Genomic DNA, 57,671 nt, shown 5'->3' with positions numbered 1-57,671 from the left:
CCCGATGGCCGGATGTATGCAGAAGAGCGGCTGCCGTCCGCCGTCCGGATGCAGCGGCAGCAGCACACCCAGCGCGGCGGCGGTGTCGGAGGCCGCGGCGAAACTCGACGAGATTCTCGCGGCGATGCTCTCCGCGGTCGCGTCGGCGAAGAACCATTCGAGCCGGACGTCGACCCGAGTCGTGGCGTGCAGTCGTGACGCCGCCCTGGTCGCGGACAGGGAGTTGCCGCCCAATTCGAAGAAGTTGTCGTCCAGCCCCACCAGGCCTGTGCCGAGGACGTCCGCGAACACCGCGGTGACCAGTTTCTCGGTGCGGGTCGTCGGGGGACGGAACCGCTGCGCCCGTGGCACGCCCGGATCGGGAAGCGCTCGTCGATCCAGCTTGCCGTGGGGTGTCGACGGTAGCGCCCCCAGCACGACGATCTGGTTGGGCACCATGTACCGGGGCAGTCGTAGCGCCAGTTCCGCCGACACGGCACGGGTGTCCACCGCCATGCCCGGACGCGGCACGACGTAGCCGACCAGCCGGACGCCGGTGCCGGGCGATTCGTACACGGCCGCCGCGGAGTGCGCGACGGCGGCATGGCGTCGCAGCGCCGTCTCGATCTCCTCGAGTTCGACGCGCTGGCCGCGGATCTTCACCTGGAGATCGCGCCGGCCGAGGTAGTCGATCGTGCCGTCCCTCCGACGACTCACCACGTCGCCGGTCCGGTACATCCGCTGACCGGGCGATCCCCACGGATTCGCCGGGAATCGGGAGGCCGTCACCCCCGGCCGCCCGAGATAGCCGCGCGCCAACTGGGCGCCAGCGAGGTAGAGCTCACCCGGAACGCCGACGGGCACCGGATGCAGCCGCGAATCCAGCACGAGCACGCCGACGCCGTTCTGCGGCACGCCGATCGGGACGGTCGCGTCCACGGTGCCGACGACCGTACGGGTCACGGCGACCGCCGTCTCGGTCGGACCGTATTCGTTGTACAGCACGGCACCCGGGCACCGCGCGTGGAAACTGTGTGCCGTACCGGGCGGCAGGACCTCCCCGCCGCAGGACACCTGTCGCAGTGACGTCAGGTCCGCGTCGGGGATCGCCAGGATCTCGGCCAGCATCAGGGGAAGGAAGTATCCTGCGGTCACCCGGTGCCGTCCGATCAGCTCGGCGAGATGTCGCGGGTCGCGGTGGCCGTCCGGTCGAGAGATCACCAGCCGCGCACCGGCGATCAGCGGCCACCAGAACTCGCGGACCGACGCGTCGAACGTGTACTGCAACTTGAGCATCACCGTGTCGTCCGCGCCGAGCGGGTCGGTGTCCTGGCGCCAGCGCAGGAAGCTGACGACGGCCGCATGGGTCACGACGACACCTTTGGGGGTGCCCGTCGATCCCGACGTGTGGATCACGTACGCGGGGTGCTGCGCCCGCAGGGGAGCGTGACGGTCGAGGTCGGAGATCGGCGACGGATCGACACCGGAGAGGTCCACACGGTCGACGACGAAGAGCTGTGTCTCCGCGGGCAGGACGTCGGAGAGGTCGAACCGATCGCGCTCGGTGGTGAGGACCACACATGCGTCCGAGGACCGGATGACCTGGGCATTGCGCTGCGCGGGCTGATCGGGGTCGATCGGCACGTACGCTGCTCCCGCCTTCGCGACGGCATACATTCCGACGAGGAGGTCGACGGAGCGGCGAATCGCCAATCCCACCATGGACTCCGGGCCGACGCCGGCGCCGATCAGGTGCCGCGCCAGTCGATTGACCTGCTCGTCGAGTTCACGGTAGGTGAGTGCCCGGTCGCCGGAGACGACGGCGGTCGCATCGGGCGACGTGGCGACCTGCCGCTCGAACAGATCGACGAGGGTCGCACCGGAGGACGGCGCCGCGGTGGGGACGTCCGGGTCCGGATCGAGGAGGGCGAGGTCGCCGACGGCCGTATCCGGTTGTGTGACCGCCTCGTTCAACGTCCGGACGAAACGTTCGCCGATGTCCGCGACCGTGTGGTGGTCGAACAGATCGGTGGCGTACGTGAACACCGCCGCACGCCGGGTGTGTTCCGTCGTCGGGTCCGGATCGGCGGTCACGGTGAGTTGCAGGTCGAATCGGGCCGACCGGGTAGGGGGAGTCATCGCCGACACCCGCAGTCCGGGCAGGGTGAGCGGGGTGTGGTCGAGGTTCTGAAACGCCAGGGCCACCTGGAACAGCGGATTGCGTGCGCGTGACCGGGCGGGATCGAGCACCTCGACCACGGTCTCGAACGGAACGGTGGAGTGCGCGAACGCGTCCAGGTCGTCCTCCCGCACGCGGCCGAGCAGTTCCGCGAAGCTTTCCGCGGGAATCACCTCGGTGCGCAGGACCAGGTTGTTGACGAACATGCCTACCAGTTCGTCGAGGGCCTGATCCCCGCGTCCCGCGACGGGAGTGCCGATCACGATGTCGGTGGACCCGCTGAGCCTCGCGAGCAGCACCGCGAACACCGCGTGCACGACCATGAACGGGGTGACGGCCCGGGCCGTCGCGGTGTGCTCGACCGCACGGTAGAGCTCGTCGTCGAGCGCGAATTCGACTGTGCCGCCGCGGTGCGACGCGATGGCGGGATGTGGCCGGTCTGCGGGAAGGGACAGCTGTTCCGGCGCACCCGTCAACGTGTCTTTCCAATAAGACAGTTGCTGCGCGGCAACGGACTGTGGGTCGTCGCGGTCGCCCAGCAGCTCGTGCTGCCACAGGGTGTAGTCCGTGTACTGGACGGGAAGATCGGCCCACCGCGGCGCCTCGCCCGAGACCCGCGCCACGTAGGCGGTCATCAGATCGCGGACGAGCAGCGGCACCGAGAATCCGTCCGTGCTGATGTGATGGACCATGACCGCGAGCACCCACTCGTCGGGGGCCGGGGCGAACAGCCTGGCACGTATCGGCGGTTCAGCGCCCAGGGCGAAACCCTTCGACGCGAACGTCGCAACCCGCGCGGCAACGTCACCGTGGGACACGGGTATCGGCCGGAGAGTGGGAGCGGCCCGCGACACCGGGACCAACTGCTGGTACGCGACGCCGTCAGTGTCGGGATACAGGGTGCGCAGCGGTTCGTGACGGCCGACCACGTCCGCGACGGCCGCGGTGAGAGCGGCGACATCGAGTGTCCCGCTCAGCCGCAACGCCATCGGGATGTTGTATTCGGGGGAGCCGGGGGCGAGGCGGGCGAGGAACCACAGTCGTTGCTGCGCCGGCGACAGCGGCACGCGGGCCGGGCGTGGACGCACGGTCAGGGCGACGTGCGTCGCGCCGTCGGTCCGCTCGGTGACGAACGCCGCGAGCGCCGAGACCGTCGGCGTGTCGAACAGTGCGCGCACCGGCACCGTCGTCTCCAGTGCGGCACCGATTCGGGACGCGGCACGGGTGGCGGACAGGGAACTACCGCCCAGGGCGAAGAAGTTCTCGTCCCGCCCCACGAGGTCGATTCCGAGCACCTCGGCGAACACTGTGGCCACCACCCGTTCGGCGGGCGTGTGCGGGGCCTCGAACTCGGTCGCCGCGGGAACAGGGTCGGGCAGCGCCGAGCGGTCCAGTTTCCCATTGACGGTGAGCGGTACGGCGTCCAGAACGAGCACGATCGCGGGCACCAGCGGCGTCGGCAGGCGCGTCGCCGCATAGCGGATCAGTTGATCCGGATCGATCGTCTCGCTGCGTGCCGGGAGGACGTACGACACGAGTGCGTCGACGCCGTCCCGCAGTTCACGCACATCCGTCGCCGCGAATCTCACGGCCGGATGGGTGAGGAGGGTCGCGTCGATCTCGCCGAGTTCGATTCGGACGCCGCGCAGTTCGATCTGCGAGTCGTTGCGGTACAGGTACTCGATCGACCCGTCTCGGCGCCAGCGGCCGACGTCGCCCGTCCGGTACATCAGCTCTCCGGAGGTGCCGAACGGGGAGGCGACGAAGCGTGCGACGGTCAGCGCGGGCCTGCGATGGTAGCCGCGGGCTACACCCGGCCCGCAGATGTAGAGTTCGCCGGCGACTCCAGTCGGAACCGGGTGCAGACGTGAATCCAGCAGGAGTACGGCGGCACCGCGGACAGGACGGCCGATGGTGACCGGCCCGCCGGCCGCCAAGGGATCACTGATACTCGTCATGACCGTCGTCTCGGTCGGTCCATATCCGTTGTAGACAGCGATCTGCTGCTGCGCCCACACCGCCATGAGTTGCGATGGGCAGGGTTCGCCGCCCAGCACGGCGACCCTCAGGTCGTGCAGGCCGCGCGGGTCGACCGTCGCCAGAACCGTCGGCGTACTGAACACGTGGCTGACCCGCTCGCGGGCCAGCAGGTCCGTGAGTTGATCGTCGCCCTGGACCGTCGGTGGTGCGAGCACCATGCAGGCGCCCGCACCGAGCGCGAGCAGGATCTCCAGCACCGCGCCGTCGAAGCTGGGAGACGAAGCGTGCAGCGTGCGCGACGACGCCGTCACCGAATACCGTTCCCGCTGTTCCGCCGTGAAGTCGGCGAGACCGGTGTGGGTCACCACCACTCCCTTGGGGTTTCCCGTCGAGCCGGACGTATAGACCACGTACGCGGGGTGGCGCGCATCCAGCGGCCGCGCACGGTCGGCATCGGTGACCGGGGCCGAAGAGTAACCGCGACATTCGGTTCGGAAGTCCGGGTCGTCGAGCAACAGCCAGTCCGTACCGTCCGGCAGGGCCTCGCGATCCGCAACGGTGGTCAGTCCGAAGGCGGCGCCGGAGTCGTCCATCAGATACTGGACCCGCGCGGTGGGGTAGTGCGGGTCGACGGGCACGAAGGCGGCACCCGTCTTCGCGACGGCCCACACGGAGACGACGGACAGGACGGAGCGCGGTACGCCGAGGGCCACGAGTGACTCGGGTCCCACCCCGCGCCGCATCAGGGCGCGGGCGAGCCGATTCGACTCGGCGTCGAGTTCGCGATACGTCATCGACCGGCCGTCCGACGTCAGCGCAGGCCCGTCCGGATTCGATGCGACTGCCGCGGAGAGCAGGTCGGGAAGTGTCCGTTGCGGCAACGACGGCGGGCCGTCGTGCCGTGCCTGTTTCTCCTCGCGGTCGAGGAGGTCGATGTCGCCGATCACGACGGTCGGGTGTGCGAGCGCGGCCCGCAGAATACGCTGGAACCGGTCTGCGAATCCCGAGACCGTGGCGTCGTCGAACAGATCGGTGGCGTACGTGAAGACGCACGACAGTGGTCCCGGGCCGCTTGCGTCGTCGACGGATTCGGTGACCGTGAGCTGGAGGTCGAATTTCGCGGTGTGCGTCTCGATCTCGACGATTTCGGCGGAGACCTCCGGCAGGTCGATCACGACCGGCACCGTGTTGTGATAGGCGAGCGCCAGCTGGAACAGCGGATTGCGACTGCGGGACCGGGCGGGTGCGACCGCCTCCACGACTTCCTCGAACGAGACGTCCGCGTGGGAGTACGCGGCGAGATCGACGTCCCGCACGCGGGTGAGTGTGTCGGCGAACGTGGCGTGCAGCGGGACGTCTGTCCGAAGCACCAGTGTGTTGACGAACATCCCGACGAGGTCGTCGACTGCGCGGGGCCCGCGTCCCGCGATCGGCGTGCCGACGACGATGTCCGACATGTCGCCGAGTCTGGCCGCGAGGACGGCCAGCGCCGCGTGCACCACCATGAACGGAGTGGCGTCGTGAGTGCGCGCGAGAGCACGGATCCGCCGGTGAATCTCGGTGTCGAGACTGAACTCGACGTTCGCGCCGCGGTGTGTCGCGACGGGCGGGCGCGCGCGGTCGAACGGTAGGGGGAGCAGCTCGGGCAACCCGGACAGGGTCTGCGTCCAATACGCCAGTCCCCGCTGCCCGTCCTGCAGGTCACGCTGCCAGAGGGCGTAGTCCGCGTACCGGACGGGGAGGGGCGTCCAGACCGGAGAGTCACCGTGCGCCCGAGCGCGATACGCCGCCATCACATCCCGGGCGAGCGGTCCCAGCGAGAACCCGTCGGCACTGATGTGATGGACGACGAGGGCCAGCACCCACTCGTCGGCGCTGACCGCGAGAAGTTCGAAGCGAACCGGGGGTTCGGCGGTGAGGTCGAATCCCTCCGACAGCAGGTCGCGTACCCGGCCGAGCGGGTCCGTCGTTCTCCGCACCGTGCACGGCGGCACGGCGGAGGCGGAGAGAACGTGTTGGCAGGGGACCCCGTCGTGCTCGGGATAGACGGTCCGCAGGGGTTCGTGCCGTTCGATCACGTCACCCACCGCCGCACACAGTGCCGATTCGTCGAGCGTGCCGGTGAGGCGGAGCGCGACGGGAATGCTGTCGGTGGCCGAGCGTCCGTCGAGAAGGTTCAGGAACCACACACGCTGCTGGGCGAGGGACAGCGGCACGTGGGCGGCCGGGGCGTGGCGGACCAGGGGCGCCTGCTCGGTCTCGTGCGTTCGTTTCGCGAGATACTCCGACAGTTCCGCGACGGTCGGGTGGTCGAACAGTTCGCGGATGCCGACGGAGGTTCCCAGCGCCGCTCCGACGCGGGCGACGGCCTGCGCCGCGGTCAGCGAGTTTCCGCCCGCCGCAAAGAACTTGTCGGTCCTGCCCACCCGACCGGTGCCGGTCACCTCCGCGAACACGAACGCGACCACGTCCTCGGTGGGGGTGGCGGGCGGATCGGATGCGGACCTCGCGGAGGCCGGTACCGGTAGGGCGGCGCGATCCAGCTTTCCACTGGCCGTGAGTGGCAGTGCCGGGAGCGGAACGACGGCGGAGGGAATCATGTAGGCCGGGAGCAGACCGGCGAGGCGGTCGACGATCCGGCTCTCGTCCGGCGGCACACCGTCCGCAGTCACGACATAGGCGATCAGCCGATCTCCCGCCGTCGGGTCACGGTGCACCGTGACTGCTGCGTGTGTCACCGCCGGGTCGGACGTGAGTGCGGACTCGATCTCGCCGGGTTCGATGCGTTGGCCGCGGAGCTTGATCTGGAAGTCGGTGCGCCCGAGATACTCGAGCCTGCCCGCCTCGTTCCACCGCACCCCGTCGCCGGTGCGGTACATCCGCCCGCCCGGTCCGCCGAAGGGATCGGCGACGAAGCGTCCGGCGGTCAGGTCGGGACGTCCGGCATACCCGCGCGCCAAGTACGCACCGGCAAGGTACAACTCGCCCTTCGTCCCGACCGGCACCGGTCGGAGTCGGCTATCGAGTACATACGTACGTATGTTGTAAATGGGACGGCCAATGGCGACCGAACTGCCGAACTCGTTGCCGTCCACCGGCTGCGAGGTCGCCGCGGCCGCCTCACAGGGGCCGTACCAGTTGAACAGCGCGGCGGGGCAGCGTTCCTCGAATCGCGATGCCGTCGCCACGGACAGCGGTTCACCCGCCGAGTACACGCGGCGCAGGGTCGAGAGTGCCCGCGACCCGCACTGGTCCAGGAAGGCGTCGAGCATCGACGGTACGACGTGAAGAGTTGTGATCGACTCCTGTGCGACGATCCGCGCAAGGTAGCGGGGGTCGCGGTGGCCGCTGGGTTCGGTGATCACCACCCGTGCGCCGGTGTGCAAGGGCCACAGCAGTTCCCACGCGGAAATGTCGAACGTGAGAGGCGTCTTGTGCAGTACCGAATCGGAACCGTCGAGCGGCGTCAGCGTCTGCGCCCAGCGGAACTGGTTCACCATCATCTCGTGGGTCACCGTCACGCCCTTGGGTCGGCCGGTCGAACCGGACGTGTAGATGACATACGCGGCGTTCGCCGGATGTAGCGGTGCGCGTCTCTCGGAATCCGTGATCTGTCGCGGGTCGTACCCGGTGACGTCCAGCAGGTCGAGATCCACGACGGCGACTCCGTCCGGGACCGCGCGATTCCGGGAACCGGACATGAGGACCAGCGCGGGTGCGGCCGAGTCGATGACGAGTGCGGTGCGCCCGAGCGGGTGCTCGGGGTCCACGGGCAAGTACGCACCGCCGGCCTTCAGTACCGCGTGCAGTGCGACGAGAAGCTCGATCGAGCGGGGAACCGCGACACCGACGACGGTTTCCGGTCCGACGCCCTTCGCCACGAGATACCGGGCGAGCCGATTCACCCGTGCGTCGAACTCCGCGTACGTCAGTCGATCCGGGCCGAAGACCACCGCCACGGCCCGGGGGGAGCGCTCGACCTGCGCGTCGAGCAGGTCCACCAGGGTCTGCGAGGGCACCGGTGCGTCCGTCGCGTTCCAGGTGTGCAGAACTTTTTCCTTTTCCACCTCGCCGAGAAGGTCGTACTTGCCGATTTCCAGGTAGGGATCCCTGCCGATCCAGTCCAGGACGCGGCCGGCCCGCGCGAGCAGTGCTTTTCCGTCGTAGCGAAATGACCTGCACTTCGCGGTCAGCCGCAAGGTCCGGGACACCGTCACCGCGAGCGTCACGGCGTAGTGCGACGCATCGTGTGCGCGGACCCCGTCCAGTGTGAGTCCGTCGACAGGTTCCGGCAGCGCGGTGCGGTCCACGGGGTACGACTCGAACGCGACCAGTGTGTCGAACAGCGGCGCCACGCCGACGGCCCGCTGGATGTCCGCGAGGCCCAGATGGTGATGGTCGAGGAGGTGCACGTGGTCGGCCTGCAGGCGGGTGAGCAGTGTGGCAGCGTCGATATCGGGGTCCAGCGGGATCCGCACGGGCACGGTGTTGACGAACAATCCCACCGCACTCTCCACTCCTGCGAGGTCCGCGGGCCTGCCGGACACGGTTGCGCCGATCACGACGTCGTCCCGGGCGGTCGCCTGCCCGAGGACAATTCCCCAGGCTGCCTGCACGATCGTGCTCAGCGTGACGCCGAGTTCGGTCGCGCGGGCCGTCAGCGACCGGGTGTCCTCCTCGCTCAGCTCCAGCACCGCCTCGGACGTGCCGGGGGTGGGCTCGGCCGGGGCAGCGGCCTCGGTGATGCCCTCGAGAGCCGCGGCCCACGCCCGCACCGAGGCCTCGGTGTCCCTCGCTGCCAGCCGTTCCAGGAAGTTGCGGTACGGGCTCGAATCCGGCGACTCGGTGCGGACGTCGACGCGTTGGTAGGCGGTGAAGAGTTCGCGGACCAGCAACGGCATGGACCAGCCGTCCAGCACGATGTGGTGGGCGGTGATCGCCAGTTCGGTGCGGTTCGGGCCTCGCGTCAGCAGGGTGAACCGAATCAGCGGTGGGGCAGACATCTCGAAGCGGGTGGTGCGGTCGTCGAGCAGGATCTCCTCGGCAACATCGGCCGTGTCGTCGGCGATAAGGTCGACGTGCCGCCACCGCAGCGGCACGTCGTCGAGCACGAGTTGCACCGGGACGCCGCGACCGTCGCGCACGAATGCGGTACGCAGGTTCGCATGCCCCGCGAGGACTGCGATGCACGCGCGCCGGAGTCGATCCTGATCGAGGTGTCCGGACAGGGCCAGGATCACCTGCATCGCATACGGATCGGCACCCGTGCCGGCGAGCGCCGCGTGAAACAGCAGGCCCGACTGCAACGGCGACAGCGGCCACACGTCGAGCAGACCCGGATGGTCCCGCTCCCACTCGTCGATGTCGTTACGATCCACCGCGACGAGCGGCAGATCGGACGGGGTGAGCCCACCGGCGTGCGGAGAACGCGCCACCGCGGCGAGGGCTGTCAGCGCCTGCTCCCACAGATCGGCCAGCGCCTTCACGTCCTCGGACGCAATCGCACCAGTCGGGTATGCGAAGGTGGCGTCGAGGACGCCGTGGGTGGCGAAGGCGGTGATGTCGATCAGCGCGGTGGCCGGCATCGACGGTTCGGCCGACGAAAACATGGCCGTGCCGTCCCGCGCCGGGCGCCAATCGCGTTCGGTATCCGCGGTATCGAGCCGACCGAGATAGTTGAAGGCGATCTGGCCGATGCCGTCCTCCGGATACTGCAACAGCCCGTAACCGATGCCCTTGTCGGGCACCGCACGCAACTGTTCTTTGACCAATTTGATTGCGGCGCTCGCGGAGCGGCCGCCCGCGAACGCCTCGTCCAGATCGACGTCCCCGAGGTCGAGGCGGATCGGGAAAATGCTGGTGAACCACCCGACTGTGCGGGAGAGGTCGGCGCCGGCGAGCACCGCTTCCTCGCGGCCGTGCCCCTCGAGCCGGATCACCGGCGCGGTGGCCGGTCGTCCACGGCGGCGTTGCCACTGCGCGAGAGCGAGGGTGAGCGCGGTGAGCAGTGCGTCGTTGACCTCGCACCGGAAGGCGGCCGTGAGGTCGGTGAGCATCGAGTGCGTGACGGCCGCAGACGCTTCCGTGTGGATCCGCTCCACGGTGGAATTCACGTCACGCCGCGCGTCGAGTGGTCGGGTGCCGAGTGGCGAATCCTCGCCTGCGGTCATCGCACGCCAGAACGACAGCTCGGACCTGCGGCCGGGCCGCTGTGCCTCCTCGATCAGGCCGTGCGACCACCGGCGCAGGGAGGTGCCGATCGGTGCCAGAGTGGGCGGTACCCCCGCCTCCACGTGCACCCACGCTGCGGCGAGATCGCCGATCAGGATTCGCCATGACACCCCGTCGATCACCAGGTGATGGGCGACGATGAGGAGCCGCCCGCGGCGGGTGGTGTCGTCCGGCCCGGGATCGAGCCAGACGCACTGCATCATCACGCCCGCAGCAGGATTCAACCGTCGGGTCGCGGCCTCATGCTCGTCCCGCGTACGCTGCGCCGGGTCGGCGTGGGCGGGTAGCGGAACCCGCACGATCGTGCCCGCCGGCAACGGTGCGCCTGCCGGACTCACGGAGAGAAATGCCGTCCCGTCCGAGCCGCGGACGAGGCGCGCCCGCAGTGCGTCGTGCCGATCGACGACGGCGCCGATCACCCTGTCCAGCTTGTCGGGATCCATAGCGCGTGGCAGTTCGAGGACCACGGCCTGTGCGTACCGATCGATGACGCGGGCCCTGTCGAGGAGGAATTGGGCGGCCGGGGTGAGCGGCATGTCGCCGATCCCGCCGCCGGGAAGTTCCGCGAGGGCTGGTCTGTCGCCGTCGTTTCCTGCGACTTGGCCGAGTCGGGAGATCGTTCGCTGCTCGAATACATCGCGCGGAGTGAACGGGATTCCCGCAATCCTTGCCCGCGAGGCCAATTGGATCGCCATGATGCTGTCGCCGCCGAGCGCGAAGAACGAGTCGTCCACACCGAAATCGGACGTCCCGAGGATGTCGGCGTAGAGGGCATGGAGTGTCTGTTCGCGCTCACTGTGGGGGGCGGACTTGGAACGTGACCGGAGGCCGTGCTCGGGGAGAGCAGTGCGGTCCAGCTTGCCGGACGGGGTCAACGGAATGTGGGGGAGCACCACGACGGCTGCCGGCACGAGATGCGGGGGCAGTTCGGCGGTGAGGAACGACAGCAACTCCGCCTCGGTCACGGTGTCGGCGCCCACCACATACGACACGAGCTGATCGCCGGCCGCCTGCGATCGAATCACGGTGACGGCGAATCGAACCGCCGGATGACGGCGGAGTGTCGCGTCGATCTCGCCGGGTTCGACGCGCAGACCCCGCAGGTTCACCTGTTCGTCGCTGCGCCCGAGGTACTCGAGGTCGTGGTCGCGGGTCCAGCGGACCGTGTCGCCGGTGCGGTACATGCGGGTGCCCGGTGGTCCGAACGGATCGGCGACGAACCGTTCCGACGTCTGCCGGGCGTTGCGGTGGTACCCGCGGGCAAGGGCGGTCCCCGCGACGTACAACTCGCCGACCACTCCGACCGGGACCGGGCGGAGCCGGTGATCGAGGACCACGGCCCTCGTTCCGTCGATCGGCCGGCCGATGGTGACCGGTCCGGGCTCGACGAGGGGCTCGCTGGCGGTCGCCATGACGGTGGTCTCCGCCGGACCGTACGCGTCGATCATTCGGCATCGGGAGGCCCACCGAGACAACAGCTCCGGTGGACACTTCTCACCGGCGACGACGAGGGTGCGCAGACCTCCGACCTCGCCGGGTTCCATCGACACCAGGACCGACGGGGTGATCACCGCGTGGGTGACGCGTTCGGTGGTCATCAGCTGCGCCAGAGGGGGTCCACTGAATGTAGAGGGTGGGGCGAGGACGAGCGCAGCACCGGAGCCGAAGGCCATCAGCATCTCGAAGAGGGAGGCGTCGAAGCTCGGCGATGCGACATGCAGAACCCTCGCCGCGCTGTCGAGGCCGAGTCGGGTGCGCTGCGCGGAGACCAGATTGGCGATTCCGCGGTGGGTGACCACGACTCCCTTGGGAACTCCGGTCGATCCGGACGTGTAGATGAGGTAGGCAGCGTCGTCGAGTCGGATTGTCGGCGTGGGGAAATCGTGGACTCCCGAGCTTCCTGCCTCGTCGAGAAGTAGCCACTCGGTGCTGCCCGGCAATGTGTTCGCGTACTCCGCGCAGGTCAACCCGACTGCCGCGCGGGAGTCGTCGAGCATGTGCTGAACGCGGGCGACCGGATAATGCGGGTCCACCGGCAGAAATGCGGCCCCCGCCTTCGCGACGGCCCAGACCGCGCAGACGTAGTCGGGGGACCGAGGCAGAGCCACCGCGACGATGTCGCCGGACCCGACGCCGGACCGTGCCAGCAATGCAGCGACCCGATCCGATCGCCCGTCGAGTTCGCGGTAGGTGATCTCGCGGCCGGCGCTGACGACGGCGGGCGCGTCCGGATGCTGTGCGGCGGAAGCGCGGAACACGTCGGCGAGCGTGACGGGCACGCTGTCGGGAGGTCCGTGGAAGGGGACCAGCGCCACGGTTTCGTTCTCCGTGAGGACCGGGAGTTCACCGATCGGGTGGGCGGCACCGGCGTCGAGGAACTGCCGGAAGTACCGCAGGAATCTCGTGTGATGCCCCTCCAGCTCGCCCTGCGAATACAGTCGCGGGTTCGCCTTGAAATCGAGGTGCACGCGTCCGCGGGGACCGTACCGGTACAGGTTCACCAGGAGGTCTTCGATCGGACCCGAAGACAGCACATGCAATTGGCTCCGCAGCGAACCGAGTTCGAACTCCTCGGGGAACAGCATGATGTTGACGGCGGGGCCGAACAGTCGCGGCCCGGACAGCGCGCGTCCCAGGTCTGCGCGGATGTCCTCGTGCCGGTACCGCTGATGTCGTAGGGCGCCCGACATCACGAGGCGCGTGCGGGACACCAGATCGCCGATCATTCCCGTCTCCGCGGACGTGATGCGCAGCGGCACCACATTGGACAGCATCCCGCCGGACCGACGCAACGCCGCCGTCGTGCGCGCCGACACCGGGAGGCTGAGCGTGACGTCGTCCTCGCCGGTCATTCGCGCCAGATAGCCGGCGACCGCGCAGACGGTGAGCGTCGCAGGATTGACGCCGTGCGCTGCCGCGCATTTCTCGAGTTGATCGACGGTGTCGGTGGTCAACGTTCCGGTGACGTCCCGGGAACCCGCGGTCGCCGGCGCGGACCCACGCGCGAGGGTGCTTGCGTGGGTGACACCACGCATCGTCTCGGTCCAGTAGTCCCGGTCGGACTCCCGGCGGGCGGAGTTGCGGTAGTCGGTCTCGAGTTCGTGGAGGCGCCGAAGACCGACGGGCCTGCTCGCGGGTGGCGGCAGTCCGTGCACCGCGGCGGTGTAGAGCGCGGCGATCCGGTAGAGCATCGTGACGGACCCGAAACCGTCCATCGCGATGTGGTGGGCGCGCGAATACCAGAAGTAGCGGTCGTGTCCGACGTGGAGAAGGAACGAGACGGTGAGGCGGTCACGCTGGATGTCGATCGGAGCGGCGGTCTCGGTGCGCATCCATGCGTGCGCCGACACCTCGGGGTCCGGCGTGTCCCGGAAGTCGAGGTAGCCGACGGGAGCGTCCAGGCTCGGTTCCACCCATTGCAGCGGCTGTTCGTCGACCTCGGAGATCTGCAGGAAGAACGACTCGAACTCGGCCGCCGCTCGGACACACGCCGACGTCAGGACGTTCCGGTCGAGGTCGCCGCGGATGTCGACGTACTGGGCGACCGACACCGGAACCGTGGGGTCGACGTGCTGCGCGAGCCACATCCCCGTTTGCGCGGGTGACAGTGGGAACGCGCGCGCCGACGAGTCTCCGGGACCAACCGAGGTCGGTGAACTCATCGCTGACTTCTCTCACGCATACGTCCCCGCACGACGCTGCTTGCTGGAGTGCCTCCACTCAGGAGTCTGCCCCAGTTTTCTAGGAGATTGCTTAGAAACGTCTAGATAGTGCTACTGCCGGTTGCAGTTGTGCGGTCACGCCACCTCGTGCTCTCCGCCGGCAGCGACTTTCCGCAGGCCACGATAGGCGCCTTCCGGCGTCTGCCGCCCCGCGACCACAGCCTCGACCTCGGCGGCGATGGGCATGTCCACGTTGTAGTCGCGGGCCAGCTCCATCACGGTGGGGGCGGTCTTCACGCCCTCGGCCACCTGCCCCAGCTTGGCGACCGCCTCGTCGACCGTCATGCCGCGGGCGATGTACTCGCCCACGCGCCGGTTGCGCGAACTCGGGCTCATACAGGTGGCGATCAGGTCTCCGACCCCGGTGAGTCCCGCGAACGTCCGCGGGTTCGCACCCATCGCCTCACCCAGCCGGGTCATCTCGGCCAACCCTCGTGCCAGGACCATTGCGCGCGTGTTGTCGCCGACGTCCAGTCCGTCGGCCATGCCCGACGCGATAGCCACAATGTTCTTCAGCACGCCGCCGAGTTCGCAGCCCAGCACATCGGTGTTCCGATACACCCGGAACACGGCGGACGCGAACAACGGCTGCAACGCGGTGGCCACCCGGACGTCCTGGGTGGCGACGACTGATGCCGCGGCAAGTCCGTCGACGATCTCCCGCGCAATGTTCGGGCCCGCGAGAAGCCCCACCGGATGCCCGGGCAGGCACTCGGCGATCACCTCGGTGGGACGCAGCCGCGTTCCCGGCTCCAGCCCCTTCGCCAGCGACAGCACCGGCACCCACGCCCGCACCTCGTTGGCGATCTGAGCGAGAGTGCTGCGGACCGCGTGCGACGGCACCCCGACCACGAGAACGTCGGCTTCCCGGGCCGCTTCGACCACGTCGGCTGTGGAGCGCATGGAGTCGGGGAGCGGGCGGTCGCCGAGGTAGCGAGAGTTGCGGTGCTCGTTGTTGATCTCGTCGGCCGTATCCGAGTTCCGCGCCCACAGCAGGGTCGGTGTGTTGTGGGCGGCGAGACCTGCCACCGTCGTTCCCCACGAGCCGGCGCCGAGCACGACGACGCGTACCGGGCGGGCCATTACCGATCACCCATCGAGTTGATGCTGTCCATAGCATCAAGCCTGGCACTTGCCGGGCGTTCACGAAGCTGATTCGGCAAGTCCCTGTGGCCGCTGGTCTCGGCCGCGGTTGCCGATTGCATCGTCGTAGTCATGACGCTCGCGAGTGCGCGATCAGCACCGCCTCGACTTCCGACTGTCGCGCGGGGGCCGGCAACGGTGGTGCCGCCGATCGGTAGTGGTGTCCGGTCGGGGTGCCGAGGTCGATGAGGTGGGTGCGGCCGGGTCTGTGCACTGGGCGGGCCGCCCAGCCGTCGCCTTCTTTCGCGTAGTTGCACGCCTCGCAGAGCCCGGACCCGTTGTCCGCGCTGGTGGCACCAGACTTGCCGTGTGAGCGGATGTGGTCGTGGTGCCGGATCGGGGCGTCACACCACGGGGTGCGGCACGTGCGATCCCTGAGGTCGATCAGCTTTCGCAGGCTTTTCGGGAACGTCCGAGATTGGGATTCCATCGCGGTCAACGCCCCTGACTGCGGGCAGGCATCCACCCGCTGCAACGACGTCTCCGCATCCGCTTTCAGAGAGTCGGCTACCAGCTGCCGCGCAATCCCCGCCGGCACCGGCCCGAAACCCTGCAGCTGCGCTGCCTCGTGCCCGCCGGTCAGCAACGTTTCGTCGGAGAGCACGAGGTTCACCGTCACCGGAATACCCGACGCCACTTCGGCTCCGGTGCCGCGTGCGAACAACAAGTCCACCATCAGCTGATTGCGGGTGCGGCCACCGCCGTTCCCGGTGGCGATGAGACTGTCCGCATCCCGGCCCAGGGTCGCCTGCAGGCACACCGCCTGTTCCACCGGCATCAGCACGCTCAGATAGGCCATCGAATCCGGCGCGGGGCGTGTCGTGACCCGTCGTTCGGACGCGGCCTTGCGGTGCCGGGCCACGACCGCTGCGGCGTCGAGTTCCACCGCCAACGCTTTCGCTCGTGCGATCAGACCGCGGTCGCCGACCCCGTCGAGTGTGCCTGGGTCCGAACACAACCGGCGATCCACGATGCCCCGATCGGCCGCCGACAGGCACGCTGTCTCCCGCACCAACAGAGTGGCTCGCCATTCATTCAGCCGACCGGTCTGCAGCATGGCCAGGGTGTGGGGCATCTCGTGCACCAGAGCCTGCGCGAAACCCAGATGCCGCCCACCCCGATTCGGAGACTCCCTGCGCGCCAACGCAATCTGCGAGGCGATGCCCCGACCCCACTCGGATCGCGGAAGCTTCCGAACCTTGCGGTCCTCTCGGATACTCGTCGCGACATCGTCGGTGATCACCGCCTGTACCGCACACCCGACCGACTTCAACGTCTCGATCGCATCGAGCAGATCGATGCCCAGTCCCGGATCTCCACTTGCCGCATCGGCGCATTGCAGTCGCGCCGTGAATGTTCGCAATTCCTCGAGAAGCATTGCCCCCACAACCAACCTCCCCCAAGGTCGTTCGAATATACGTTCGACTCTAGCAAAACGAAGTCCCGACCCGGCAATACCCGAATCGCAGGCTGCGTAACGTGGGCACGATCGGGGCGGAGGGTCAAGCGCTGACCGCTCATCTGCGGGCCAGGGACACAGGTGGCGCAGGGCGTGAGATGACTGTCAGCCCACGCGGATGCCCTGGGCGGCGAGGAACTCGCGGGCTCGACCCAGTTGGCGGTCGGTGGAGAAGGCGTTCCACTGTTCGGCGAGGCTCTCCTGGTGGACGAGGTCGCGGAACCGGCCGAACGCGCCCTTGCCCTCGATCGCCCGCTCCAGTCGCTCCCTCAGCGCCGAATCATTCTGCCGCTCAGCGAAGGCCGCCATGTCCCGCCAGCCGTCCCGCGAGCCGGTGAAGTCGAACCGGAGCCAACGGTCGGGCTCCTCCTCCACGTCGACGGCGGCGTCCTGCCCGACCATCATCGGGTCAGTGCTGCTGTCGTCGTACACGTCCCCGGTGTGCAGGTCGACGTAGCCACCGGCCGACATGCTTGGATCGCCCTCCAGTTCGCTACCGAGCATCGCGAGGTCGACCGGCGCCACCCGCCCTGCGAGCGGCTCGCGGCGCAGAGACGCGAGCAGGTCCTCGGCCAGCACCTCGTCACCCGTGCCGGCGCGCCACGTCAGCCGGTTGACGACCGACAGTGTCACCGGCTCGGCCTGATCCCGTCGCTGTTCCAGTGCCATCGGTAGACCGGCCCCCACCTGTTGCAGCGCGTCGTCGACGTCACGGCCGCGCACCGCGGCGAGGAAGCGGTCCGCATCTCCTGCCACGATGGCTGCGCGCAGATCGGACAGGTCGAGCGGGGGCACCTGCTCGCGTCCGGGCCACGCGTGCAGCAGCATCGGATGCGGCTGGGGTGGTCTGCGCGGAGCCCGACTGTCCCCGTCGTCGTCGGCCCACCGGCGCCCGTACTGGTCCGGAATGCTGCCCCATCCCCAGTACGGCAGGGGACTCGGTGGAGTGATGCCCAGCACTTGTACGGGGTCGACCTTGTCGGCGCCCACCACACAGCGGTGGATCCAGTCATCACCCAGGTCGAAAGTGAACTGGAACTCCGCTCCGGGCGCCAGCAGCCGAGCGACCTTGGCCGACTCGATGTCCACCGGCTCCGCAATGGGCCCACCGATCGACCCCGCCATCTCGGCCCCCGTCTCCATGTCGGTGACTACTCGTTCATCGGCAAGGGTGAACATCGACAGGTGAGACCTGTCCCACCGGGCGAAGGCGTCGTTGACCGCATTCGCGAGGTCCATGAAGGTGTGCGACGGCCCGACCGCGAACACGCGGCCGGGCCACGGCCACAGTTCCTCGCCGCGCCCGCCGAGCAACTCCACCGTCACCGACAACCACGTTCGTGCCATCCCCAGAAGATGGCATGCGGGCCGCTGCGCCGTCAGGTTACAGCCGCAGAGTACCGGCCAACGGAATACGATTTTCAACGTTCCGCGATGAGTCCGGCCGTCTCTTCCGGTCTGTCTATGTGTATCCCGTTCATCCGATCATTGGAGGAATCGCCCATGCCCCGCACCCGGATCCACAATATGAATATCTCCCTCGACGGCTATGCCGCCGGCGAGCACGTGACGTTCGACGCCCCGATCGGCGGTGCCGAACGGCTATTCGATTGGTTCGACGGACGCGTCATTCACGGGGTCGACCGGGTAGACGCCCCAGTCACCCTGGACCGCGCCGTGACGAGCCTGTGGAGCCAGGGCATCGGCGCGGAGATCATGGGCCGTCGCAAGTTCGGCCCCCAAACCGGCGATTGGCCCGACGACGGGTGGCGGGGCTGGTGGGGCGACGAACCACCGTTTCACACACCGGTGTTCGTCATGAGCCACTATCCACACCCCAGCATCGACTTTCCCAACGGAACCAGCTTCCACTTCGTGGACGCGCCACCCCATGAGGTGCTGCGCATGGCCCAGGAAGCTGCCAGCGGTCGGGACATCCGTATAGGCGGAGGACCCTCGACCGTGCGGCAGTTTCTGCAAGCCGACTTGATCGACTTCATGCACCTGGTGATCGTGCCCATCACCCTCGGGCGCGGCGTATCCCTCTGGGAGGGCTTGAACGGCATCGAAGACCGCTTCACAGTCGAGACCGTCACCTCCCCGAGCGGGCTTACCCACCAGTTCTGGAACAAGCACGGCCACGACTGAACCCGGTGGCTGTTGCAGTCGAACCCGTTACCACTTCCGGGCGGTGAGCAGGAGGTACTCCCAGTTCATCACGGTGCCGCCGGTGCCGTAGTCGAAACGGCGTGCGAGATCGGCGAGTTCGTGATCCAGCGCGGCGACCCGGGCGGGGTCGTCGGCGATGTTCCGGTACACCGCGATGGTAGGACCGTAGCGGGTCTTGAAGTAGTCGCGGAAGTCCTCCGGCGACCGGAACTGGTCGATGCGCACGGTGTGCCGGGTGGCCACGATGTCGGTGACCCGGTGGCCGAACAACGCCCGGACGTGTTCCTCGCGACCCCACAGCGGCGGGGGCTGCGCGCCCGGAGGGGGCGGGGGTGCGTACGGTTTCATCGTTGCGAACATCTGGCCGATGAAGCCCTCGGGGGTCCAGCTGAGCAGGCCGATCGTCCCTCCCGGCCGGCAGACGCGGACGAGTTCGTCGGCGCTCGCCTGATGGTGCGGGGCGAACATGACGCCGACGCACGACATGACGGTGTCGAATTCGTTGTCGGCGAACGGCATTGCCTCGGCGTCGGCCTCGCGCCACTCCACCTCGACTCCGAGTTCGGCCGCCCGGCGGCGTCCGGCGTCGAACAGTTCGGGGGTGAGGTCACCGGCGACGACGCTCGCGCCGGACAGCGCCGCGGGAATGGCGGCGTTGCCGGAGCCTGCCGCGACGTCGAGAACACGGTCACCGGGCCTGACCCGGCTCGCCCGGACCAGGGCGGGGCCGAGGCCGGCGATGATGTCGGTGGCCAGGGCGGGGTAGTCGCCGAGGGCCCACATGGCGCGGTGTTTGTTCTTCAGGTCGCGGTCGGCTTGCACTGCGTCGATCGTGTCATCCATCTCGGTACTCCGGTGGCTCGGCTGCATCGGTCGAGATCCAGCCTGGCCGGACTGTGGTGCCCCGAACAGGCACCCTCGGGGTAGGTTCCCGTCACCTCGGATGTCAGTCCTGGTCGCGGAACTGCGCCGCGAGTTCGCTGCGCGAGCGGATACCGAGTTTCGCGTAGACCCGGGTCAGGTGGTACTGGACGGTCTTGACGGACAGGAACAGCTCGCCCGCCGCCTCCTTGTTGCTGGCTCCACCCGCGACGAGTTCGGTCACGGCCCGTTCCTGCGGAGTCAGTTCCTCGAGCGTGAACCGGCTGCGTTTGAGGTTGAGGCCGCCGGCCTTGAGTTCACGGTCGCACCGCTGCACGTAGGAGGTGGCTCCGAGCGCGAAATACCCCTCCCGGGCCGCCTGCATGACGGCGTCCGCTTCGCGCCGCTTGCCTGCCCGGCGCAGGGTCTGGCCGTACGCGAAGTTCACGCGGGCACGATCGTAGGGGAGGGGCAGGGTGTCGAGGTGCGTCAAAGCCGTCTCGAACACGTCCCGGGCGGCATCGATGTCGCCACGCGCGCCGGCGACGCGACCGCGGGCGTATCCGAGACGTGCCATCGCCGACCGGTGCCCGCGCTCCGCGGCGCGTTCCTCGTGCGGGGTGAGGAAGGCGTCCGCGTCGTCGACGCGTCCGGCCATCACGAGAGCGTTCGCGTAGACGTCGGGCCACTGCCAGAAGCCGGGCTCGTCGATGCCCTCGCGGGGCTCGAGACGGGTGAGAGGCTCGAGTGCCCTGATCACGGCGGCGTAGTCGGCCTGCACTTCGGCACATTGGGCGCGTGCCAGGGCGGACGGAATGAACATCATCGGGTAGTCGTGCGAACTCGCTGCCGCGAGGCGGAGGTGCTCCTGCGCGGCGGGCCAGTTTCCGCGAAGCGCGTGTGTCTGCGCGCCGGTCCAGTGTACGAGGGGCCGGACGAGGTCGAGCGCGGCGTCCTCGAGTTGGTGTCCGGCACGGTCGACCGTGGCGATGGCGCCGCTCCAGTCGCCGAGGGCGAATTGCGTTCGCGCCAGCCAGGCCTGCGCCCACAGCGAGATGCGGGTCGAGCCCATCCGGAACGCGGTGGGGACGGCGCTCTCGAGTTCCTGGCGCGCCGATTCGGGATCGTCCAGCGCCAGGTCGAGCCAACCCCTGGCCATGTCGAAGCGCTGGGACTGGGCACCGAGGGCGATCTTCGCGGACAGCGTGTCGTAGGCGGCCCGTGCCTCCACGATCTGACCCGTGGCAGCGAGTCCGAGTCCCATGATCGCCGCGGATTCGACGGCCGACGGATCGCCCGGATCGACGAGAGCCACGGCCCGGCTGGCCCATTCGACGAGGTCCGGTCCGTGCCAGCGGACGAGTGAGTCCAGGACGCGGCGCTGGCAGATCAGCGCGGCGGTGGCCGGATCGGTATCCGGGTCGCATGCGGTCCACGACTGGGTGAGCAGCAGATCGGCCTCCGCGGGTCGTCCCCGGAGGATTGCGAGGTAGCCGAGTACGGCGTCGCGTAACGGACTTTCGGGGAAGCTCTCGATCTCCGGCGCGAAAGCCAGTGCCTGGGGAAGGTTGCTGGCACCGACGAGAGCGTCGACGGCCCGGATGAGGCGTTGTTCGCGTTCGCCGCGGTCCGCGGTGAGGCGGCTCGACTTGATCAATGCGTCCGCGACGGCCGACCACGCCCCGACGGTCGCTCTCTGCGCAGAGTACGTGTCCAGTTCGTCCGCGAGCGCGGGGTCTGCGAACGGCGCCGCAGCGGCGCGATGGTCCAGTCGCCTGCCCTCGTCGTCGACGATCCGTGCGGCATGATCGTGCAGGTCACGCAGTCGGATGGGCCCGAGGCCGCGGTAGACGGCGGCCCGGGTCAGCGGCGACGGGAAGGTCAGCACGGTCACGCCGCGATGCTCGCCGACGGTGAGGAGGCCGGCCCGATGGATTTCGTCGAGCGCCTCCACCGGGTTCTCGATGGCGGCGAGCGCGGCGGCGTCGGCGAATCGGGGATCCCCGGCGAGTACCGCCGCCGATTCGACGAGCGCCCGGGCAGGCGCTGAGCACGCGAACAGTTGTGACTGCACTTTCGCCGCGCACGTGCGGGGCACCGGGAGGACCGGCTGCCACTGGCCCCACGCGCTCGGATCGACCTCCTGCAGAAGTTGCGTGAGGTGCCGCGGATTCCCCGCAGTGTGCTGAACGAGCTGGTGCGCCACCGGGGCCGGAAGATCGACATGCGCAAGGGTATTCGCAAGTTCGCGGGTATCGGATGCATCGAGCGGGCGGACGTGGATCCGATGCCGGCGATGTCGGTCGAGGAGATCGAGCACGTCCGCGGGAACACCGTCGGGAGGTTCCGAGTTCGTGACGAGGACGATCATTGCCGGTCGGTCGAGCAGATGCACGGCGGAGCTCAGCGCCTGCAGTGAGGGAAGGTCTGCCCAGTGCGCATCGTCGAGCACGACGACGAACGGCGCGTCACCGGCAGGCGGATCCACCGCCGCGACGAGTTCGCGAGCGACGTCCAGGGGGTCCTCCGACGTCACCGCCGCACCCAGGAGCTGTTCGGCGACCCCGAAGGGATGGCCCGAAGCCCACGGGTCGCAGACCGCGGAGAACGCGGGCAGGTCGGGATGCGCCGCGAGGAAGTTTTCCACCACAGTCGTCTTGCCGATGCCCGGCACGCCTTCGACGACCACGACGACGGGCGCGTTCTCGGCCGCCTCACACAGGATCGACTCTAGTTCGGCGAGTTCGCGGGAACGCCCGACGAGCTCGATGTTCCCTGGGTCACTCACACCACTCACCGTATCGCGACGCCTGATTTCGGCGTGTTCCTGGCGAAAACTGGGAACGCTTGTACCGTGAGGTTAGAAGCTGCTGGTCAGAACGACTACGAGTCGAAGGATTCGGTGCATTCATGACGACGGAGGTTAACTCCACGAAGCTGGAGCGGGTGGCGATCCGCTTTGCCGGAGACTCCGGCGACGGCATGCAGTTGACCGGCGACCGGTTCACGTCGGAGGCGGCGGCGTTCGGCAACGACCTCGCCACCCAGCCCAACTTCCCCGCCGAGATCCGGGCGCCTCAGGGCACGCTCCCCGGTGTGTCGTCGTTCCAGATCCAGATCGCGGACTACGACATTCTCACGGCCGGCGACCGCCCGGACGTCCTGGTCGCCATGAACCCGGCGGCGCTGAAGGCGAACCTGGCCGATCTGCCGCGCGGCGGCATGATCATCGTGAACACGGACGAGTTCACCAAGCGGAATCTCGCGAAGGTCGGATACGCCACCAGCCCCCTCGACGACGACTCACTCGAGGACTACGTGGTGCACCCGGTGGCGATGTCGACGTTGACGGTCGGCGCGGTCGAACCCGCCGGACTGAGCCGGAAGGACGGCGAGCGGGCGAAGAACATGTTCGCGCTCGGGCTGCTGTCGTGGATGTACAACCGCCCGACCCACAGCATCGAGCGGTTCCTGCAGACCAAGTTCGCAGCGAAGCCGCAGATCGCGGAGGGCAATCTGCTCGCGTTCAGGGCCGGGTGGAATTACGGGGAAACGACGGAGAGTTTCGCGACCACCTACGAGGTGTCCGCGGCGACGCTTCCACCCGCCACGTACCGCCAGGTCACCGGGAACACGGCCCTGGCCTACGGGGTGGTGACCGCGGGACGGTTGGCGGCGCGGGACGTCTTCCTCGGCACCTATCCGATCACGCCGGCGTCGGACATCCTGCACGAGCTGAGCAAGCACCGGAATCTCGGCGTCACCACGTTCCAGGCCGAGGACGAGATCGCCGGAATCGGCGCGGCGCTGGGCGCGTCGATCGGGGGTGCGCTCGGTGTGACGAGCACATCCGGACCCGGACTGGCGCTGAAGAGCGAGGCCATCGGGCTGGCGGTGATGACGGAGGTCCCGCTGCTCGTCATCGACGTCCAGCGCGGTGGCCCCTCCACCGGGCTGCCGACGAAGACCGAGCAGTCGGACCTGTTGCAGGCGATGTACGGGCGCAACGGCGAGTCGCCGGTCGCCGTGATCGCGCCGCGCTCACCCGCGGACTGTTTCGATGCCGCGGTCGAGGCCGCCCGGATCGCGTTCACGTACCGCACACCGGTGCTGTTGCTGTCGGACGGCGCCATCGCGAACGGCAGCGAACCGTGGGCCATCCCGGACGTGTCCGAACTCGACCGGATCGACCCCGGCTGCGACACGGCACCCCCGGTGGACGGCGAATTCGCACCGTACGCCCGCGACCGGGAGACGCTCGCCCGTGCCATGGCGATACCGGGCACTCCCGGCCTCGAACACCGCATCGGCGGTCTCGAGAAGGCCGACGGCAGCGGCGACATCTCCTACGATCCCGCCAACCACGACCTCATGGTGCGCCTGCGCCAGGCCAAGATCGACGGAATCGCCGTTCCCGACGTGGTCGTCGACGATCCCTCGGGTGAGGCCGACCTGCTGCTCGTCGGGTGGGGCAGCTCTTACGGGCCCATCGGTGAGGCCTGCCGACGTGCCCGCCGTGAGGGCAAGAAGGTGGCCCACGTGCACGTGCGCAACCTCAACCCGCTGCCCGCCAATCTCGGTGCTGTGCTGCGCAGCTACGGGACCGTCGTCGCACCGGAGATGAATCTGGGCCAGCTCGCGATGATCCTCCGTTCGAGGTTTCTCGTCGACGTGCAATCGGTGACCAAGGTGCAGGGGCTCGCCTTCCTCGGCGACGAACTGCACGAGGTGATCGACTCCGCGCTGGCCGGAACGTTGCGTGAGCACGAGCTTGCGAAGACCTCCGACGCGCTTGCGTCGGCGACCTACCGATCGAACGGACCCCGGCAGGAGGAATCGGCGTGACACGGATGATCAGTCGTGTCGGTGCGGATCTGGGCCTGAGCGCCACCGCGCACGTGCCCAGGACCGACGAACCGCAGAAGGCCAAGGACTTCACGTCGGACCAGGAGGTCCGTTGGTGTCCGGGCTGCGGAGACTACGTCATTCTCGCCACGATCCGAAGTTTCCTGCCGGAGTTGGGACTCCGACGCGAGAACCTGATGTTCGTCTCCGGCATCGGATGCTCGAGCCGGTTCCCGTACTACCTCGACACGTACGGCCTGCACACGATCCACGGTCGCGCGCCCGCCATCGCGACGGGTCTCGCGGTGACGCGCCCCGACCTGTCGGTGTGGGTGGTGACCGGCGACGGCGATGCGCTGTCGATCGGGGGCAACCATCTCATCCACGCTCTGCGGAGGAACGTCAACATGACGATCCTGCTGTTCAACAACAGGATCTACGGGCTGACCAAGGGGCAGTACTCGCCGACCTCGGAGGTCGGCAAGGTCACCAAGTCGACGCCGCTGGGGTCGGTGGACCACCCGTTCAACACGCTGTCCCTCGCGCTGGGAGCCGAGGCCACGTTCGCGGCCCGCGCCATGGACTCGGACCGCAAGGGGTTGACGGAAGTGCTGCGGCAGGCGGCGGCGCACCGCGGCACGTCGTTCGTGGAGATCTACCAGGACTGCCCGATCTTCAACGACGGCTCGTTCGACGTCCTACGCAAGGACGGTTCCGAGCAGCGCCTCATCCCGCTGACCCACGGGGAGCCGATCGTCTTCGGGTCTGCCGGCGAATACTCCGTCGTCCGAGCCGGTTTCGGTCTGAAGGTGGTCGCGACTGCCGATGTCGACCGGTACGAGATCGTCGTGCACGACGCCCACACCGACGACCCCGACTACGCGTACGCGCTGTCGCGGCTCTCCGACCAGGACCTCACCCACACCGTGACCGGCGTGTTCCGCAGCGTCACGCGGGACACGTACGACGACATGGTGCGCCTGCAGAACGAGATCTCTCGGGAGAAGGACCCCGTCGACGACGGCTCGCTGCAGCGCCTGCTGACCGGTCACGACACCTGGACGGTGGAGTAGGCGGCCGCCGCCTCGCCGCGGGTGACCCGTACACGCGGAACGAAGAAGGTGACGAATGCGCCGAGAACCGCGATGCCCGCGAAGACGTAGAACGCCACCTGGCTGCTGATGCCGGCGCTGATCAGTGCTCCGCCGATCAGGGGGCCGAAGATGCCGCCCAGCCGGCCGAATCCGGCGCACCAGGCCACTCCGGCGCCGCGCGCGGACGTCGAGTAGTAGTTGGAGACGAAGCCGTAGATCAGGACCTGGGTGCCGATGGTGCCGACTCCGGCGACGGCGACGGACGCGAGGAGCACCGGCAGCGGGAAACCGAGCGTCAGGAGAATCAGGGCCAGCGCGGCGAGCCCGAATGTCGTGGCGACGACGCGTTGCGGTCCGATGCCGTCGGCGACCTTGGAGGCGATCAGACCGCCGAGGATCGCGCCGCCGTTGAGGACGAGCAGGAACGACAGCGAACCCTTCGCGTTGAAACCGGCGTCTTCCATGATCTTCGGAAGCCACGTGTTGAGTCCGTAGGTGAGCAGCAGGCCGGAGAAGCTCATCATTCCGAGAAGAGCAGTGCCCCAGGCGTAACGGCGCGTCGCGAGTGCGGCGAAGCCGACCTTCTCGACCGATGCCCGTTCCGCGGCGATCTCGTCGGCGCCGGGCATCGGGATACCGGTGCGTTCGGAGATGCGGCGGGCCTTGTCCTCGTTCCCGCGGGCGACGAGCCACTTCGGCGACTCGGGCAGTTTCACGAGCGCCAGCGGTAGCAGGATCACGATGGGCAGTGCGCCGATCCAGAAGAGGCCACGCCAGCCGATCGTGTCGCGCAGGACAATCGCGAGGAGGGACGCGAGCACCCCGCCGGCGGGGACGCCGCTGTAGACGATGGCGTTGTACAGGTTCCGCTTTCCGGGAGGTGCGAACTCCGCCACCATCGCACCGGCGGTGGCGACGAGGCCGCCGACCCCGATGCCGGTGAAGAATCGCAGCAGGCCGAACATGGTGACGTTGGTGGCCAACGCGGCGAGTCCCATCCCGATGGAGAACCAGGCGATGTTGACGAGCATCATCCGCCGCCGGCCGAGGTAGTCGCCCACTGCGCCCGCGGTGAGTGCGCCCACCATGACACCGATCAGCGCGTACGAGCCCAGTGCACCGGCCTGCTGCGCGGAGATCTCGCCGAGTTGGCCGGGATCGTTCATCAACGTCGGGAGGATGGTGCCGTACACGACCAGGTCGTAGCCGTCGAAGATGATCGCGATCGTGGCGATCGCGACGACCCAGGTGACGGCACTGCGGTGTTTCGGGCTTGCCCAAGTGTCGGGGGTGGTGGAGGGGTTCATGGTGATCTCCGCTCGGTGGGTGTGACGGGAAACCGGGCCGTACTCGTATGTGCGCTGTATCACAATCGAATTCGAGTAAAGAAATGCCCCATCGGCGAGACGATGCAATGCGCCCCGCCGATGAGGCGGTCGAGATCTGTCGGCTGCTAGCCGAGGTCGCCGCCGGCGACGGGTAGGACCGTCCCGGTGATGTAGGTGGCCTCGTCGGAGGCCAGGAAGACGATGGCCGCGGCCTGCTCGTCCAGCGTTCCGTACCGCTTCATCAGGGACGAGTCGACGGTCTGGTCGACGATCTGCTGGTACCAGACCTTTTCCTGATCGGTTTCCGCGCCGGGGCCGCGGGGAACACGGCGAGCGGGTGCCTCGGTGCCGCCGGGAGCGGTGGCCACCACGCGGATTCCGTACTGCGCGGCTTCGAGAGCGAGTGAAGCGGTCAGGGCGTTGACCCCGCCCTTCGACGCCGCGTAGGGCACGCGGTTGACACCCCGCGTGGCCACCGAGGACACGTTGACGATGGTGCCCGACTGCTGCGCGATCAGGTGGGGGAGGACGGCGCGGCACGTCCACAGGGTCGGGAACAGTGAGCGCTGCACCTCCGCCTGGATCTGCTCGGCGGTGTAGTGCTCGTACGGCTTGGCCCAGATGGTGCCGCCGACGTTGTTGATCAGCACGTCGAGCCGGCCGTGCTGCTGCCGTGCCTCGTCGATCGCGGCCTCGGCGTCCGCGAACTGTTCCAGATCGGCGGTGATGCTGTGCGCGTCGGTTCCGTTTTCGCGCAATCCCTTCGCGACCTCGTGGACGAGTTCGGCGCGGTCGATCAGAATCAGCGACGCACCCTCTGCCGCGAGTCGGGTCGCGACCGTCAGGCCGATGCCCTGCGCTGCGCCGGTGACTGCGACGACCTTGCCGTCGAAGCGGTGCGGAGTGACGAGTCCACTCATGCGACGGCACTCCTCTCGATGGCGCGGCACATGGTGGCCTTCGCGTGCGCGCTGTGGCTGATGATCAGGTCGTGGGCGGCGGCCCGGTCACCCTTCTCGAAGGCGGCGACGATGTCGAGGTGGTCGTGCTGGATGTGCTCGTCCACCCAGTCCGCGGTGCGAAGCACCTTGGTCATGAGTTGCGTGACCTCCAGGCGGTTGTACGCCTCGAGGAGCACGTCGTTGGCGGTGCACCGGAACAGGAATTCGTGGAAGGCGGCGTTGGTGTCGGTGAAGGCGCCGGCGTCCGTGAAGTGGTCGTTCTCGATCGATTCGCACGAGGTCTCGGCGAGGATCCGGTACTCGGACAGCTGTTCCTTCGTCATCCGGCCGATGGTCAGTTCCATCGCACCGAGTTCGAGCGCCATGCGGGCGTCGAACTGTGCGTCCGATTCGGACAGCGGTTGGTGTTCCTCGCCGATCTCGTACTCGGGGGCCGCCTCGACCGCGTCCGCCGCCGCCGGTGCGGACGCCTCGGACCCACTCGGCGTCGCCGCGTTGTTGAACTTCTCGAAGTAGAAGTTCGCCGGCGTGACGCCCTCCGACTTCAGATGGTCGCGCACCGCCTCGACCATGGGCGGCGGACCGCACAGGTACACGTCCACATCGCCGTCGTTCAGGTGTGCGGGCTCGAACAGGCCGGTCACGTACCCCTTGTTCGTCGCACTGCTCGCCGGGTCCGACACGCAGTAGTCGAACGTGAACTGGGGCAGGGACTTCGTGTATTCCTCGAGCTTGTCCAGCTCTACCAGGTCCGCGTCGGACGAGACTCCGTAGACCAGGTGCACGGGGTGGTCGGCGGCGTCGGTGCGCATCTTGTCGAGGATCGAAAGCAGTGGGGCCAGTCCGGTGCCGCCTGCCAGCAGCAGGGCGCGACGCTTCTGCTCGCGGAGGAAGAAGCTTCCCATCGGGCCGGTGAGCTCGAGCGTGTCGCCGACCTGTGCGCGGCTACGCAGGTACTCCGACATCAGGCCGCCGTCGGTGATCTTGACCAGGAACGACAGTTCCTTCGACGTGGGTCCGGTGCTGAACGAGTACGAGCGTGTCGCCTCGGTCCCGGGAACGGTGATGTTCACGTACTGGCCGGGGAGGAAGACGAGGTCGTCCCGGTTCGCGATCTCGATCGTGAACCCGATGGTGGTGTCGGAGAACTTGCGGATCTCCGTGACCGTCGAGGAGAAGGTGCCTGCGGCGGTCTTGGCGACGTCGGACGTCGTCGGGATCTGCAGTACCAGATCGCTTTCCGGCATCATCTGGCACGGAAGGCAGTAACCCTGCTCCGCCTCTTCATCGGTGAGCGCTTCCTCGATGTAGTCGCCGCCGTCGTACGTGCCGGATTCGCAGAGCGACTTGCAGGTGCCGCACGCCCCGTCTCGACAGTCGAGGGGAATGTTGATGCGCGCGCGGTAGGACGCGTCGGCGACCGTCTCGTCGCCGTCACACTTGATGAAGCGGGTGATCCCGTCCTCGAAACTCAGTGCAACTTGGAAAGTCATGGAAAACAGCTCGATTCGCGAAGAATGGGGAAGAAATCAGATGTGGTAGATGTCGACCACGTGGTGGATGTAGTCGTTCTTGAGCACGACCTTCTTCTTCAGGATCAGAGGCTGCTCACCGGAGAAGTCGATGGTGTAGAACGAATTCCCGAAGTACGTGTCGACCGTGTTGTACCGGAAGTAGAGCGTGAACCAGTTGAACCGGACGTCCACCACGTCGCCGCGACGGTCGGTGACCTCGACGTTCGAGATGTTGTGACCGGTGCGCGGCTCCGGAAGGCTCGTCGCGCTGGACCGGTCGGTCTTGATGCGGAACACCCGGTCCTCGATGCCGCCACGGTTGGCGTAGTAGATCAGGGAGATCTCGGTCATCGGGTCGGTGGTCAGTTCACCGTCGTCGGCCCACGCCGGCATCCAGAACTCGGAGTCGGGGTGATAGCACTCGATCCACTTCTCGAACTCGCGGTCGTCGAGGTAGCGGGCCTCACGGTAGAGGAACTGCTCGATGTCGTGCTGGGTGACAGTGCTTTCGGCTACTGCGGTCATGTTCGTCGTCTCCCTCAGCGGTTGTTCGCGGCAACGTCGGCGTCGAGCGCCTTGGTGAGTGCTTGCACCCAGTAGCCGTGCTGGATCGGGTAGAGGCCCTCGTCCTCGGTCTTCACACCGCTGGAGATGGGGTTGATGCCGATCTTCTTCGCGTCCTCGTCGGGGCCCTGGAGTTGGTGGGTGACACCGCGGCTGAGGTCGTTGAACGGTGCGGCACCGGCCTGGTACGTCTTCTGGCAGGAGCGGAACTCCTCGAGATCGTCCGGGGTGGCCATGCCGGTGGCGTTGAAGAAGTCCTCGTACTGGCGGATGCGCGCGGCGCGTGCCGTCCGGCTCTCACCCTTGGGGGCGATGCAGTAGATGGTGACCTCGGTCTTGTCGACGGAGATCGGACGGAAATGCCGGATCTGCGAACCGAACTGGTCCATCAGATACACGTTCGGGTACAGGCACAGGTTGCGGGACACACCGATCATCCAGTCGGCACGGTCCTCGCCGTACTCGGCGACGAGTTCCTCGCGACGCTCGTTGAGCGGGCGGTTGGCGGGGTCGGCCCACTTGGTCCACAGCAGCAGGTGACCGTTGTCGAACGAGTAGTACCCGCCCTGCTGCTTCGACCACTTGCCGGCGTCCATCGCCTTCGTGGCGTTGGTGGACTCGCCCGACTCCCGACGCGACGTGGTTGCGGCGTAGTTCCAGTGGGTGGCGGACACGTGGTAGCCGTCGGCGCCGTTCTCGGTCTGTAGCTTCCAGTTGCCGTCGTAGGTGTAGGTGGACGCACCGCGCAGGACCTCGAGGCCGTCGGGCGACTGGTCGACGATCATGTCGATGATCTTCGTGGTGTCACCGAGGTGTTCCTCGAGCGGCGGCACGTCGGCGTTGAGGCTGCCGAACAGGAATCCGCGGTAGTTCTCGAACCGCGCGACCTTGGTGAGGTCGTGGGAGCCGTCCTTGTTGAACTGTTCCGGGTAGCCGGCCTCGCGCGGGTCCTTGACCTTGAGGAGCTTGCCGGAGTTGTTGAACGTCCAGCCGTGGAACGGGCAGGTGAACGTGGTCCGGTTGTCCGTCTTGCGCCGGCAGAGCATGGCGCCGCGGTGGCTGCACGCGTTCACCAGGGCGTTGAGCTCGCCCTCCTTGTTGCGGGAGATCACGATCGGCTGGCGGCCCATGTACGTGGTGAAGTAGTCGCCGACGTTCGGGATCTGGCTCTCGTGGGCCAGGTAGATCCAGTTGCCCTCGAAGATGTGCTTCATCTCGAGTTCGAACAGGTCCTCGTCGGTGAATACGCTACGTCGCACCTGGTAGCGACCGGTTTCCGCGTCCTCGATGAGTGCGTCGGCCAGCTTGGCGCGCACGTCGTCGGACGGCGCTGTGTACAGGGTTTCAGTCATGGGATCCTCCAAGATCTCCGGGGGGCTTGCGCCCTGCGAGGGCGCCCGGGTCCGGCAATGGATTCCACTCTTGCAGCCTGTGCGCTGCATCACACTAGGTATTTACCGAGTACTGACTAGGACGTGTCCGGCATGCGCACACGAGCCGGGATCGGACGGCAGGACCCTGGACACGCAGACGCACCCCTTCTCCGCGTCCGCACCCGAATTCGGTAGCTATTTCGGGTGCGGTTGCGGAGAAAGGGTGCGTCCGTGGGGTCGAGCGGTTACTTGTTGCCGAAGTACGAGACGTCGTCGTTGCCGATCAGGTCGGGCACGGTCCAGCCGTCGAGGTCGTACTCGGACAGGCACTGCTCGGCCAAGCCCTTCATGGACGCGACGTCGCCGCGGTTCTCGGCGGCGAACAGCAGTTCGGCCTTGACGTTCTCGTGGTTGCCGGAGTAGTTGCGCTCGTAGAGTTCGTGGCGGCCACCGAACTCGCTGCCGATCGAATCCCACAGGGCCTTCATGATCTTGACGCGTTCGACGGCGGTCATGCCGTCGGAGCCGCGGACGTACTTGTCGAGGTACGGCCGGACGTCGGGGCTCTTGAAGTCGCGAGCACTCGAGGGCAGGTAGATCAGGCCGGATGCGACGTCCTGTTCGATGATCTCCTTGATGCGCGGGTAGCCCTGGATCATGAACATCCGGTACGTGAGGCCGTATTCGAGCTTGGGGATGACGGTGTCGCCGATCCACGGCTCGGGGTTGCGTGCCATCGATTCGGTGAGTGACCAGAACAGGTTTCGCCAGCCGATGACCTCGCCGACGCGGGTCTGCACTCCGCGGAAGCCGCCGGCGCCGGTGGCGTCGAGGGCCTTCATCAGCATGCCGGCGATGAAGTCGAGTTTCACGGCCAGACGCGTGCAGCCCTGGAACGTGAAGCGGGGCAGGAACCCGGACTGCGGGAAGAAGCCGTTGATCTTGTCGACGTCGCCGTACATGAAGACGTTCTCCCACGGCACCAGCACCTTGTCGAAGATGAAGATGGTGTCGTTCTCGTCCATCCGGCTCGACAGCGGGTAGTCGAACGGGGTGCCCATCACGGCCGCGTTCTGGGTGAACGAGGACCGGCAGATCAGCTTCACGCCCGGTGCGTCCATCGGGACGGTGCAGATGAGGGCGAATTCCTTCTTCTTGATCGGCAGGCCGTAGTGGGCGATGAAGTTGTAGTTGGTGATGGCCGAGCCGGTGGCCACGACCTTCGCGCCGGAGACGATCAGGCCGGCGTCGGTCTCCTTCTCGACCTTCATGAACACGTCGCCGACCTCGTCCGGCGGGAGCTGGCGGTCGACGGGCGGGTTGATGATCGCGTGGTTCCAGTAGAGAACCTTCTCCTGCGATTCCTTGTACCAGCGTTCGGCGTTGTCCTGGAACGGGGAGTACAGCTCTTTGTTGGCGTGCAGGGTGCCGAGGAACGAGGCCTTGTAGTCGGGGGAGCGGCCCATCCAGCCGTAGGTCATGCGTGCCCAGGTGGCGATGGCGTCGCGTTCCTTCAGCAGGTCGTCCGAGGACGTCGGGGCCTTGAAGAACGGCATCGTCACGCCGCCGTTGCCGGTGTCGGTGGGGGTGGTGACCTTGTCGACGTGCTCACCGGTGTGCATCGAGTCGTAGAGACGCGCGGTCATCCGGATCGGGTTACGGAACGCCGGATGCGTGGTGACGTCTTCGACGCGCTCGCCGTGCAGCCAGATCTCGCGGTCGTCGCGCAGCGACTCGATGTACTCGTCACCGGTCATCGGGCGGGTGGCGAAGTTCGCGGTGCGGTTGGCTTCACAGTCGGCGGCGGGGTTGACCTTCGTCGGGTCGAGCGTGGTCTCGGGAGCGCTTTCGGTGGTGGTCATGGAATGTCCTTTCGGATTCGGCGGTCAGTTGACGGGCTGAAGATGGAATGGGGTGAAGGAGGTGGTGGAGTCGAACCAGCCGCTGTTCGGATCGTCCATCGATCCGTTCCACGCGGCCGACGCGGACGGTGAGCCGAGGTCGTGGAACGTGCTCCGGTAGAACAGCAGCGGATCCTTGCCGCTCGAGTCGGCAGCCACGATCTCACCGATGAAGATGATGTGGTCGCCGCCGTCGTACTCGGCCCACGGCCGGCACGACAATGTGGCGGCGGCGCCGCAGATGACGGGCGCGGTCGGTCCGTCGGCCCACACGGGTTCGGGGTTCTGCGGGCGCCCGGCGAAATGCATCGCGGTGTCCACCTGGTCTGCGGCGAGGATGTTGACGGCGAACGGCGCCTTGCTCAAGTAGTTGCAGGCCTTCGACTTTCGGGTCAGGGTGATCTGGCACAGTCTCGGCTCGATCGAGACGGCGGTGAAGGCGGTGACCGTCGCTCCGTGCGGCAGGCCCTCGGAGTTGGCGCATGTGATGACCGTGACTCCGCTGGCAAACTGCCCGAAGATGTTCCGGAGTTCGCGCTGCTCCATGGTCGGAGCCTCCCTTCCTGTCCGGGGCGCTGATGAGGTACGGACGAAAGTACGACCGCGAGAACCGTGCGTCGATCCGCTGAGCGCGGAGGTGATCCGCTTTGCGCAGTGACTTGGATCACCGTGGAAATTGCAATCGAAGGTGTCCGTGGTCACACTGGTGCCATGCAGCCCACGTCCAAGCTGGTTCGTCCCGAAGATTGGGACGAAGCGTCGCACGTGGTGTCGGACGTGTACTTCCCGCATCGGCTGACGCCGCTGAACAGGTCGAACGCGCGCAACACCGTCGCGGAGGCGGTGGAACTCGGACCTGTGAAGATCACGCATATCGGCTGGGGCGCGGACGTGTCGATCCAGTCGGACCACCCCGGCGCGTATGCGATCAACGTGCCGCTGTCGGGTCATCTGGAATCGGTGACCGGCAAGCACGAGGTGTCGTCCGTGCCCGGGGCGGGAACGATCTGCCCGCCCGACACCACGACGCTCATCACCGCCTGGAGCAAGGACTGCTCCATCATCGGCGTGCGCGTCGACCGCGACTACCTGCACCGCGAGATGGCACGGATCCTGGCGCGGCCGGGACTGCGACTGCCCCCGCAGCTGGACCTGACCAGCGAGAACGGTGCCAGCTGGCTGGCTCTGGTGCGGTCGCTGCTCGACCAGATGCTGCGGTCGGACGGCATCTACACGAACCCTCTCGTCGCCGAGCAACTGTCGGGGGCGGTCACCACGGCGCTGGTCCTGGCGGCGATTCCGGACGACGAGACGGCCGGTGCCGGTACTCGGCCGCGGATCGTCAAGCGCGTCATCGACGAGATCCACGCCGACCCCGCGCGGGCGTGGACGGCGGCCGAGATGGCCGAGATCGCGGGTGTCGGGGTCCGCCGCCTGCAGGAGGGATTCCAGGAGTACGTCGGGGTGAGCCCTCGCGACTACCTGCTGGACGTTCGGCTCGAACGCGTCCACGACGACCTGCTGCGCGCGGACGGTTCGTCGACGGTCGCCGAGGTCGCGATGCGCTGGGGCTTCACCCACACCGGCCGGTTCGCTGCGGCGTACCGGCGGAAGTACGGCGAGGCGCCCTCCGAAGCGCTCCGGGGCTGACGGTCCGGCGTCAGCTCACGTACGAGAAGATCGTCGCCATGCCGGCGGCGAGGTGATAGTCGTTGTGGCAGTGCGTGATCCACTGACCGGGGTTCGTCGTGTCGATGTCGGCGGCGACGGTCTGCCCGGGGAGCACGATCACGGTGTCCTTCCGCGGTCCGGAGCCGTCCGGGCGGGCCACGGCGAACGTGTGCCCGTGCAGGTGCATGGGGTGGAACATCATCGTGGGGTTCGTGTAGACCAGCCGCACTCGCTGGTCCCGGTGGACGGTCAGCGGGGTGTGGTCGGGATAGGCCTGGCCGTTCACCGTCCACACGTACTGCTTCATGTCGCCGCCGAGCTTCGCCTCCAGGGTGACACCCGGGTCGACCACGGGGAGCCGGACGGCGTCGGTGGCCCGCAGGTCGGCCACGGTGAGCGGGGGAGGGCCCAGCTCACGGGGCGCCACGGCGGGGTCGGGGGCTGCGCCGCCGCCGGTGCGCACCATCGCGAATCCCTGCGCGCCCTTCCCCTCGGCGACCGCGACCAGCGGGAACACCCCGTCCTGCAGGGTGACGACGGCGTCGTACCGCTCGCCCATGCCGATCAGCACCGAGTCGGTGTCGACCGGTTCGACGGGGAAACCGTCCGTGTCCGTGACGGTCAGCCGGTGGCCACCCAGCGCGACCCGGAACGCGGTGTCGTCGCCGGCGTTGATCAGCCGGATGCGGGCGCGTTGCCCCGGCCGTGCCGTGAAGACGGTCGGATCGCCGGGTGCTTTCCCGTTCAGCAGGTACACAGGGTACCGGACGTCGCCGGAGTCACCGCCGAGCACGGGCGACGTCATCTCGGGCATGGACGTCATTCGCCCGCCGCGGAGTTCGTCGAAGACCTGCGACGGCGTGCGGTCGGTCAACCAGTCGGAGAGGACGACGACGAATTCGGCGTCGTAGTTCGCGGGTGCCCCGGGATCGTCGATGATCAGGGCCCCGTACAGCCCGCGGCCGCGCTGGAGGTCGCCGTCCGTGTGGTACCAGTACGTGCCCGGGTCGGGCGGGATGAAGTCGTAGACGAACTCTGTGCCCGCCGGTATCGGAGCCTGCGTGACATCCGGGACCCCGTCCATGTCGTTGCGGATGGCCAGCCCGTGCCAGTGCACCGTGGTGGAATCCGGGAGCTGGTTGCGAAACCGCACCTGAACCCTGTCCCCGACGTTCGCCCGCAGGATCGGGCCCGGCAGTTGCGTGTTGTACAACCACGCGGCGGTGCGCGTACCTGCGATGTCGACGTCGGACTGCGTCGCGGAGAGCTCGTAGGCCACCGGCCTGCCGGCGGGGAACCGGTGTTCCTCGGCCTCGGCGTATGCGCGCACCTCCGGAGAGTCGGGCCCGATCGCGCCCTCCGTGTCGTCGCTGCGGGCGCAGGCCCCGGTGAGCCCGAGGAGGGCGGCTCCCGCTCCCCACTGCAGCACACGCCGCCGGGACAACTGCACGTCGAGTGGACGGTTCCCAGGCATCCCCCCGCTCCTTCCGCGGGTAGACCGTTTCCCGTGACGCTACTCGGGCGGGCTACGCCAGGGCGCCGATTCGTGCCCGGTCGCGGAGGGCGATGAGTTCGCGGGCGTGCGCCTCCAGCTTGCGATCCTCGTCGGACTGCGGAACCCACTGCCGCACTGCCGTTGCGGCGCCGTCCTCGTCGACGGCGGCGACGACGGTGAGGCAGTGCGTGGTGAGGTTCATTTCGCGAGTGCGCGGGTCGCCGGACCGCACGTGCACCGAGATGTGCATGGTCTGCGCGCCGGTGTGCAGCAGGCGGGCGTCGACCTCGACGACGTGACCGATCTGGATCGGGCGGTAGAACCGGACCCCGCCGGCGTAGACGGACACGCACGGCGTGCCGTTCCACGACGTGCCGCACAGGTAGGCGGCCTCGTCGATCCAGCGCATCACCGTTCCACCGTGCGTCTTGCCGCCCCAGTTGACGTCGGTGGGCGCGGCGAGGAAGCGGGTGAGCGATTCCGGTGCGGTGCCCGCGTCGGTGTAACTCTGTTTGCTCATCGCTTCTTCGATGTCGGCGCGCAGACCGATGCGCATGACCGCCTCCTCGGACTCGGCGCGGTCGGAAGCGGTGTTCGGCTTCCACGGCGGCACGCTCGTGGGCTTACCGGAATCGTCGACGGCGACGAAGATGATGAGGCAGTTGCTGGCTTCGGTGAACTGCCCGGTGCGCGGGTCCGCCGACGACACGGTGCACTGGATGTGCATGCTCGAGCGCCCGGTGTGGACGAGTCGCGCTTCGACCTCGACGAGGTGTCCCGACTCGATGGAGCGAGTGAACTTGATGTTTCCCACGTATGCGGTGACGCAGTAGCTCCCGCTCCAGCCGACCGCACAGGCGTAGGCGGCCTTGTCGATCCATTCGAGGATCCGGCCCCCCTGGACGGCCCCTCCGAGCGTCGCCACCTCGGTGGGTGCGGCCAGGAAGCGGAGGGTGATGCTGCGGGGAGGCGTGGTCATCGATGTGATCCTCGGGAATTCGACGTGGCCGGCACGAGGGCGCGAACCGGGGACGGCGAAACGTCGTTGTCCGCCGGTGGCGGGGAAATTATCCCACAGATGCACCGGACCGACCCGTCCGCGATGTGAACGGACCCAGGTTGACGAATGCCTGTGACCACGCGCACACTCGACAACGACCGCACAGCGTTCTCCATGTACGCACAGCGTACGAGAGTGATCGGATCAGGTGATGACCTCGACGTCGACGACGACCGCACCTCACGTGGACCGAGCAGGCCTCGACCACGTCGATCGGGAGTTCTACCTCCCCGCGCAGCGAGTACTGCCGTGGAAGGCGAACCTCGCGGCACTCCCCGGTGAACCGGGAACCCCGCTGCGCATCGCGGGGGTCGTGCGGTCACGCGACGGCGAACCACTGTCGGGGGCGGAGCTCGAGATTTGGCACGCGGACGCCGACGGCTGCTACTCCGGGTACTCTGTCGAGATTCTGCGCAACAACCTGCGCGGCATCGTCGTCACGTGCGCCGGGGGCCGCTTCGACATCTCGACCGTGCAGCCCGCGCCTTGCGAATTCTCCAGCGCCCGAGGCGAAGCCGATGTCGGTCACGTCAACGTCGTCGTGCATGCGCGTGGCTTCCGGCCGCTCGAGACGCGCCTGGTGCCGACACCGGGCGCATCGCGTGAGGTAGTCGCGTCCGCCGTCGAGTCGCTCGTCGACCTCGGTGCCGGCGGAGAGGTCTCCTGCGACTTCGTGCTCGACCCGATCTGACCGACGTGACGCCGTCAGCCGGCGTAACCCATGTCCGAGCTCAGGGCGGCCGCGGCGGTGAGAACGCACGGAACGGCCTGCTCCCGGAACTGCGCGGGAGTGTTGCGCGCGGACGACGTGGAGCACGCGACCACGCCGACCACTGTGCCGCCGGCGTCGCGGACGGGGGCGGCCAGCGAGATCAAACCCTTCTCGAGCTCCTCGGATGTCAGTGCGAATCCCTGTTCGCGGACCTTGGCGAGTTCCCGCTCGAGTTCGGCTGGCGTGCTGATGGTTTCGGGCCCGAGTTTCTGGAACGTGGACTCGGCGACCACCCGCTCGACGACGTCGGCGGGGGCCCAGGCCAGGAGTGCACGGCCCATGGACGTGGCGTACGCGGGGACGCGGGTGCCGACGGAGACGTTGATGCTCATGATCCGGCGGACGGGGACGCGCGCCGCGTAGACCACGTCGGCGCCGTCGAGCACGCCGAGCGACGCGGATTCCTGGGTCTTCTCGGCCACCTCGAGCAGTCGGGGCATCGCGGCCTCGATCAGTGCGTGCGACTCCGAGTAGTGCTGTCCGATGCTGAGCACGCGAGGGGTGAGCGACCACCGGCCTCCCGACCCGGCGACGTACCCCAGCTTCTGCAGGGTGAGCAGGATCCGGCGGACCGCGGGGCGCGACAGTCCCGCTTCCGTGGCGAGTTCTGCCAGCGTCGGGTTCGGACGCTGCGCGTCGAACGCGAGGAGCACTGCGAAGCCGCGCTCGATGCTCTGGATGTAATCGCGATCGCTCTCGGTCATTGCGGCCTCCACCAGCGATTCGTGTGCATATTCGGACTCGGGGTTGACATTTCAATGTGACTGCGCGCACAGTAGTGGTGTACGCACAGCGTTATGTTAGTACGCAGAGCGTACAGAGTGCAAGACCCTCGGCGCGTGAACACCCACCGCGTCGTCCAAAACTCGATATCAGCCCAATCCGCTCCCCTCCCAGCCCAAGGAGAAACAGATGACCACCACCGAGAGCCCCACCGCCGCCGGATCCGGCTCCGCCGCCACCGACAAGTTCAAGGCCGAGCGCGTCACCGCCGACACCTCGCCGGAGCGGCTGGCGGCCATCGCCAAGGATGCACTCGGCGCACTCAACGACGTGATCCTCAAGCACGGCGTCACCTACCCCGAGTACCGCGTGTTCAAGCAGTGGCTCATCGACGTCGGCGAGGGCGGCGAGTGGCCGCTGTTCCTCGACGTGTTCATCGAGCATTCCGTCGAAGAGGTCCTCGCCCGCAGCCGTAAGGGCACCAAGGGCAGCATCGAGGGCCCGTACTACATCGAGAACTCGCCCGAGCTGCCGTCGAAGTGCACCCTGCCGATGCGTCCCGAGGACGAGAAGATCACCCCGCTCGTCTTCTCGGGCCAGGTCGCCGATCTCGGCGGCAACGGCCTCGCGGGCGCGAAGGTCGAACTGTGGCACGCCGACAACGACGGCTACTACTCGCAGTTCGCCCCGCATCTGCCCGAGTGGAACCTGCGCGGCACCATCATCGCCGACGAGGACGGCCGCTACGAGATCACCACGATCCAGCCGGCGCCCTACAAGATCCCGACCGACGGCCCGACCGGGCAGTTCATCGAGGCGCAGAACGGTCACCCGTGGCGTCCCGCGCACCTGCACCTCATCGTGTCGGCGCCGGGCAAGGAATCGGTGACCACGCAGCTGTACTTCAAGGGCGGCGAGTGGATCGACAGCGACGTCGCGTCGGCGACCAAGCCGGAACTGATCCTCGACCCGAAGACCGGTGACGACGGCAAGAACTACGTCACCTACAACTTCGTGCTCGACCCCGCGTGACCCGTTCCACCCGTAGAGAAAGTGATCCGATGACCGACCTGTCGATCGTCTCCGTCGAAACGACGATCCTCGATGTGCCGTTGGTGCGTCCCCACAAGTTCGCCACCACGTCGATGACGGCGCAGCCGCTGCTGCTCGTCGCCGTCACGACCGCGGGCGGCGTGACCGGCTACGGCGAGGGCGTCGTCCCCGGCGGCCCGTGGTGGGGCGGCGAATCGGTGGAGACGATGCAGGCGATCGTCGAGCGGTACATCGTCCCGGTGCTGCTGGGACGGGGTGTCGACGAGATCACCGGCATCATGTCGGACATCGAACGAGTCGTCGCCAATGCACGTTTCGCGAAGGCCGCCGTCGACGTCGCGTTGCACGACGCCTGGGCCCGCAGCCTGGGTGTGCCCGTGCACACGCTGCTCGGCGGCGCCTTCCGGAAGAGCGTCGACGTCACGTGGGCCCTCGGCGCCGCACCCGCAGAGGAGATCATCGAGGAGGCGCTCGGGCTCGTCGAGTCGAAGCGGCACTTCAGTTTCAAGCTGAAGATGGGTGCGCTCGATCCCGCCGTCGACACTGCGCGGGTGGTCCAGATCGCGCAGGCACTGCAGGGCAAGGCCGGCGTCCGCATCGACGTCAACGCCCGCTGGGACAGGCTCACCGCGCTGACGTACGTGCCCCGCCTCGTCGAAGGCGGCGTCGAACTGATCGAGCAGCCCACACCCGGTGAGCAGCTCGAGGTCCTCGCCGAGCTCAACCGGCTGGTCCCGGTTCCGGTGATGGCGGACGAGAGCGTGCAGACTCCGCACGACGCCCTCGAGGTCGCACGGCGCGGCGCCGCCGACGTCATCGCCCTCAAGACCACCAAGTGCGGCGGACTGAAGAAGAGCCGCGAGGTGGTCGCGATCGCCAAGGCAGCCGGAATCGCCTGCCACGGAGCCACGTCCATCGAAGGCCCGATCGGAACCGCGGCGTCCATCCACTTCGCCTGCGCCGAGCCCGGCATCGATTTCGGCACCGAACTGTTCGGACCGTTGCTGTTCAGCGAGGAATTGCTGCAGGAACCGATCCGCTACGCCGACGGTCAGGTGTTCCTGCCCGAGGGTCCCGGACTCGGCGTCGAGCTCAACATGGACGCAGTCAAGACCTGGACCAGGAACTAAGGAGCACACCACCCGATGGCACTCTTTCACGTCCGCATGGACGTCGCCATTCCCCGTGACCTCGACCCGAAGGTCCGGGAAGACACCATCGCCAAGGAGAAGGCGTACTCGCAGGAGCTCCAACGCTCCGGCAAGTGGCCCGAGATCTGGCGGATCGTCGGGCAGTACAGCAACATCAGCATCTTCGATGTCGAGTCGGCCGACGAACTGCACGAGATCCTGTGGAACCTTCCACTGTTCCCGTACATGAAGATCGAGATCATGCCGCTCACCAAGCACGGTTCCGACGTCAAGTAGGCCCTCCGGGCTCGTGCGCCTTTTTGGTTGTTCCCGCTACCAAAAGGGCTCACGGGCGCGGAGCGCCTGCGAGTAGCCGGTCGACGGCGCGCACGCTGAGGACGTGGTCGAGCGCCATGGTGGCGCTGCCGACCACTCCCGACAGTTCCCCGTGCGTCCAGGGGAGGATCTGAAGCTGTTGGGTGGCAACGGCGATCGCGTTGCCGTATAGGGTTTCGCGTAGCCCGGCGACGAACGTGTCGTAGGCCTGCGCCATGTCGCCGCCGACGATCACGACCTCCGGGTTGAGGAGGTTGACCGCGCCCGACAGGACCTCGCCGATCTGCCGTCCGCTCTCACGGATCATTCGCCGGGCCTCGGCGTCCCCGGCGAGGGCGAGGGTGATCACGTCGCGGATGTGGGTGACTTCGCGTCCCTGCTCCTGCAGATTGCGGACCAGCGCCCACCCGCCGGCCACGGCCTCGATACAACCCACATCACCGCAGCGGCACACAACTCCTTGTGCCGCTGCGGTTTTCGTGTGCCCGATCTCGCCTGCCGCGCCGAGGGCGCCCCGCTGGAGCACGCCCCCGGACACGAGGCCGGCGCCCAGCCCGGTCGACGCCTTGATGAGCAGCATGTCGGCGAAGTCGCGGCGTTCTCCGCGCCGCTCCGCCAGCACCATGACGTTGGCGTCGTTGTCGACGAACACGGGTGCGTCCGTGACGTCGGCGAGGAACGGCTGGAGGGGGACGCCGTCCCAGCCCGACATCATGGGGGAGTTCAGGCTGCACCCGCGTTCGGTGTCGACCGTCCCGGGGAGGCTGATCCCGATCCCGACCGTCCGTCCCGCGGTCTCGCCCAGACTCTCGCGCAGTGCGATGAGGCGTTGCGCGATGACGGGCATCAGCTCGGCCGGGCTGGTGCCGATCTCCTGCTCCACGTCCTCGGCGACGATCACGTCGCCGGCGAGGTCGCAGATGGCCAGCTGCGTGCGGCTCCGGCCGATGGCCGCCGACAGCACGACACCGGCCTGGACGTGAAACGAGAGCTTCACCGGCGGCCGCCCGCCGGTCGATACGCCTTCTTCGCGTTCGACGACGAGTCCCGAGGACTGCAGCGACGACACCCGGGCCGCGACAGCCGTGCGCGACAGCCCGGTGAGGTTGCCGATCTCGGTGCGCGTCGTGGCTTGCCCTGCGCGAATGAGGGCGAAGACGTCGCCACCCGTCGCCGGGGAGGTCGTCGAGCGAGTCGTCCGCATGGTGGCCATTCAACCAACCGGACACGCGTCTGACAACGTAAGCCACGGATCTTTGTTCGCAGAAATACTTAAGTCTGTATTGATCGAAAGCGAAAGGTCGCCTATCGTCGTCTGTGATGGCCCACACATCCGGCTTTCAGAGGGAGATGACATGTCACCAGCGACCACCGTGGATCCGTGCGATTTCGTCGTGTTCGGCGGCACCGGCGACCTGGCGGTTCGTAAGCTGCTTCCCGCGCTCTACCTGCGCGACAGGGACGGCCAGCTGCCCGCCGAAACCCGCGTGATCGGTGCCTCGCGAGCCGGTCTCGACACCGACGGCTACCGCGACAAGGTGCGGGGTGAACTCGCGCGGTTCGTCTCCGGCGATCAGCTCGATTCGGACACCTGTGAGCGATTTCTCAGTCGGCTCGAATACGTCTCCGTCGACGCCGGGGACCCCGAGAACTGGACGGGCCTGAGCGACTGCCTCGCCGCGCGGGAAGGTTCGATCCGGGTCTTCTACCTGGCCTGCGCTCCCGGTCTGTTCGGGCCGATCTGTGAGAACCTCGCCCTGAACGGTCTCGCCGACGCGCAGTCCCGCGTCGTGCTGGAGAAGCCCATCGGACACGACCTCGCCTCGGCCCGCGCCGTCAACGACGCGGTCGGCGCCGTGTTCGAGGAATCGCAGATCTTCCGCATCGACCACTACCTCGGCAAGGAAAGCGTCCAGAACCTTCTGGTCACGCGATTCGCCAACACGTTCCTCGAACCGCTGTGGAACTCCTCGTCGATCGACCACGTGCAGATCAACGTGGCCGAGTCGCTCGGGGTCGGCAGTCGTGGCGGCTACTACGAGTCGGCGGGTGCCCTGCGCGACATGCTGCAGAACCATCTCCTGCAGATGCTCTGCCTCGTCGCGATGGAACCGCCCACCTACGTCGACCGCGAGACCGTGCGAGACGAGAAGCTCAAGGTCCTCCAGGCCCTCAAGCCGATGAGCCCGCAGGACGTCGAACGCTGCACCGTCGCAGGTCAGTACGGTCCCGGCCTCGCTGACGGGATCGCCGTCCCCGGATACCAGGAGGACGTCGAGAACCCGGGCAGCGCCACCGAGACGTTCATCGCGGTCAAGGCCGAGATCCAGAACTGGCGTTGGGCCGGCGTGCCGTTCTACCTGCGCACCGGCAAGCGCATGGACCGGCGGTGCTCGGAGATCGTGGTGCAGTTCAAGCCCGTCCCGCACCCCATGTTCCCCGGCAGCGAGGGCCACAGCGAACCCAACCGCCTGGTGATCCAGTTGCAGCCCCACGAGGGCATGCGGCTGCACATGACGGCGAAGGAACCCGGCCCCGGCGGTATCCGGCTCAAGCCGGTGTCGTTGGACCTCAACTACATCGAAACGTTCAAGCGTCCGTCACCCGACGCCTACGAGCGGCTGCTGATGGACGTGGTCCGGGGTAACCCGACCCTGTTCATGCGCCGCGACGAGGTGGAGGCCGCCTGGGAGTGGGTCGAGCAGATCCTCGTCGGCTGGGAGAAGTCCGAGCGCGGCCCGCGCCGCTACCCGGCCGGCACAAACGGACCGACCGACGCGACCACCCTGATCGAGCGCGACGGCCGCGCCTGGCACGAAGGAGTCACCGCATGACCGACGCACCCACACCGACGGCCGACGTGCACCCCGTCCTCGCCGCCGTCACCGAACGAATCATCGAGCGCAGCAAACCCGAGCGCACGGTCTACCTCGACCGTATCCGGCAGGCCGCCGACCGCGGCCCGGCGCGCGGCAAGCTGGCGTGCGCGAACCTCGCGCACGGCTTCGCAGCGTCCGGCCCGGCCGACAAGAAGGCACTGCGCAGCTTCGTCAAGCCCAACATCGCGATCGTCTCGTCGTACAACGACATGCTGTCGGCGCACCAGCCGTTCGAGCACTTCCCGCGGCAGCTGAAGGCCGCGGTCATGGAGGCCGGTGGCATCGCCCAGTTCGCCGGTGGCGTCCCCGCGATGTGCGACGGCATCACCCAGGGCCGCGCCGGCATGCAGCTGTCGCTGTTCAGTCGCGACGTCATCGCGATGGCGACGGCGATCGGACTGTCCCACGACATGTTCGACGCTGCCCTCATGCTCGGCGTGTGCGACAAGATCGTGCCGGGAATGCTCATCGGTGCACTGGGATTCGGTCACCTGCCGACGATCTTCGTCCCGGCCGGGCCGATGACGTCCGGTCTGCCCAACAACGAGAAGTCGCGCGTGCGGCAGTTGTACGCGGAGGGCAAGGCCGATCGCGAGGAACTGCTCGACGCGGAAGCGGCGAGCTACCACGGCGTCGGCACGTGCACGTTCTTCGGCACCGCCAACTCCAACCAGCTCCTCATGGAGGTCATGGGCCTGCACCTGCCCGGATCGAGCTTCGTGAACCCCGGTACCCCGCTGCGTGAAGCCCTCACGTCGGAGGCGGGAAGGCGCGTCACCGGCCTCACCGCACTCGGTGACGACTACACGCCGGTCGGCGAGGTCGTGGACGAGAAGGCCGTGGTCAACGGTTGCGTCGCACTGCTCGCCACCGGCGGCTCGACCAACCACACGATGCACCTCGTGGCGATCGCCCGCGCCGCCGGCATCACCCTCACCTGGGACGACCTGTCGGAACTGTCCGCGGTCGTGCCGCTGCTCGCCCGGATCTACCCCAACGGCTCGGCGGACGTGAACCACTTCCACGCGGCGGGCGGCCTCGGCTACGTCGTGTCCTCGATGCTGGACGCGGGACTGCTGCACGAGGACGTGAAGACCGTCGTCGGCCCCGGGCTCCGCCGCTACACCGAGGAACCGAAGCTGTCCGGCGAGGGCGTCGAATGGCAGCCGGGCACGCGAATCAGCCTCGACACCAGCGTGTTGCGCGGACCGGAAGATCCGTTCGACGTCAACGGTGGACTCAAGATGCTGACCGGAAACCTGGGTTCGTGCGTGATGAAGACGTCGGCCGTCCACCCGGACCACCGCGTGGTGACCGGTCCGGCCAGGGTTTTCGACGATCAGCTCGACTTCCTCGCCGCGTTCGAGGCGGGCACGTTGACCGGTGATTTCGTGGCCGTGCTCCGGTACCAGGGCCCGCGCGCCAACGGCATGCCCGAATTGCACAAGCTCACACCGGTACTCGGTGTTCTGCAGGACCAGGGCCGGAAGGTCGCGCTGGTCACCGACGGCCGGATGTCCGGCGCCTCCGGGAAGGTTCCCGCGGCCATCCACCTCACCCCCGAGGCGGCGGCGGACGGACCGCTCGCGCGTGTGCGTGACGGCGACGTCCTGACCGTCGACGCCGTCACCGGCTCCGTGAACGTGCACCTCGACGACGAGGAACTGGCCGCCCGCCCGGCGACCGGTCGTATGCTCGGTGCCGACGAATGGGTCGGCACGGGGCGCGAACTCTTCGCCGGCCTGCGTGCCGCTGTCGGACCGGCGACCCAGGGCGCCAGCGTTTTCCACCCCCAACCCGTCTAAGGAGAATTTCAGTGACGAACCCCTCCCTCCTCGACCGCGTCCCGGTCATCCCTGTCGTCGTCGTGGACGACCTCGGCGACGCGGTGCCGGTGGCCCGCGCGCTGGTGGCCGGCGGCATCCCGATGATCGAACTGACCCTGCGCACGCCGTGTGCTCTCGACGCCATCAAGGCGATCGCGAGCGAGGTGCCGGAAATCTGCGTCGGTGCGGGCACGATCGTCGAACCGGTCCAGGCCGTGCAGGCGGCGGAAGCGGGAGCGCAGTTCCTGGTCTCGCCGGGCAGCACCGAAACTCTCCTCAAGGCCATGACGGACACCGGACTGCCGCACCTCCCGGGCGCGGCGACGGTCTCCGAGGTGCTCTTCCTGCTCGAGCACGGCTACCGCGAACTCAAGTTCTTCCCCGCCGAGGCGTCGGGTGGCGCAAAGTTCCTCGGCTCGATCCACTCACCCGTTCCGGCGGCACGGTTCTGCCCCACCGGCGGTATCTCGACGTCGAACGTCGGGGACTACCTGTCGCTGCCCAACGTCGGCTGCGTCGGCGGATCCTGGCTCACGCTCGCCGACGCCGTGAAGCAGCAGGACTGGGACCGGATCAGCGGCCTCGCACGTGAGGCGGCGGCACTCGCCCGGTAGCGGGAGAAGCGGCGCGGTACGGTGATTTCGTGCGCGACAGTGACAACGGTGACTCCCAGAGGCCGGGTTCTCAGTCCTCGCTGAAGTCCGCCAACCAGCACCGTGTGGTCCGCGCGCTCCAGACGTCGGGTGAGCTCACCCAGGCGGAGATCGCGCGTCGCACCGGATTGGCGCCCGCCACCGTGTCCAACATGGTCAAGGAATTGACCGCGGCCGGGATGGTCGCCGTGCCGGGCGGCGACCACCCGGGCCAGCGGGGCCGGGCGGTGCGGCTGACCCGCAAGATGGGGCTTGCAGTCGGGATCGACTTCGGGCACCGCCATCTCACCGTGGCCGTCGCCGACATGGCACACCAGGTGCTCGCCGAGGAGCGCGTCGAACTCGGTGCGGGTCACCGCGCCGCGGACGGCGTGGTGCAGGCGGGCGCTCTTCTCGACGCGGCCCTCGATCGACTCGGCTGCGACCGCACGTCCGTCCTCGCCGTCGGCATGGGTCTGCCCGCGCCGCTCGAGACCGACACCGGCGAGGTCGGCGGCCCGTCGATTCTCCCGGGGTGGGTCGGTGTCGACGCGGCCGCCATCGCGTCGGAGTATCTCGGCACCGCGGTGCACGTCGACAACGACGCGAACCTCGGCGTGCTCGCCGAACACATGTGGGGAGCGGGCCGCGGAACCACCGATCTCGCCTACATCAAACTGTCCGACGGAGTGGGTGCCGGCCTCGTCCTCGACGGCCGGCTCTACCGCGGAAGAGGCGGCACCGCAGGCGAAATCGGCCACCTGACGCTCGACGAGTTCGGTCAGGTATGCCGCTGCGGCAACCGCGGCTGCCTCGAGACCCTCGTCGCCTCGCACGTCGTGATCGGGTTGCTCGCACCGAGTCGCGGTCCCGACCTCACCATCGCCGACATCGTCGCGATGGCCGAGAGCGGAGACGCCGCCTGCATCCGGGTGCTCGCCGACACGGGGCGGCACGTCGGCGTTGCGGTAGCGAGCCTGTGCAACCTCGTCAATCCCGAACGACTCGTCATCGGCGGTGAACTCGCGCTGGCAGGCGAACTGCTGCTCGGGCCGATGCGCGAGGTGGTCGGCCGCTACGCGGTGCCCAGCGCGGTCCGTTCCCTGGATATCCGCGTCGCCGAACTCGGCCCCCGGGCGCAGGTGCTGGGCGCCGTCGCGCTGGGTCTGCGATCCGCGCTTCCGGCCTGACTGTTCGTCACTGAATTCTCGCACCGCTGCATGGGGTGCACTCTGCGCACATCACGGCTACCGCGTTCATAAATGAACATTTGTGCGGTGACGATCATCTATTTGTGTTCATATCTTGACGGTTCCCCGTTTCGTTGCCTACTGTGTTCCGCACCACAACGAATGCGCTCTCGCGCGGGCCTCGGCTCGATCCGAGACTCGATCACCCCCTTGCTCACGAGGAGTCCCATGACTGAACACGTCCTGTTGCCCGGTGCGGAATCGCCCGGCGACACAGCAGAGGGCACTTCGGTTCCCGTCCGTATCGCGGTCGTCGCCGCACTCGGCGGGTTGCTGTTCGGCTACGACAGCGCGGTCATCAACGGCGCAGTGTCGGCGATCGAAGGCAGGTTCCAGGTCGATTCCGCTCTCCTCGGATTCGCGATCGCCTCGGCACTGCTGGGCGCTGCGGCGGGAGCGATGCTGGCCGGGCGGATCGCCGATCGGTACGGACGCCTCGTCACCATGCGGGCCGCTGCCGTGATGTTCCTCCTGAGCGCCATCGGCACCGGATTCGCGGCCAACGTCGAGATGCTGGTGACGTTCCGGATCGTCGGCGGCATCGGTGTGGGTCTGGCCTCGGTTATCGCACCCGCCTACATCGCCGAGATCTCGCCCGCCCGGGTGCGTGGACGGCTCGGGTCGCTGCAGCAACTCGCGATCGTCACGGGCATCTTCGTCTCGCTCCTGGTCGACTACGCCCTCGCTGCCCTCGCCGGCGGATCGCAGGAAGAGCTCTGGTTCGGGCTCGAGGCCTGGCGCTGGATGTTCCTCGCGATGTGCGTGCCCGCACTGGCCTACGGACTGCTGTCGCTGACGATTCCCGAATCCCCCCGCTACCTGATCGCCCAGGGCCGCCTCGGTGAGGCCCGCGGCATCCTCGCGGTCCTGCTCGGCGAGAAGGGCTTGGACCTCAAGATCGAAAGCATCCGTTCGACGCTGGACGGTGAGGCGCAACCGTCGATCCGTGATTTGAAGGGCTCCGCGTTCGGCCTGATGCCGATCGTGTGGATCGGCATCGGACTGTCGGTCTTCCAGCAGTTCGTCGGTATCAACGTGATCTTCTACTACTCCAGCGTGCTGTGGCAGGCCGTCGGCTTCGACGAGGGCAGCTCCCTGCAGATCACGGTCATCACGTCGGTGGTCAACATCGCCACCACTCTCATTGCCATCGCCTACATCGATCGTGTGGGCCGGCGACCGCTGCTGATCATCGGCTCCGCCGGTATGGCCGTGACGCTCGCGACCATGGCGTTCATCTTCGGAACCGCGTCCACCACTGTCGTGGACGGCGTCACGACGCCGCACCTGACCGGACTGCAGGGCCCGATCGCGCTCGTCGCCGCCAACCTCTTCGTGGTGGCCTTCGGAATGTCCTGGGGCCCCGTGGTGTGGGTCCTGCTCGGCGAGGCGTTCCCCAACCGCATCCGGGCCGCCGCCCTGTCGCTCGCCGCGGGCGCGCAGTGGGCAGCGAACTGGCTGATCACCGTGACGTTCCCGTCCATGAAGGACTTCTCGCTGGGAATCTCGTACGGCTTCTACGCCGTGTGTGCGGTGCTGTCACTCGTCTTCGTGTTGCGCTGGGTCAAGGAGACGAAGGGCGTGGAACTCGAAGCGATGCACTCCGATTCGGTCGTGTAAGACCTCCCGCGCACCGAAGTGGACACCCGCGAGTACTCACTCGCGGGTGTCTTCTTCGTCTTTCATCTGCTCGACTGCCGTCGCGGATTCGCTCACGATCGCACGCATGGCCGTCTCCGCCGCGTCCGCGTCGCCCATCTGAATGGACGACGCCACCACGCCGTGCAGCCGGATTGCTTCGGTCTCGGCGACGTGCGGCATCAACGAGTGCCGGGTGCGGCCCTCGAGCACCTCCACGACGATCTGCGACATCGCGCGCAACAGGGGATTCCCCGACGCGGTCAGCAGGGTGCGGTGAAAGTCGGAGTCGTGGGCCAGGTAGGCGTCCGTGTCCGCCGCGCGGGACGTCGACGACATTCCGATGACGGCCGCCGTCAGCGCCCCGCACTGCTCCGGCGTCGCCCGAGTCGCAGCGAGACGCGCGGCGAGCGGTTCGATGCCCGACCGCAGTTCGCTCAGGCTCGACAGCTGGTCGAACCGCTGCGGGCCGGCCAGCTTCCACCGAATCACGCTCGGATCCAATGAATTCCAGTGCTCCTCACCCAGGACGGTGATCCCGACCCGACGTCGCACGGCCAGCAGTCCGAGCGATTCGAGAACGCGGACCACCTCGCGGACGACGGTGCGGGAGACGGAGTACTGGGTGACCACGTCGTCGGCGGAGATCCGGGTGCCGGGTGCCACGACTCCGGCCACGATGTCGCTACCCAGCCGATCGAGCACCGTTTCGTGCAATTGCCGGTACTCGCCGCCGCCTGCGTTGGTCATCCGCTGATGTTCCCACGGTTGCCCCCATTGAACACACGTTGGCGCGCGATTCAGACTCTAAGTAGTACTTAATTGGCTACGGCCTTGAAATCATATGGTTTATGAGGCAGAGTGACCTGAGTCACGAACAAGGGTCATTCCATCACCGATCTCCCTGGAGCAACAGAATGAGTACCGCGTCACTACTCGCAGCGGCCGACAGTGCCGGCCACGACGCGCGGCTGATCACGGCCGCCGTCGTCGGCGTCGCCGTCATTATCGCGCTGATCACCTGGCTCAAACTCCACCCGTTCCTCGCGCTGTCGATCGGCGCCGTCGGCGTCGGTATCGCCGCAGGTCTGGGTGCGGAAGACTCGGTGAAGTCGTTCGTCGAGGGCTTCGGGGTCACGATGGGCGGCGTCGGAATCCTGATCGGGTTCGGTGCCATGTTCGGCAAGTTGCTCGCCGATTCCGGTGGTGCCGACCGCGTCGTCGACACCCTCGTCGGACGGGCGGGCCCGCGGACGCTGCCGTGGATGATGGCGCTGGTCGGCGCCGTGATCGGCCTGCCGATGTTCTTCGAGATCGGCCTCGTGCTCCTGATGCCCGTCATCATCCTGGTCGCGCGGCGTTCGGGACTGTCGTTGATGCGTATCGCGATTCCCACGCTGGCGGGTCTGTCGGCCATGCACGGTCTCGTTCCGCCGCACCCAGGGCCACTGGTCGCGGTGGCGGCCCTGGACGCCAACCTCGGACTCACCCTCGCGCTCGGCGTCCTCGTCGCGATTCCCACCGTCATCATCGCCGGGCCGCTGTTCAGCAAACTGGCGGCACGCTGGGTGGACGTCCCCGTCCCCGAGCTCTACGTGACCGTCGAGGACCGGGAAGGCGCCGAGGCCGCCGCCGAGCGTCGCCGGCCCAGCTTCGCGGCCACCCTGTCCGCCATCCTGCTGCCTGTGGTCTTGATGCTGGGCAAGGCGATCGCCGACGTGATCGCCGCCGACTCGGAGTCGCCCGCGAAGGCGCTGCTCGACTTCCTCGGCACGCCGGTCGTGGCCCTTGCACTCGCGGTGCTCGCCGGGATGGCGCTCCTCGGCCGGGGTGGCGGCATGGACCGCAAGGCCATCGCCGCCTCGCTGGAGAGTTCGCTGCCTCCGATCGCCGGAATCCTCCTCATCGTCGGTGCCGGCGGCGGATTCAAGCAGGTCCTGATCGACACCGGCATCGCCGATGTGATCGCCGACGCGATCAAGGACAGCGCCCTTCCCGTGCTGTTCCTCGCCTGGCTCGTGGCCGTGCTCATCCGTGTCGCCACCGGATCGGCCACCGTCGCGACGGTCACCGCGTCCGGCATCCTCGCGCCCGTCGCCGCCGAGCTGACCTCCACGCACGTGTCGCTGATGGTGCTGGCGATCGGGTCCGGCTCGCTGTTCCTGTCGCACGTCAACGACGCGGGATTCTGGCTGGTGAAGGAATATCTCGGCGTCACGGTGGTACAGAACCTGAAGACGTGGACGGTGATGGAATGCGTCATCTCGGTCACCGGTCTGGCCGGTGTCCTCGCGCTGAGCGTATTCATCTAAAGGGGGCTGAGAAATGTCGAGTGAGGTTGGTGAGATGCACGTGAGTACACGCGAACCTGCAGGACGCACGCCGCAGACCGCGGATCCGGTCCTGGTGCTGATGGGGGTGTCGGGGTCCGGGAAGTCGACGGTCGCGGGAATCATCGCCGGCGCCATGGGCTGGGACCTGCAGGAGGGAGATGCCCTGCACCCACCCGCGAATGTCGCGAAGATGGCGTCGGGGCAGCCGTTGACCGACGAGGATCGCTGGCCGTGGCTCGATGTCGTCGCGGGGTGGATTCGGGAACACACCGAGAACGGTCTTCCCGGGGTCATCACCTGCTCGGCGCTGAAGCGCAGCTACCGCGACGTGCTGCGGGGCGACAACGTCGTGTTCGTGCATCTCGCCGGGTCGCGGGCGCAGATAGGGGAACGGCTGACCGCTCGGCTCGACCACTTCATGCCCCCGTCGTTGCTGGACACGCAGATCTCGACGCTCGAACCGATCGAGCCGGACGAGGACGCCATCGTGGTGGACGTGGGCGGATCGCCCACCCACGTCGCGACCGAGATCATCGCTCGACTCGAGGAGCGACTCGGGCGGTAAATCCCGGGCAATCGGACGGAAATCAGTCGAAGTCGCTCGGCAACGGGCGACTTCGACTTACCGTGGCGGGAGGTCTCGGGGAGCGGACGTGACAGTTTCGGGTGCGTTTCTCTCCGGATCGCCCTAGGGTGTCCACTTGGCTGGACAAGCGTCCGATACAACGGAGGGCAGTATGCGAACGCGTGAATCGATCGTGTGGCACTGGGATGTCAGTCGGCGGGCGCGCATGACTTTCTGGTTTGCCAGGTGTTTCGTCAAACCGCTGTTCACGATATGGCCGACGACGGACCGCGGCATCGAACTGCTGGCGACCCTCGACGAGCTGATCGACCGGCTTCCCAAGCCGAAGGGCCTCGACATCGAGGCGATCTCGCTCGGCGGGGTGCCGTGCGAGAAGATCACCCATCCGCGACCCACGGTCACGTCGATGGACGGCGCCACCATCCTCTACTTCCACGGCGGCGGATTCGTGTTCTGCGGGCTCGCCACCCACCGGGCACTGTGCGGGCTGCTCGCCGCGCGGTCGGGTGCGCCCGTCGTCTCGGTCGAGTACCGGCAGCTTCCAAGGGGTGCGATCGGGGCGTCGCTGGTGGACGCCCTCACCGCGTACACCGAGGTGCTGAAGGTCTGCGACGACCCCACCAGGGTGATCGTCGCGGGCGACTCGGCGGGCGGATATCTCGCGATGAAGGTCGCGGAAGTTGCCGCGTTGCGGGGCCTCACCCGCCCGGCGGCCGTCATCGGGTACTCCCCGCTGCTCAACCTCGACCTCGAGGATCACGACCCCGACTTCATGAAGCGCGATGCGTACCTGCCGATGTCGCAGGTGGCCAAGCTGAAAGATCGCTGGCTGGCCGGGCCCGATCAGATTCCGGGCGCCCAGTCTCCGGTGAACGCGGATCCGGCGCTGTTCCCGCCCGTCTTCCTCACTGCCGCCGAATACGAGATCATGCGGCCCGACGTCGAGATCATCACCGACAGGTTCGATCGTGAGGGACGGCAGATCGAGACCCACATCTGGAGTGGGCAGATCCACGCGTTTCCGGTGATCGGCAAGGTGCTGCGGGAGAGTCGCACGATCATCGGACTCACCGTCGACTTCGCGTCCCGCGCGCTCACGGAGTCGAAGCGGCACTCGGCCTGAACTCCTGAACGGCAGAACGGGTGGGCCTGTGCCCACCCGTTCTGCCGTCCGGGAACTATGCGGGGTTGAGCACCCTGCGCAGCAGCGGTGACACCGTGATCAGCAAACCCAGCAGCGCGACTCCCGTGACGAGGACGAGGCCGGAGTGGAACTGGTGGAACCCGGCGCCACTGATACCGGTGGCCGTGTGCGAGCCGGCGGTGACGAGTGCGGTGGTGAGTGCCAGCACGAGTGCGGCGCCCACCTGCGCGGACGTCTGCACGAGGCCCGACGCCAACCCCTGCTCGGAGTCGTCGACGCCCGACGTGGCCTGGGCCATGATCGACGTGAAGCCCAGCGCGAAACCGACGCCCAGCAGCAGCACGCTCGGCAGGATCGCCACCACGTAGTGGGGCTGATCGCTCCCCGAGAAGAGGAACCACAGGTAGCCGAGGCTCAACGAGGTCAGTGCCGCAATGATCATGCGGGCCGTGCCGAACGCGTCGATCAGGCGTCCGACGAACGGTGATCCGAAGGCCACGATGATGCCGGCGGGCAGGAGACCCAGCGCCATCTCCAGCGGCGACCATCCGAGCACCGACTGCAGGAAGATCGTCATCATGAACTGGAAGCTCAGGTAGGAGCCGAACAGCGCGACGATGCTGAGGTTCGCCCGCACGATCGAGCCGACCCGGAGAATGCTCAGACGCACCAGCGGGTGCGCCACGCGGTTCTCCACGACGAAGAACGACGCCAACAGGGCTGCGGCCAGTGCGAACGAGCCCAGCGTGAGCGGATCGGCCCAGCCGCGGGCCGGTGCCGACACGACGGTGTAGACGGCGAGCAGCATTCCGGACACCAGAGTGGCGGCTCCGACGATGTCGTGTCCGCCGTTGTCGGCGGCGCGGTCGCGGGGAATCAGGATGGTGCCCGCGACGAGAGCGAGGACCGCGAACGGTACCGGCATCAGGAAGGTCCAGCGCCACCCGGCGCTGGTCAGCAGTCCGCCCAGGATCAGGCCGGACGAGTAGCCGCTGGCTCCGAAGACGGAGAAGATCGACAGCGCCCGGTTGCGGGCGGGCCCCTCCTTGAACGTGGTGGTGAGGATCGACATCGCGGTCGGTGCGGTGAACGCTGCGGCGAGTCCCTTCACGAAGCGGCTCGCGATGAGCAGCGTCCCGTTGTCGACGAGTCCGCCGACCAGGGACGCGATCGCGAACACGGTGAGTGCGATCAGGAAGACGCGGCGGCGTCCGAGGAGGTCGGCAGTGCGTCCGCCCAGCAGGAGCAGACCACCGAATCCGAGTACATATCCGTTGATGATCCATTGGAGCGAGGTGGTGGACAGCCCCAACTCGGTTCCGATGGAGGGCAACGCAACACCCACCATCGAGACGTCGAGGCCGTCGAGGAACATGACGAGGCACAGCACGGCCAGGACACCCCAGAGGTGGGGTGTCCAGGCCTGGTCGGTCGACGGGGGGGTGGTGGTGCCCGACGAGGTGGCGAGGTCCGGGGTGGCGTCGCTGATAGTCACAGAGAGAATGTAGATGCACGTGCAATCAATGCGCAAGCACTAATTTCGTTTGCATTTAATTCGCTTGCACCTTTTGCGTACGCGCGCTAGGGTGCGGTTCATGAGCTCTGAAGCAGACCTGCGCGGCACGTGGCGGCTGCTCGCGAGCAGATACAACGAGATCGCCTGCGAGTTGGATCGTGAGATGCAACACGCTTACAGCCTGAGCATGAGTGATTTCGAGACGCTCGACCGACTCATGGACGCCACCTGCGAGCGACCTCGGATGCAGGACCTGGCGGCCGAGATGTACCTCAGCCCCAGCGCCCTGTCCCGGAGCGTGGCCCGGCTGGAGAAGGCGGGCCTGGTCGCGAGGGCGTTGTGCGAGGCGGACCGGCGGGGCGTATTCGTCGACGTCACCGACGCCGGCCGCGAGGTGCACGCCGACGCCAAGAAGATTCAGGTGGGCGTGCTCACCGAAAGGCTCTCGGACGCAACCTGATCCGTCAGGTCAACGAGGTGGGTGTCGCGTAGTCGTCGGACGGGAACTCGCCGTCGACGACGGCTGTCACCACGGTGCTCTCGAGTGTGATCGCCCCTCCGTGATTGTCCAGGAACGCGGTGTCCGCGGCGTCGCGACCCGTCGCGATCCGCAGGAGCGCCGAACGCGGGGCCAGTCGGGTCGCGTCGACCACACGCCATTCACCATCGACGAACGCCTCGACGACAGCATGGAAGTCCATAGGATCGCACCCCGGCGCGTACACGGCCACCAGCCGCGCCGGGATGGTGACGGCCCGCAGAAGCGCCACCGTGAGGTGGGCAAAGTCACGGCAGACGCCCGCCCCGGACAGCATCGTGTCGACGGCGCTGTCGGTGGATCTGCTCGAACCCGCCTGGTAGAGCAGTCGCGACCCCACCCACGTGGTGATGTCTTGCAGCAGTTCCGGATGCGGCTTGGACAGATTGAATTCGCCGCCGGTGAAACCGAAGAACTTGTCCGCCTCCGCATATCGGCTCGGGCGCAGATACTTCGACAGGTCGTAGTCGGTGACCGGAGGCGAATCGGCCTTACCCAGAACCGAAGCCGAGTACTCGACGTGCAGCGAGCCGGGAGCAGTGTCCAGAAGGTGGACACGAGTACCGTGCTCCGCCAACATCTCTCGCGCCTCGACACGGTTACCGTCGAGGGTGAACGTCAGCGATTCCGACAACTCCGAACCCGGGGTCCGGGTCACCGCGATCTTGAATTCGAGACTGGTGGCGTCGGTGACCTCGATGTCGAGAGTGGCGCTGACGTGACGTTTCATCAGCCCATCCTGGCATCCATCGTCCAGGGGTGCAGAACACCCCCGCCGAAGTCAGGCCTGCACGCGCGGCCGCAACCACTCGACGAGATCGTCGAGAACCTCCTCGTTCTCCGGTTCATTGAACACCTCGTGGAACAGATTTTCGTAGATCTCCACCGTGAGATCCTCCGAACCGACGTACTCCGCGATGAGTTCCGTGCCGTGCACACTCGCGAGTCCGTCGTCCTGGCCGTGCTGCAGCAGCAGGGGAACCGTCAACGACGGCAGACGCTCCGGCAACCGTTCGGCAGCGAGGATCATCCCGCGCGCAATCCCGGCAGGTACCTTCCCGTGGTGGACGAGGGGATCCTCCTCGTACGCCGACACGACCGCAGGATCGCGGGAGACCAGCTTCGCGTCGAGCGACTCGACGGGCACTCCGGGGAGGAAGCGACCCACCAGTTTGCCGATCTCGACCACGATGCGCGGCGTGCCACTTGTCACGTCGACCGCAGGCCCGGACAGCATGAGTGCCTTCAGATCCTGCTGGTGGTCGAGTGCATAGGTCAGCGCGATGGAACCGCCCATGCTGTGCCCGAGGAGGAACCGGTCGGCTCCCGGCCAGTCCGTCGACGCGATGCCGAACAACTGGTGCAGGTCGTCGGTGAACTCGGTCCAGTCCTTCAGGTGGACCCGTTTGCCGCCCGACCGCCCGTGCCCACGGTGGTCGGGCGCGTAGATCGCGAGGTCGAGTTCCCCGAGCCGCTCGATCACGTGGTCGTAGCGCCGGGCATGCTCGCCGAAGCCGTGGCACAGAACCAGCACGCCGCGCGGGCGCCGCTCGGGGAGCCACACGTCGTAGACGATGGGAATTCCGCCGACGCCGGCGAAGGATGATTCTCGATGCTGCATGATGCCCCTTCGTGGTCCGAATTCGACGACTCAGATCATCGCACGGTGAGGTACCCCGGCACGGGACAAATTAGCCACCTATCCCTCCCGGGGACGCCTCGCAGGCGCGAAAATGGGGTCGGGTCGCCTGCCGACGCCGACTTTCCCTTGAGCCTGAGCTCGTT

General features: G+C 67.6%; 38 protein-coding genes (1 of these 38 running past the window's edge). 17 read left to right on the top strand and 21 right to left on the bottom strand.

Features of this window, described 5'->3' with window-relative positions; genetic code table 11:
• The 4 genes from ACFVJ3_RS32595 to ACFVJ3_RS32580 form a co-directional block, all read right to left on the bottom strand.
• Positions 1 to 14,031, bottom strand: the 5' portion of a protein-coding gene (locus ACFVJ3_RS32595) for an amino acid adenylation domain-containing protein (RefSeq protein WP_378455990.1). It extends 690 nt beyond the left edge of the window; the window shows 14,031 of its 14,721 coding nt (coding positions 1-14,031); its start codon is at positions 14,029 to 14,031; its stop codon lies off the left edge, out of view.
• Between the two features lie 135 nt (positions 14,032 to 14,166).
• Positions 14,167 to 15,174: an NAD(P)H-dependent glycerol-3-phosphate dehydrogenase gene (locus ACFVJ3_RS32590; RefSeq protein ID WP_378455989.1), complete on the bottom strand. Its 1,008-nt coding sequence runs from the start codon at positions 15,172 to 15,174 to the stop codon at positions 14,167 to 14,169.
• 130 nt (positions 15,175 to 15,304) lie between these two features.
• Positions 15,305 to 16,612 (bottom strand): HNH endonuclease, encoded by a 1,308-nt coding sequence (locus ACFVJ3_RS32585; protein WP_378456030.1) that lies wholly within the window; start codon positions 16,610 to 16,612, stop codon positions 15,305 to 15,307.
• Between the two features lie 186 nt (positions 16,613 to 16,798).
• On the bottom strand, positions 16,799 to 18,040 hold the full coding sequence (locus ACFVJ3_RS32580) for a hypothetical protein (protein WP_378455988.1): 1,242 nt from the start codon (positions 18,038 to 18,040) through the stop codon (positions 16,799 to 16,801).
• 156 nt (positions 18,041 to 18,196) lie between these two features.
• Between ACFVJ3_RS32580 and ACFVJ3_RS32575 the strand changes: the two genes are divergently transcribed.
• Positions 18,197 to 18,841: a dihydrofolate reductase family protein gene (locus ACFVJ3_RS32575; RefSeq protein ID WP_378455987.1), complete on the top strand. Its 645-nt coding sequence runs from the start codon at positions 18,197 to 18,199 to the stop codon at positions 18,839 to 18,841.
• 27 nt (positions 18,842 to 18,868) lie between these two features.
• Here ACFVJ3_RS32575 and ACFVJ3_RS32570 read toward each other — a convergent pair whose 3' ends face one another.
• On the bottom strand, positions 18,869 to 19,705 hold the full coding sequence (locus tag ACFVJ3_RS32570) for a class I SAM-dependent methyltransferase (RefSeq protein WP_378455986.1): 837 nt from the start codon (positions 19,703 to 19,705) through the stop codon (positions 18,869 to 18,871).
• A 103-nt stretch (positions 19,706 to 19,808) separates the two neighbouring features.
• A complete protein-coding gene (locus ACFVJ3_RS32565) occupies positions 19,809 to 22,511 on the bottom strand; it encodes an AAA family ATPase (protein ID WP_378455985.1) in 2,703 nt (900 codons plus the stop codon).
• A gap of 122 nt (positions 22,512 to 22,633) precedes the next feature.
• Between ACFVJ3_RS32565 and ACFVJ3_RS32560 the strand changes: the two genes are divergently transcribed.
• Positions 22,634 to 24,568, top strand: a complete 1,935-nt coding sequence (locus ACFVJ3_RS32560; RefSeq protein WP_378455984.1) for a 2-oxoacid:acceptor oxidoreductase subunit alpha — start codon at positions 22,634 to 22,636, stop codon at positions 24,566 to 24,568.
• A 5-nt stretch (positions 24,569 to 24,573) separates the two neighbouring features.
• Positions 24,574 to 25,641 carry a 2-oxoacid:ferredoxin oxidoreductase subunit beta gene (locus ACFVJ3_RS32555; protein ID WP_378456029.1) on the top strand — a complete coding sequence of 356 codons (1,068 nt, stop codon included), beginning with the start codon at positions 24,574 to 24,576 and terminating at the stop codon, positions 25,639 to 25,641.
• Here ACFVJ3_RS32555 and ACFVJ3_RS32550 read toward each other — a convergent pair.
• The 7 genes from ACFVJ3_RS32550 to ACFVJ3_RS32520 all read right to left on the bottom strand — a co-directional run bounded on the left by ACFVJ3_RS32550 (position 25,617) and on the right by ACFVJ3_RS32520 (position 33,850).
• The gene (locus tag ACFVJ3_RS32550; RefSeq protein ID WP_378455983.1) at positions 25,617 to 26,969 is read right to left on the bottom strand and encodes an MFS transporter; all 1,353 of its coding nucleotides are present in this window, start codon (positions 26,967 to 26,969) and stop codon (positions 25,617 to 25,619) included. The two genes, ACFVJ3_RS32555 and ACFVJ3_RS32550, sit on opposite strands and share 25 nt — an antisense overlap.
• 146 nt (positions 26,970 to 27,115) lie before the next feature.
• Positions 27,116 to 27,910 (bottom strand): 1,6-dihydroxycyclohexa-2,4-diene-1-carboxylate dehydrogenase, encoded by a 795-nt coding sequence (locus ACFVJ3_RS32545; protein WP_378455982.1) that lies wholly within the window; start codon positions 27,908 to 27,910, stop codon positions 27,116 to 27,118.
• Positions 27,907 to 29,445: a benzoate 1,2-dioxygenase electron transfer component BenC gene (gene benC / locus ACFVJ3_RS32540; protein WP_378455981.1), complete on the bottom strand. Its 1,539-nt coding sequence runs from the start codon at positions 29,443 to 29,445 to the stop codon at positions 27,907 to 27,909. Before benC ends, ACFVJ3_RS32545 begins: the two co-directional genes overlap by 4 nt.
• A gap of 36 nt (positions 29,446 to 29,481) precedes the next feature.
• A complete protein-coding gene (gene benB, locus ACFVJ3_RS32535; protein WP_095868035.1) occupies positions 29,482 to 29,991 on the bottom strand; it encodes a benzoate 1,2-dioxygenase small subunit in 510 nt (169 codons plus the stop codon).
• Between the two features lie 14 nt (positions 29,992 to 30,005).
• A complete protein-coding gene (benA, locus tag ACFVJ3_RS32530; RefSeq protein WP_378455980.1) occupies positions 30,006 to 31,382 on the bottom strand; it encodes a benzoate 1,2-dioxygenase large subunit in 1,377 nt (458 codons plus the stop codon).
• A 266-nt stretch (positions 31,383 to 31,648) separates the two neighbouring features.
• Positions 31,649 to 33,265 (bottom strand): 4-hydroxyphenylacetate 3-hydroxylase family protein, encoded by a 1,617-nt coding sequence (locus ACFVJ3_RS32525; protein ID WP_378455979.1) that lies wholly within the window; start codon positions 33,263 to 33,265, stop codon positions 31,649 to 31,651.
• A 24-nt stretch (positions 33,266 to 33,289) separates the two neighbouring features.
• A complete protein-coding gene (locus tag ACFVJ3_RS32520) occupies positions 33,290 to 33,850 on the bottom strand; it encodes a flavin reductase family protein (RefSeq protein WP_378455978.1) in 561 nt (186 codons plus the stop codon).
• Between the two features lie 165 nt (positions 33,851 to 34,015).
• On the opposite strand from ACFVJ3_RS32520, the gene ACFVJ3_RS32515 reads away from it, so the two are divergent.
• Positions 34,016 to 34,954 carry an AraC family transcriptional regulator gene (locus ACFVJ3_RS32515; RefSeq protein WP_378455977.1) on the top strand — a complete coding sequence of 313 codons (939 nt, stop codon included), beginning with the start codon at positions 34,016 to 34,018 and terminating at the stop codon, positions 34,952 to 34,954.
• A gap of 10 nt (positions 34,955 to 34,964) precedes the next feature.
• Here ACFVJ3_RS32515 and ACFVJ3_RS32510 read toward each other — a convergent pair whose 3' ends face one another.
• A complete protein-coding gene (locus ACFVJ3_RS32510; protein ID WP_378455976.1) occupies positions 34,965 to 36,449 on the bottom strand; it encodes a multicopper oxidase family protein in 1,485 nt (494 codons plus the stop codon).
• A 52-nt stretch (positions 36,450 to 36,501) separates the two neighbouring features.
• Positions 36,502 to 37,449: an acyl-CoA thioesterase gene (locus ACFVJ3_RS32505; RefSeq protein WP_378455975.1), complete on the bottom strand. Its 948-nt coding sequence runs from the start codon at positions 37,447 to 37,449 to the stop codon at positions 36,502 to 36,504.
• A gap of 232 nt (positions 37,450 to 37,681) precedes the next feature.
• Here ACFVJ3_RS32505 and ACFVJ3_RS32500 point away from each other — a divergent pair, with 232 nt between their 5' ends.
• Positions 37,682 to 38,221, top strand: coding sequence for an intradiol ring-cleavage dioxygenase (locus ACFVJ3_RS32500; protein ID WP_378455974.1), 540 nt, complete (start codon positions 37,682 to 37,684; stop codon positions 38,219 to 38,221).
• 14 nt (positions 38,222 to 38,235) lie between these two features.
• Here the strand turns inward: ACFVJ3_RS32500 and ACFVJ3_RS32495 are convergent, their stop codons facing one another.
• Positions 38,236 to 39,006, bottom strand: a complete 771-nt coding sequence (locus ACFVJ3_RS32495; protein WP_378455973.1) for an IclR family transcriptional regulator C-terminal domain-containing protein — start codon at positions 39,004 to 39,006, stop codon at positions 38,236 to 38,238.
• A gap of 208 nt (positions 39,007 to 39,214) precedes the next feature.
• Here ACFVJ3_RS32495 and catA point away from each other — a divergent pair, with 208 nt between their 5' ends.
• From catA to catC, 3 genes are read left to right on the top strand one after another with little or no spacing between them, the layout of a single operon-like run.
• A complete protein-coding gene (gene catA, locus ACFVJ3_RS32490; protein ID WP_378455972.1) occupies positions 39,215 to 40,057 on the top strand; it encodes a catechol 1,2-dioxygenase in 843 nt (280 codons plus the stop codon).
• 29 nt (positions 40,058 to 40,086) lie between these two features.
• Positions 40,087 to 41,208 carry a muconate/chloromuconate family cycloisomerase gene (locus tag ACFVJ3_RS32485; RefSeq protein ID WP_378455971.1) on the top strand — a complete coding sequence of 374 codons (1,122 nt, stop codon included), beginning with the start codon at positions 40,087 to 40,089 and terminating at the stop codon, positions 41,206 to 41,208.
• Between the two features lie 15 nt (positions 41,209 to 41,223).
• Positions 41,224 to 41,505, top strand: a complete 282-nt coding sequence (gene catC / locus ACFVJ3_RS32480; RefSeq protein WP_378455970.1) for a muconolactone Delta-isomerase — start codon at positions 41,224 to 41,226, stop codon at positions 41,503 to 41,505.
• Between the two features lie 49 nt (positions 41,506 to 41,554).
• On the opposite strand, the gene ACFVJ3_RS32475 is transcribed toward catC, so the two are convergent.
• Complete coding sequence (locus tag ACFVJ3_RS32475) at positions 41,555 to 42,748, bottom strand: ROK family protein (protein ID WP_378455969.1); 1,194 nt, start codon at positions 42,746 to 42,748, stop codon at positions 41,555 to 41,557.
• A gap of 151 nt (positions 42,749 to 42,899) precedes the next feature.
• Here ACFVJ3_RS32475 and zwf point away from each other — a divergent pair, with 151 nt between their 5' ends.
• From zwf to ACFVJ3_RS32450, 5 genes are all read left to right on the top strand, one after another.
• Positions 42,900 to 44,378 carry a glucose-6-phosphate dehydrogenase gene (gene zwf / locus ACFVJ3_RS32470; protein WP_378455968.1) on the top strand — a complete coding sequence of 493 codons (1,479 nt, stop codon included), beginning with the start codon at positions 42,900 to 42,902 and terminating at the stop codon, positions 44,376 to 44,378.
• A complete protein-coding gene (edd, locus tag ACFVJ3_RS32465) occupies positions 44,375 to 46,228 on the top strand; it encodes a phosphogluconate dehydratase (RefSeq protein ID WP_378455967.1) in 1,854 nt (617 codons plus the stop codon). Before zwf ends, edd begins: the two co-directional genes overlap by 4 nt.
• A gap of 11 nt (positions 46,229 to 46,239) precedes the next feature.
• Positions 46,240 to 46,863, top strand: a complete 624-nt coding sequence (gene eda, locus ACFVJ3_RS32460; protein WP_378455966.1) for a bifunctional 4-hydroxy-2-oxoglutarate aldolase/2-dehydro-3-deoxy-phosphogluconate aldolase — start codon at positions 46,240 to 46,242, stop codon at positions 46,861 to 46,863.
• A gap of 29 nt (positions 46,864 to 46,892) precedes the next feature.
• Complete coding sequence (locus tag ACFVJ3_RS32455) at positions 46,893 to 48,071, top strand: ROK family transcriptional regulator (RefSeq protein ID WP_378455965.1); 1,179 nt, start codon at positions 46,893 to 46,895, stop codon at positions 48,069 to 48,071.
• 228 nt (positions 48,072 to 48,299) lie between these two features.
• Positions 48,300 to 49,751 (top strand): sugar porter family MFS transporter, encoded by a 1,452-nt coding sequence (locus ACFVJ3_RS32450; RefSeq protein WP_378455964.1) that lies wholly within the window; start codon positions 48,300 to 48,302, stop codon positions 49,749 to 49,751.
• A 36-nt stretch (positions 49,752 to 49,787) separates the two neighbouring features.
• On the opposite strand, the gene ACFVJ3_RS32445 is transcribed toward ACFVJ3_RS32450, so the two are convergent.
• The gene (locus ACFVJ3_RS32445; RefSeq protein ID WP_378455963.1) at positions 49,788 to 50,519 is read right to left on the bottom strand and encodes a FadR/GntR family transcriptional regulator; all 732 of its coding nucleotides are present in this window, start codon (positions 50,517 to 50,519) and stop codon (positions 49,788 to 49,790) included.
• Positions 50,520 to 50,686: 167 nt separating this feature from the next.
• Here ACFVJ3_RS32445 and ACFVJ3_RS32440 point away from each other — a divergent pair, with 167 nt between their 5' ends.
• The 3 genes from ACFVJ3_RS32440 (at position 50,687) to ACFVJ3_RS32430 (ending at position 53,811) form a co-directional block, all read left to right on the top strand.
• A complete protein-coding gene (locus tag ACFVJ3_RS32440; RefSeq protein ID WP_378455962.1) occupies positions 50,687 to 52,081 on the top strand; it encodes a GntP family permease in 1,395 nt (464 codons plus the stop codon).
• Between the two features lie 34 nt (positions 52,082 to 52,115).
• A complete protein-coding gene (locus ACFVJ3_RS32435) occupies positions 52,116 to 52,667 on the top strand; it encodes a gluconokinase (protein ID WP_378455961.1) in 552 nt (183 codons plus the stop codon).
• Positions 52,668 to 52,839: 172 nt separating this feature from the next.
• The gene (locus tag ACFVJ3_RS32430; protein WP_378455960.1) at positions 52,840 to 53,811 is read left to right on the top strand and encodes an alpha/beta hydrolase; all 972 of its coding nucleotides are present in this window, start codon (positions 52,840 to 52,842) and stop codon (positions 53,809 to 53,811) included.
• Positions 53,812 to 53,866: 55 nt separating this feature from the next.
• Here ACFVJ3_RS32430 and ACFVJ3_RS32425 read toward each other — a convergent pair whose 3' ends face one another.
• Positions 53,867 to 55,363 carry an MFS transporter gene (locus ACFVJ3_RS32425; RefSeq protein ID WP_378455959.1) on the bottom strand — a complete coding sequence of 499 codons (1,497 nt, stop codon included), beginning with the start codon at positions 55,361 to 55,363 and terminating at the stop codon, positions 53,867 to 53,869.
• 64 nt (positions 55,364 to 55,427) lie between these two features.
• On the opposite strand from ACFVJ3_RS32425, the gene ACFVJ3_RS32420 reads away from it, so the two are divergent.
• Positions 55,428 to 55,808 (top strand): MarR family winged helix-turn-helix transcriptional regulator, encoded by a 381-nt coding sequence (locus tag ACFVJ3_RS32420; protein WP_378455958.1) that lies wholly within the window; start codon positions 55,428 to 55,430, stop codon positions 55,806 to 55,808.
• Positions 55,809 to 55,812: 4 nt separating this feature from the next.
• Here the strand turns inward: ACFVJ3_RS32420 and ACFVJ3_RS32415 are convergent, their stop codons facing one another.
• Together ACFVJ3_RS32415 and ACFVJ3_RS32410 are read right to left on the bottom strand one after the other, a co-directional pair.
• Positions 55,813 to 56,616 (bottom strand): transglutaminase family protein, encoded by an 804-nt coding sequence (locus tag ACFVJ3_RS32415; protein ID WP_378455957.1) that lies wholly within the window; start codon positions 56,614 to 56,616, stop codon positions 55,813 to 55,815.
• A 51-nt stretch (positions 56,617 to 56,667) separates the two neighbouring features.
• A complete protein-coding gene (locus tag ACFVJ3_RS32410) occupies positions 56,668 to 57,507 on the bottom strand; it encodes an alpha/beta hydrolase (protein ID WP_378455956.1) in 840 nt (279 codons plus the stop codon).
• Between the last annotated feature and the right edge of the window lie 164 nt (positions 57,508 to 57,671).

It is taken from the genome of Rhodococcus sp. NPDC127593 (assembly GCF_042671975.1).
GTDB lineage: Bacteria > Actinomycetota > Actinomycetes > Mycobacteriales > Mycobacteriaceae > Rhodococcus_F.
The sequence above is the reverse complement of the archived record's forward strand: the minus strand, read 5'-3'. Positions and strand labels throughout refer to the sequence as shown.

Excerpts from the sequence above, each read along its gene's own strand:
- ACFVJ3_RS32590 (WP_378455989.1), bottom strand. The coding sequence starts at position 15,174 with ATGGCCCGCCCGGTACGCGTCGTCGTGCTCGGCGCCGGCTCGTGGGGA.
- ACFVJ3_RS32585 (WP_378456030.1), bottom strand. The coding sequence starts at position 16,612 with ATGCTTCTCGAGGAATTGCGAACATTCACGGCGCGACTGCAATGCGCC.
- ACFVJ3_RS32580 (WP_378455988.1), bottom strand. The coding sequence starts at position 18,040 with ATGGCACGAACGTGGTTGTCGGTGACGGTGGAGTTGCTCGGCGGGCGC.
- ACFVJ3_RS32575 (WP_378455987.1), top strand. The coding sequence starts at position 18,197 with ATGCCCCGCACCCGGATCCACAATATGAATATCTCCCTCGACGGCTAT.
- ACFVJ3_RS32570 (WP_378455986.1), bottom strand. The coding sequence starts at position 19,705 with ATGGATGACACGATCGACGCAGTGCAAGCCGACCGCGACCTGAAGAAC.
- ACFVJ3_RS32560 (WP_378455984.1), top strand. The coding sequence starts at position 22,634 with ATGACGACGGAGGTTAACTCCACGAAGCTGGAGCGGGTGGCGATCCGC.
- ACFVJ3_RS32555 (WP_378456029.1), top strand. The coding sequence starts at position 24,574 with ATGATCAGTCGTGTCGGTGCGGATCTGGGCCTGAGCGCCACCGCGCAC.
- ACFVJ3_RS32550 (WP_378455983.1), bottom strand. The coding sequence starts at position 26,969 with ATGAACCCCTCCACCACCCCCGACACTTGGGCAAGCCCGAAACACCGC.
- ACFVJ3_RS32545 (WP_378455982.1), bottom strand. The coding sequence starts at position 27,910 with ATGAGTGGACTCGTCACTCCGCACCGCTTCGACGGCAAGGTCGTCGCA.
- benC (WP_378455981.1), bottom strand. The coding sequence starts at position 29,445 with ATGACTTTCCAAGTTGCACTGAGTTTCGAGGACGGGATCACCCGCTTC.
- benB (WP_095868035.1), bottom strand. The coding sequence starts at position 29,991 with ATGACCGCAGTAGCCGAAAGCACTGTCACCCAGCACGACATCGAGCAG.
- benA (WP_378455980.1), bottom strand. The coding sequence starts at position 31,382 with ATGACTGAAACCCTGTACACAGCGCCGTCCGACGACGTGCGCGCCAAG.
- ACFVJ3_RS32525 (WP_378455979.1), bottom strand. The coding sequence starts at position 33,265 with ATGACCACCACCGAAAGCGCTCCCGAGACCACGCTCGACCCGACGAAG.
- ACFVJ3_RS32520 (WP_378455978.1), bottom strand. The coding sequence starts at position 33,850 with ATGGAGCAGCGCGAACTCCGGAACATCTTCGGGCAGTTTGCCAGCGGA.
- ACFVJ3_RS32515 (WP_378455977.1), top strand. The coding sequence starts at position 34,016 with ATGCAGCCCACGTCCAAGCTGGTTCGTCCCGAAGATTGGGACGAAGCG.
- ACFVJ3_RS32510 (WP_378455976.1), bottom strand. The coding sequence starts at position 36,449 with ATGCCTGGGAACCGTCCACTCGACGTGCAGTTGTCCCGGCGGCGTGTG.
- ACFVJ3_RS32505 (WP_378455975.1), bottom strand. The coding sequence starts at position 37,449 with ATGACCACGCCTCCCCGCAGCATCACCCTCCGCTTCCTGGCCGCACCC.
- ACFVJ3_RS32500 (WP_378455974.1), top strand. The coding sequence starts at position 37,682 with ATGACCTCGACGTCGACGACGACCGCACCTCACGTGGACCGAGCAGGC.
- ACFVJ3_RS32495 (WP_378455973.1), bottom strand. The coding sequence starts at position 39,006 with ATGACCGAGAGCGATCGCGATTACATCCAGAGCATCGAGCGCGGCTTC.
- catA (WP_378455972.1), top strand. The coding sequence starts at position 39,215 with ATGACCACCACCGAGAGCCCCACCGCCGCCGGATCCGGCTCCGCCGCC.
- ACFVJ3_RS32485 (WP_378455971.1), top strand. The coding sequence starts at position 40,087 with ATGACCGACCTGTCGATCGTCTCCGTCGAAACGACGATCCTCGATGTG.
- catC (WP_378455970.1), top strand. The coding sequence starts at position 41,224 with ATGGCACTCTTTCACGTCCGCATGGACGTCGCCATTCCCCGTGACCTC.
- ACFVJ3_RS32475 (WP_378455969.1), bottom strand. The coding sequence starts at position 42,748 with ATGCGGACGACTCGCTCGACGACCTCCCCGGCGACGGGTGGCGACGTC.
- zwf (WP_378455968.1), top strand. The coding sequence starts at position 42,900 with ATGTCACCAGCGACCACCGTGGATCCGTGCGATTTCGTCGTGTTCGGC.
- edd (WP_378455967.1), top strand. The coding sequence starts at position 44,375 with ATGACCGACGCACCCACACCGACGGCCGACGTGCACCCCGTCCTCGCC.
- ACFVJ3_RS32450 (WP_378455964.1), top strand. The coding sequence starts at position 48,300 with ATGACTGAACACGTCCTGTTGCCCGGTGCGGAATCGCCCGGCGACACA.
- ACFVJ3_RS32445 (WP_378455963.1), bottom strand. The coding sequence starts at position 50,519 with ATGACCAACGCAGGCGGCGGCGAGTACCGGCAATTGCACGAAACGGTG.
- ACFVJ3_RS32440 (WP_378455962.1), top strand. The coding sequence starts at position 50,687 with ATGAGTACCGCGTCACTACTCGCAGCGGCCGACAGTGCCGGCCACGAC.
- ACFVJ3_RS32435 (WP_378455961.1), top strand. The coding sequence starts at position 52,116 with ATGCACGTGAGTACACGCGAACCTGCAGGACGCACGCCGCAGACCGCG.
- ACFVJ3_RS32430 (WP_378455960.1), top strand. The coding sequence starts at position 52,840 with ATGCGAACGCGTGAATCGATCGTGTGGCACTGGGATGTCAGTCGGCGG.
- ACFVJ3_RS32420 (WP_378455958.1), top strand. The coding sequence starts at position 55,428 with ATGAGCTCTGAAGCAGACCTGCGCGGCACGTGGCGGCTGCTCGCGAGC.
- ACFVJ3_RS32415 (WP_378455957.1), bottom strand. The coding sequence starts at position 56,616 with ATGAAACGTCACGTCAGCGCCACTCTCGACATCGAGGTCACCGACGCC.
- ACFVJ3_RS32410 (WP_378455956.1), bottom strand. The coding sequence starts at position 57,507 with ATGCAGCATCGAGAATCATCCTTCGCCGGCGTCGGCGGAATTCCCATC.